Consider the following 55944-nt stretch of genomic DNA (forward strand, 5'->3'; position numbering starts at 1 on the left):
ACGCCCGCGAAGAAGGCGACCGCGGCCAAGAAGACGACGCCGGCGAAGAAGGCCGCCCCCCGAAAGGCGGCGGCCTCCGCCGAGTAGTTTTTCTGGGGTTTTCCGTCGCGGGTCAGCTCAGTCGAGTAGTCAGGCGCCGAGCACCCGGTCCAGGTATTCGTTGGTGAAGACCCGGGCCGGGTCGAGGCGGTCGCGGACGGCCACGAAGTCGTCGAACTTCTCGTACGCCGGGCGCAGGTCGTCGGCCGAGCGATAGTGCAGCTTGCCCCAGTGCGGCCGCCCGCCGAGCGGCTGGCAGAGCGCCTCCACCGCCCGGAAGTACGGCTCGTACTCGACCCCGGTGAACTGGTGCACGGCCACGTACGCGGAGTCCCGCCCGTACCCGTGCGACAGCCAGACGTCGTCCGGGCCGGTGAACCGGACCTCGACCGGGAACTGCACCTTGAACGGCAGCCCGTCGATGATCCGCGGCAACGCCGAGATCACCTCGGGCAGCGCGGCGCGCGGGATCTCGTACTCCATCTCGGTGAAACGCACCCGGCGCGGCGTGCAGAAAACCTGGTCCGACCGCCCGGTGTAGGTCCGCGCGGTGAGCGCGCGGGCCGCGACCGCGCTGATCCTCGGCACCGTGCCGGGCGCCGCCCGGCCGAGTCGGCAGATCGCCTCGAAGACCGTGTTGGACAGGAACTCGTCGTCCATCCAGCCGCGGAACCTCGACAGCGGCCGGTCGTGCTCCGGCACCCTATTGTTGATCTTCAGCTGGGCCCGGTCGGTGTACGGGTACCAGAAGAACTCGATGTGGTCGTTCGCCGGGATCCAGTCGTCCAGCCCGGCCAGCACGTCCGCCAGCGCCATCGGCCGCTCGTCGGCCAGCAGGTTGAACGCCTCCGTGCAGCGCAGCGTCACCTCGACCAGGATGCCGAGCGCGCCGAGCCCGAGCCGTGCGGCCGGGAAGATCGGGTCGTCCTTGCCGACCTCGAGCACGTCGCCCGAGCCGGTGACCAGCTTGACCCCCTCGACGCAGGAGGCCAGCGTCGCGTGCGAAGCGCCGGTGCCGTGCGTGCCGGTGGAGATCGCGCCGGCCACCGTCTGCTGGTCGATGTCGCCGAGGTTGGGCATGGCCAGACCGTGCTCGGCGAGCAGCGCGTTGAGCACGTGCAGCGGCATGCCGGCCTGCACGGTGACCAGCGGGCCGTCGATCGAGATCAGGCCGGCCAGCCGGTGCAGGAACAGTCGCTGGTCGTCCGCCACCGCGATGGCGGTGAACGAGTGACCGCTGCCCACCACCTTGACCCGGCGTCCGGAACCGGACGCTTCCTTGACCTGGGCCGCGACCTCGTCGACAGTGCCAGGAGTCAGTATCTCGGTCGCTTGGGCCTGCTGGTTGCCGCCCCAGTTGGTCCAGCGGCGGGCGATCACGGGCGTCGTCATTGTGGCTTTGTCCTCCGTACGAGCGGACAGTCGCACAAAACTGGACGTGCGGAGTGTCCTCCGCGTCCCGTCGATGCCTCTCGCTCGTTGATCCGAGTAACGTTCCGATTATCACTGCTGAGAGGGAGTGGCGACGCGTGTCGACACCAACCGTCACCACCGGGCCGCTGCGGCGCGTTCCGGTGCAGGGCAGAAGCGTTGCCCGAGTCCAGCGCATGCTCGACGCCTGCGCCGAGCTCGTCGATGAGGTGGGCTATGAGGGCCTGACAACGACGCTGCTCGCCGAACGAGCCGAAGTCGCCATCGGCTCGGTCTACCAGTTCTTCCCCGACAAGCGGGCGATCGTCCAGGCGCTGGCCATGCGCAACATGGACGCGTACCTGCAGGGTCTGTCCGCCCGGTTCGGCAGCGAGACCTTCGCCCACTGGTGGGACGGGGTCGACGCGGCCATCGACGTCTACATCCAGATGCATCGCAGCGTCGCCGGCTTCCGCACGCTGCACTTTGGCGACGTGGTCGACGTGCACCTGCTCGACATCGAGCGGGACAACAACGCGGTGATCGCCGACCGGCTGGCCGAGCTGCTGGTCGACCAGTTCCAGCTGATCGACCGGGCGCGGCTGCGCTTCGCCCTGCAGATCTCGGTGGAGGCGGCGGACGCGCTGATCAAGCTGGCGTTCCGGCGCGACACCAACGGCGACGAGTCGGTGCTCACCGAGGCGAAGGCTCTGATCCGGGAGTACCTTCACCGCCACGTGACGGACTGAGCACTCATCCCAAGAAGGCATGGCCCTCTCCGCGGTAGGTCGGGGCCGGCGCCGCTGTCTCACCGTCGATCAGCTGTAGCTCGTTGACGTGCTCGCACAGTTCGCCGGCCTTCGCATGACGAAACCACACCCGGTCACCGGGGCGGAGCGCGCCGGCGGCCTCGCCGAGCAGCGGTGTCTGCACCTCGCCGGCTCCCTCGTCGGGCTTGAACCGCAGCCCCGCCGGCAGGTAGGGCTGCGGCAGGCGGGAGCGCTCGGCCGGGCCGGAGGCGATCCAGCCGCCGCCGAGCACGGTCGCGATGTGCGGCGCCGGCCGCCGGACGACCGAGAGCGCGAAGAAGGCGGCGGGGGTGGGCCGCCAGTTCCGGTAGCCGTCGAAGAGGGTCGGACCGTACAAGCCCGACCCGGCGGTGACCTCGGTGACCGCCGGGTCGGCGCTGGTGGCGGCCACGCTGCCGGTGCCGCCGCCGTTGACGAACTCGAGGTCGCCGCCGGTCTCGGTGGCCAGCACGGCCCGGACGGCGGCGACCGCCTCGGCCCGGCGCTTGCGGATCTCCGGGAGCGACCGGGACTGCATGAGCCGGATGGCCTGGCCGCGCAGGGCCTGCCGGGGCGGCGCGTCGCCCACGCCGGCGATCTGCGCCTCGTACGACATCATCCCGACCAGCTTGAAGCCGGGCCGGGCGACCAGCCGGCGGGCGAGGGCGGCGGCCTGGGCGGCGGAGTGCACCGGCGAGCGGCGCACGCCCACGTGCAGGGGCCCGGGCTTCCAGGACGAGTCGAGGTCGATGCAGAGCCGTACGTCGGGCCGGCCGCCGGGCGGGGTGACCCGGTCGACGACGTCGAGGTGGCCCGGGTGATCGACCATGATCGCGATTGCCGCGGCCAGCGCCGGGTCGGCGGTCAGCTCGGCGATCGCCGAGCGGTCCACTGTCGGGTACGCGACCAGGACGTCTTCGGTCACGCCTTCGCGGACCAGCCAGATCGCCTCACGGAGGGTATAGGCCATCACGCCGTGCCAGCCCGGCTCGGCCAGCACCCGCTCGATCAGCGCACGGCACCGCACCGACTTGCTGGCCACCCGGACCGGTTTGCCACCCGCCCGGGCCGTGAGCTGGGCCGCATTGCCGTCGAAGGCAGCCAGGTCGACCGCCGCAATCGGCGTCTCGAGGTGGCTGGTCGCCGCATCAAGGCGCTTCTGCAGGGCGTTGCGGTCGGCAATCACGCCAGCACGGTAACGCCGGAAACGGCAACGCGAAAGAGCTTCACTTTTTGCATTACCCGAACGTGCGAAACGAACCCGGTTTCGGTCGCCGGTTAGAGTGCACGCGAGCGGGGATCACGGGAGGTACGGCCATCGACACCGAAACGCGCGAAACCGGGCCCGTCGACCTGTCGGGCATTGCGGCGCTGCGGTCGGTCCTGCGTATCCGTCCGTTCCGCCGCCTCTGGCTGGTGCTCAGCCTCGCCTCGTTCGGCGACTGGATCGGCCTGCTCGCCACCGGCATCTTCGCGGCGGCGCAGTTCCGCAGCAGCGCCGGGCAGGGTGCGGCGTTCGGCGGCACCATCGCCGTACGCCTGCTGCCGGCTCTTCTCCTCGGCCCGATCGCCGGCGTCTTCGCGGACCGGTTCGACCGCCGCTACACGATGGTCATCACCGACCTGATCCGATTTGTCTTCTATGCGTCGATCCCGATCGTGCCGCTGCTGGGTGCCTCGCCGACCGAGACCGTCGCCTGGGCCGCGATCGCCACCTTCGTCGGCGAGACGATCACGCTGATCTGGATCCCGGCCAAGGAGGCCGCGGTACCCAACCTGATCCCCAAGTCGCGGATCGAGGTCAGCAACCAGCTCACCCTGGTCACCACGTACGGCATCACGCCGATCCTGGCCGCGCTCGCGCTCTCCGCGCTCACCGCCGGCATCCAGCAGTCCGGCGCCAGCCTGCCGGACTGGGCCCAGCCGGTGCAGCTGGCGCTCTACCTGAACGCGTTCTCCCGGCTCGTCACCGCGCTCACCGTCTTCTTCGGCATCAAGGAGATCGGCGGCAAGAGTGCCGAGCGGCAGCGCGAGGCGCAGCGGAGCATGTTCCGCCAGTTCCTCGACGGCTGGGAGTACATCGGCAACTCCTCGCTCGTGCGTGGCCTCGTGCTCGGCATCTTCGGCGCGTTCGCGGCCGGCGGCGTGGTGATCGGCGCGGCCAAGACCTTCGCCACCTCGCTGGGCGCCGGTGAGGCCGCCTTCTACCTGCTGTTCGGCGTCATCTTCATGGGCCTCGCGGTCGGCATCGGCCTCGGCCCGATGATCATCCGGGACCTGTCCCGGCGCCGCTGGTTCGGCCTGAGCATCGTGCTGGCCAGCGGTTCGGTGATGTTCCTCGGCGCCGCCTTCCACCTGTCCATGGCGCTGGTCGGCGCCCTGCTGGTCGGCGCGGGCGCCGGCATGGCCTTCCTGGCCGGCACCACGCTGCTGTACGGCGAGGTCGACGACGCGGTCCGCGGCCGTGTCTTCGCCGTCGTCCAGATCGGCGTCCGGATGGTCCTGCTGCTGGCCATCACGATCGCCGGCTTCCTGGTCGGCCTGGGCAGCTCCCGCCGGATCAGCCTGGGCTCGTTCCACTTCGACATCTCCAGCACCCGTGTGCTGCTGCTGGTCGCCGGCGCGCTCGGCATCTGGGTCGGGATCAGCGCGTTCCGGCAGATGGACGACAAACGCGGCGTGCCGGTGCTGGCCGACCTCTGGGGCTCGGTGCGTGGCCGCCCGCTCGCCGCGGCCGAGGAGTTCGTCCGGCATGGCGTCTTCGTGGTCTTCGAGGGCGGCGAGGGGGCCGGCAAGTCGACCCAGGTCGACCGGCTCGCCGCCGCGCTGCGCGCCGATGGCCGGGACGTCGTGGTCACCCGCGAGCCGGGCGCCACCGACGTGGGCGCGCGCATCCGCCGGCTGGTGCTGGACAAGGCCGAGGCCCCCGCGCCAAGAGCCGAGGCATTGCTGTACGCCGCGGACCGCGCCCACCACGTGGCGACCGTCGTGCGGCCGGCCCTCGCCCGCGGCGCCGTCGTGATCAGCGACCGCTACGTCGACTCGTCGCTGGCCTACCAGGGCGCCGGCCGCACCCTGCCGGTCGCCGAGATCTCCTGGCTGTCCTCGTGGGCGACCGGCGGTCTCAAACCCGACCTGGTCGTGCTGCTCGACGTCGACCCCGGCGTGGGCCTGGGCCGGGTCGACGCCCGCGGCCAGGGCCAGGACCGGCTGGAGAGCGAGTCCCGCCAGTTCCACGAGCGGGTCCGCTACGCGTTCCTCGACCTGGCCGCCGCCGATCCGAAGCGCTACCTGGTGCTGGACGCGGCCCGCCCGGCCGACGAGATCGGCACCGCGGTCGCGGAGCGGATGACCGGCCTGCTGTCCGCGGCGCTGCCGCCCGAGCCGGCCAGGCCCGCCGTCCCGCCCGCGCCCGAGCCGAGCAAGCCGGGGCCGGAGGAGGCCCCGCTCGAGGAGCTGGCCGAGCTGTTCGGCGTCGAGGACGAGACCCCGCCGCACCGCAAGTAACGCGTCACTTCGACGCCGACGGGCTCGGGCTCGCGCTCGGCTGCTTCGGCGCATTCACCTTCTTCTGTACGGCGGCGATGGTGGCGGAGTCGACCGCCCCGGTCGGCTTGACCCCCAGCTCGGTCTGGAAGGCCTTCAGCGCCTCGGTCAGCGCCGGGGTCCAGGTGCCGTCGACCGGTCCGGACCAGTGCCCGGCCAGCTTCAGCGTCTGCTGCACGGCCGCGGTCGAGGCGACCTCCTGGGAGGCCGCGGCGCCGCCCTTGGCCGCGAGGTCGGTCCGCAGCGCGGCGTCGGTGGCCTTGTCGACCGTCCCGGTCTCCGGCAGGCCGTGCTTCTTCTGGAGGGCGGTGACCGCGGCCACGGTGGTCGGCCCGTACACGCCGTCGATCTCGCCCTGGTAGTAGTCGGCCTCGGCGAGCGACTTCTGCAGCGCCAGGGTGTAGTCGCGGGCCGCCTCCTTGGCCTGCTGGTGCTGCTCGTCGGTGAGGCAGCCGGCCTCCTCGAACAGGCGCAGCCAGGCCATCTCGAGCGCGACGGCGGCGGAGTTGAACTTCTCGGCGGCGTCGGCGAGCGCGCTCTTCGCGGAGACGCCCTGCTGCGCGGCGGTGAAGTCGGCGTCGGCCTGCTTGACCCGGTCGACCGTGGACGCCGCCACGAGCGGGGTCGCGCTGGGCGACGGTGACGCCGAGGGTGCCGGGGACGCCGAGGAGAGCGCCGCCAATGCCGCCTGCGCCGCGGCCAGTTCCTGTTCGGCGGTGGCGACGGCCTTCTTCGCCTCCTGCACCTGCTCGGCGCTGGAGATGACGTCGGAGCGCGGTTCGGTCAGGTCGGCGCCGGCCTCGGTGACGTCGCCGACCGTCGGGGCGGTCCCGGTCAGCACGTCCCCGTACCGGTCGAGCGCCCCGATGTAGGTCGCCGCCGACCGGCAGAAACCGTCCGCCTTCGTCTTCAGGTCGGTACGCGCCTCGTCGAGCGCCTGCTGCTTGTTCTCCACCCGGTTCTGGGCGACTGTGGAACGCGCGTCGCCGTCACCGCCGCCGCAGCCGGACAGCGCCAGCGCGATCGTCATCGTTCCGGCCGAGGCCGCGAGCAACCTTTTCACGCGACCAGGGTCGGGCACGGTCCGCGCCCGGGGGATCACCCCTGTCGAATGAGGGCGAGACGGGCGGAGCCTTCCAATACCCCCGATGGCCGGCGGCGGCCTTTGAACTAATACCCCCGATGGCCGGCGGCGGCCTTTGCGAACGCGGGGGTGCGGCCGCGGGCCAGTTCGCCGCCGAACCACAGGCCGAAGCCGGAGATGGCCAACGCCAGCAGCTCGAGCAGGAGCAGCCCGACGCCGGCGGCCCGGTCGTGGGCGCCCACCCGGACCATGAGGATCACGGCGAAGAGCACGAGGACGCCCATGTTGAGCAGGACGCGCAGCACGCCGATACGCCTGGCGAGCGGTCGGCGGACGAAGGCGAGGTCGATCGCGCCCGCCAGCATGGCGAGGAATCCGCCCGCCAGCCCGGCCACGATGTTCCAGTACGCCAGCGCTCCCAGCATCCCCGGCCCGTCGAGAAGCCGGCCGACGTCGAAGATGACGGCCATCGTGAACAGTCCCAGCGGAAACATCACCAGGATGGGTTGCACCGCTTGACCTGCGATGTTCAGGCGGCTCTCCATGCGGTCATCGCCCTTCCTACCTGCGTAAATCGTAGGTTCGTCGTGGCATCCGTGTGAGGCCTACCCGGTGCATACGTCAATGAAACGCCGCAGATGGGCAGGAGTGACGCGAGTCAACCCGAGCCTGATCGGCTTGTACGCAATCTGCAACATGGCAGATTGAGTAGTAGCGGACAGCCGGGTGGCGTGCTCTACTTGAAGCAGCAAGGGCGGAGTTGAAAAGGGAGACACCGCAACGGCACCCGGCGGCAACCGGGTGCCGTTGTCACCTCTAAAGCTCCGTCGAGAAGCAAGATCAGCGACGAGCGAGGCGGGGAATTCTCTCTGCGCCCATGGTGGCTCGCATTTCCCTGGCTCGCAAGGAGTCGGGGGAGGGAGTTCGCCATGCGCATCTATTACCGTGGCCCTGACGTCGTCGTGACCAGCGAACTCTTCATTGTCCGGCGCGGTTCGCCGCCCGGCCGGTTCGCGATCCGCGACCTGCGCGATGTCGGCATCGCATCGGGTCACCCGGAAGGTCTACCCCTCTGGGGCATCGTTGCTCCCGCCGCCGCGGCCGCTCTGGTCGCGGCGGTTGCCGTCTCGGCGGCCGGTGGCGTGCTGGTCGGCGTCGTCATCGTCGTCTCCGCGGCGGGGGCCGGCCTGGCCTGCGCGGTGATCCAGCAGCACCGTCCGCGCCGCTGGGAGCTGCGGGCGACCTGCCGCGAGCATCCGGTCAGCCTGTACGTCACGACCGACGCTCGCGTCTTTCACCAGGTCAGCCGGGCTCTCCGGCGGGCCATCGAGAACGATCGTCTGCGCTGGGCGGACGATGCCACGGCGGCGTGACGCGCGAGATGTGCCACGTCGCGGCCACCGCATCGACACTGACCTGCGAAAGTATCGGCTCGGCGGCACTAGCTTGTGCGCAGTCTGCCAGATAGCAGGTTGAACTGTAGCGGAGAGACTGGTGGCCATGCTCTACTCGTCTTACGACAGTCCGGAGGGCGGAGTTCGAGGGGAGAGTTAGAACGGCATCTGGCGGCAACCAGGTGCCGTTTCCCCCGGCACGAATGCCTGCCCGTCAAGCGAGGTAGGAATTCTCTCTGAGTCGCGTCCGCGGCCTTTCCCTTCCTCGCGGCACCCAACGGGAACAGGGGGAAGCCGGAAATGCGCACCTACTATCGCGGACCCGACGCGGTCATCACCGACACCCACTTCGTCTGGCAGAGCCCGTCCGTGCGGATTTTCGCGATCGACGACTTGGACGACGTCCGTCTGGAGCGCGTGGTGGCCGGTGGTCCGTCCGGGGTGGAGTTCTCCCTCGGGCTCGGCCTGCTCATTCTGGCCATCGCGGCCGGCCTCAAGTTCGGCGTGCCGGCGGCGCTGCCCCTCGTCGCGGCGCTGGCGGTCGTGGTCCTGATTGCACTGCGGCGGCGGGGTCGGCACGCCTGGGAAATACGGGCGCGCTACCGCGCCCAGGAAGTGACGATCTACACCTCGCCGGACCCGCGCGTCTTCAACCAGGTGACCAGGGCGCTGCGGCGCACGATCGAGCGACGCCGGCTCCGGCCTTCCTACGACCTCGCCGCCGGTTAGAAGACCCTCATTCACCAGGGAGAACAGCCACTCGTCAAGATCCGAACGCGCAATGTCGGTATCAAGTTTTCTTGAACTGCCGTATGTGGATTTCCCATCTGGTACGACGGTAAGTAAGCTAGCGCGCGACCTCGCTGGGTGCTTCCTGGCATCCAGCGATGTTGCAGCTTACGTGTCGGCCACCATCCCATCGTCTCGACGCTGAAGGACCTCATGGCTGAGGGTGACTCGCCCACCGTTGCGCGACGTCGCGTGCGCATGGCGCTGCGCGAGGCCCGTGAGGCTGCCGGGTTCACCCAGGCCGAGGTCGCCGAGGAGATGGAGTGGAGCCTCAGCAAGGTCATCCGGATCGAGAACGGCGACGTGAGCATCGCGCCGAACGATCTGAAACCGTTGCTGGCCTACCTCCAGGTGAGGGACAGAGCCCGCATCGCGACGTTGGTCGAGGATGCCAAGGTAGCGCGTACTCGACAGCGCCAGGCCTGGTATCAGACGACCGAGTATCGCGAACATCTGACCGATCCGCTGCGCAAGCTGATCGAGTTCGAGGCCGAGGCCACCTTCATCCACTACTATTCGGTTTTCCACGTTCCGGGGCCGCTGCAGGTACTGCCCTATTCCACCGCGCTCATGGAAACGTGGAGTGAAGAAGTCGAGCCCGAGCAGATTAAGTTCCGTCTGGCGGCACGCAAACTGCGGCGCGACGGGATGATCGCCCGGGCCGGCTCGCTGAGGGTCACGGCCCTGCTCGACGAGTCGGTCTTCCGCCGGCCGGTCGGTGGCTCCGCGGTCCTGAAGTCGCAGCTGGAAGAGCTGTTACGGCTGAGCGAGCTCGGGCTGTTGCGAGTCCGCGTGATCCGGTTCGATGCGGACCTGCCGATGTCGTACAACGCGGGGTTCGACATCCTCTTCCTCGGAGCCGACGGCGACGTGTCCAGCGCGGTGATGTATCGCGAGACCGGTGTCACCGACGAAATTCTCGAGGACGTCGCGATCGGAAAGGCGAACGCTACCGGCCCGCCGCCCCCGGGACCGGTCGCGCGCCATTATGATCGTTATCAGAAGCTCTGGAACGCAGCCGACAGTGAAGATGACACGATCGCCTTTATCGAGAGGCGGATTCGCGACCTGGGATGACCAGAAAGTCGTCCCGTAACTATTCCAGAGATGCCAGGTTCTAACACTCGATAGCACCGCCGACTCGGAAGGTCAGGCTTTCCAAAGTGAAGATCAACACCACGCCTCAGTGGCAGAAGAGCAGCTACTGCGGCACTAATGCTTGTGTCGAGGTCGCGCAGACCTCGGATGCCATCCTTATCCGTGACAGCAAGAACCCGCAGGCCGCGCCGCTGGCGTTCACGACCGACGAGTGGACAGCCTTCATCAAGGGCGTCAAAGCGGGCGAATTTAACTAAACGTTATTTTTCGGTCCGCGCGTCGGTTCGAGCCCCGGCCCGTCCGGCTCGCGGACCACATTTGACAGGCGCCGGGCGCGTGCCCGTCCGGTGCTTGAAAGAATATTGATGGCGGATATTTCCACCAAAGGTGACCTATAGGCCGCCATGTTGGTGTGCCATCCTCCGGTTCACTCACGTGAGTGCTCCGTCGAGGTGTCCTTCATCCCTTACCGTGGAGTGCGTTGGTCCTCTCACGGAGGGTTTCGCGATGGGCCGGTCCGCATCGGGGCCTCAGCGGCTCGAGAGCAATTTTGCGGAGACAGCTCGTGCGTCGAGGTCGCCAAGGTCGACGGCCGGATCCGGATCAGCAACTCGAGGACGCACGCCGTCGTGCCGCGCTCTTCCGCGGTCGGACGGGCGGCGTTCACCGAGTGGATCACGGCTTGAGGCACAGTGACCACACCGCTCCAGGTGCGCGCGAGCAATCGCGAGGGGAAAGCGGAGGCAGGAAGATGGACAAGGTCAACGAGGTCGAATGGCGGAGGGCTTGCGGCAATGCGGCCTGCGTCGAGGTGGCCAAGGTCGACGAGGACGTTCTGGTGCGCGACTCGAAGGACCCCGACGTGGTGCTGCGGTTCACCGATCAGGAGTGGGTGTCCTTCGTCGAGGGCGTCAAGGCCGGCAAGTTCCGGTTCTGAGCCGTTCATCATTCGCCAGGCTCCCGCTTACCGGGAGTCGCCTCGGGCCGAGCGGGGCATACTGGCGCAGGTGAGGGGAACCCCGCACGCCACCGATACCGGGCGCTTCGCGGTCTTGCACGACGCGGCCGAGTCGATGCTCGACGATCTGCACGAGCGCTTCATGGTGGAACGGCGGGAAAGCAAGGAGCTGCTCGGGGCCGAGGAGGCCCTGGTGCGGATGGTGCGGCTGATGCCGCGTACGCCCGCGGCGGGCCCGCTCGCCGTCGCGTTCACCGACTTCCCGGGGCTGATGGTGCGCCTCGGCCGATGGTGGGCCGAGGCGCTGCCGGCCTGCGGGTGCGACGAGTGCGGCGAGGACCCGGCCGAGCTGATCAGGGTCCTGCGTGACCAGGTCTCGGCACTGATCGAGGGCGGGCTGTGGGAGCGGGTGCGGCGCGGGGTCGGCGGCTCGTGGTTCGAGACCCGGCTGATCGGCGTCGAGTTCAGTGCGCGGCGCGAGGGGCCGCTGACCAGCCGCGACGCGCGGGACGCCCGCCGGTGCGGGTTCGCCGCGCCGGTGCAGTGGGCGCCCTGGCCGTCCAGGCCCCACGAAGCTTGACCGCGGCGGCCGTTCAGACCCCAGAAAGTTTGACCGCGGCGGCCGTTCAGACCCCAGAAAAGTTTGACCGCGGCGGGGCATTGGGCGCCCTGCCGGTCAGGCCCCGAGAAGCTTGACCGCGGCGCGGATGCCGCGCCGGTCGATCACGTCCGCCATGGCCAGCTGACCGCGGCAGAACATCTCGAACGCCCGCCAGCCGACCGGGGTGGCCATCGCCGCGTGGATCAGCATGGGCCGCTTCGCGAAGACGGCGAGCAGGCGGCGGCCCACGGACATCTCGGGCGCGAGCTCGGCGGCGACCTGCCGCTCGTACGCCGCCAGGTCACCGGCCGCGGCCGCGGCGCCGGCCCAGGAGCCGGACCGCAGCGCGTAGCTGATGCCCTCGCGGGTCCACGGCTCGAGCAGGCCGCCCGCGTCCCCGGCCACGATCACCCGGCCGCGGCGCAGCGGCGAGTCGGTGCGGCGGCAGCGGGTGAGGTGGCCCGAGTCGCGCACCACCGTGCGGTCGGTCAGGCCGAGCCGGCACACGAAGTCGCGCAGGTACCGCTTCGTCTCGGCGCCGTGCCCCTTCGTCATGATCACGCCGACCGTGAGCTGGTCGTCCTTGGGGAAGACCCAGCCGTACGAGCCGGGGAACGGGCCCCAGTCGAGCAGCACCCGGCCCCGCCAGGCGTGCCGATCGGCCTCGGTGGCCGCCAGCTCCACCTCGAGCCCGAGATCCTCCTGGTCGAAGGTGACGCCGACGTGGCGCGAGCTGACCCCGGCCGAGCCATCGGCGCCGATCACCGACCTGGCGACGATCGTCTCGCGGTCGGCCAGCGTGATCGTCGCCGCGTCGTCGTCCTGGGCGATCGCGCGGACCTGGCACTCCTGGCGCACCGTGGCGCCGGCCTTGAGCGTCGCCTCGTACCAGGCGTGGTCGAAATCGTCGCGGCGGACCATGGTGAGCAGCGGGCCGCCGCGAGCACGGCGGGTGAAGCTGCGGCGGCCACCGCGGGTGAAGGTGACCGCGTCGATCGTGTCCCGCCCGGGCACCGCGGCGAGGTGGGACTCGGCGAGCCGCAGGGACGTCCCGATCAAGCCGCCGCCGCAGGTCTTGTAGCGCGGATGGGTGGCGCGCTCCAGCACGATCGTGCGCGCGCCGGCGGAGGCCGCGGCGTGCGCGGCGGCCAGCCCTGCGGGGCCGGCTCCGACCACGGCGACATCCCAGATCACGAGCGGGAGTGTAGCCGGGGCGCGTTGCGTACGATCGTACGCATGACCCTTCCCGTGGCCCGGTCGCCGCGTCGCTACGATCCCGAACGCAAGAGCCGGATCGTCGACGCGGCCATCGACGTCGTCGCCCGGTACGGCGTGGCCGGGACCACGATGCGCCGGATCGCGGCCGAGGCCGACGTGCCGCTCGGCTCCCTCACGTACCACTTCGCGGGTCTGGACGACCTGCTCGCGCAGGCCTTTCAGCGGCATGCCGAGCGGATGTCGCCGCTCTACGAGGCGCATTTCCACGGCGTACGGGATCGGGAAGGTTTTATCGACGCCGTCACCGACCTGATCCACGGCGACGCGGGGGCGGACCCGGGGGAGTGGGCCGTGGCGTACGAGCTGTATCTGGCCGCGCTGCGCGACCCTAGGCTCCGGACCGTGACCGAGGCCTGGATGCGCCGGTCACGCGCGGTGCTGGAGCGTTTCGTGGATCCGGTGACGGCCCGCGGCGTCGACGCGATGATCGAGGGGATGGTCATGCACCTCACCCTCTCCACCGCCACCTTCGACCGCGCCGACACGCGCGCTATCGTCGCCCGGCTGCTGGCGGACACCGACGGTCCCGCTCTGCCCCGGTAGGCATCGAGAGGGTCATGCGGTTTCAGTCACGATGGATGCTGCTGGCGCGGAACCCTCTAGGTCAGCAGGGCGACGGCGGCGGCCAGGTCGTCGACCACGGCGGTGGCCGCGGGCTCGTCCGGAGCATCCGCGTACTCGCCGGTGCGGACCCGGATCGAGCGTGCGCCCAGGACGTCCGCGATCGCCACGTCCTTGCCGGGCCGGTCGCCGATCATGACGAGATCCTCCGGAGCGACGCCGAGGAGCCCGGCGGCGTGCTGCAGGCCGCCCGGGTGCGGCTTGCGGGCGGCGCGGCCGCCCAGCTCGTCGGTGATGACCACGGCGGTGAACCAGTCGGCCAGTCCGGTGGCGGCCAGCTTGGCCCGCTGGATCAGCGGGTTGCCGTCGGTCAGGCAGGCCAGCGGGTACCGCTCGCGCAGCCGCGCGAGCGCCGCCGTCACGCCCGGGTAGTGGGGCAGGCGCTTCGGCTGGTACGCGGTAAACGCCGCGACCAGGCCCGGAACCAGCTCGCCGGCCCGGTCGGGCGCCAGGCCGTAGGCGGCCAGCGCCCGGTCGATGGTGCCGCCCCGGTCGGACCCGGCGATCAGCTGGCGGCGGACCGCGCGGGCCAGCCGGATCGGGTCGAGTCCGACCGCGGCGCCGGCGCGGCCCACCGCTCGGGCCGCGCCGTACAGGTACGCGGCCTGCGGATAGAGCGTGTCGTCGAGATCGAGGACGACGGCGGCCGGTGGACGGCCGAGCTCGGTCAGATCGCCCATGGCAGCCGCCCGTCGGTGTAGTCCGGCTCGTCGAGGGCGAGCAGCGCGTCCATCGACGACTCGGCGAACAGCTGCGCGATCCGGGTTCCGGTGTGGCCATCCCCGTACGGGCACGGCAACTCCGCAATCCGGGCCAACTCGGCGGCGGAGCTGAGCCGGCGCGCCGTCGCGACCGCCCGGTCAGCCTCGAAGTCCGAGCTGATGCCGGTGAGCACGGCGGCGCCGGTTTCGACGCCCTCCCAGCGCGGGGTGGAGCGGCGCAGCACCACCACGGGCACGCCCAGGAAGGCCGCCTCCTCCTGGAGTCCGCCGGAGTCGGTCACCACGATCCGGCTGTGCGCCAGGGCGGGCAGCAGCTCGTCGTACGGAAGGGGGTCCTCACAGACGACGCCGGACAGCGCGGTGAGCCGGTCGAGCAGGCGGTGCTCGGTCAGGCGCGCCCGGGTGCGCGGGTGGATCGGGAAGCGGACCGGACCGATCGCGGCGAGCCGGCCGATCACGTCGACAAGGCGCTCCAGCCGAGCCGGGTCGTCGACGTTGGAGGCCCGGTGGGCGGTGACCAGCACGCCTTCGCGGTCGGCGGGCGGCACCGGTTCGATCCCGCGCTCGCGCAGCACGTCGACGACCGGGTTGCCGACCACGAAGATCCGTTCCTGGGCGATGCCCTCGCCGGCCAGGAACGCGGCGGCGCGCTCGGTCGGCGCGAAGTGGATCTGAGCGGTGGTGGCGGCCACCCGGCGGTTGATCTCCTCCAGGCTGCGCGGGTTGAAGCTGCGCAGGCCGGCCTCCAGGTGCGCGAACGGCACGCCGGCGCCGCGGGCGGCGAGCGCATAGGCCGGCACGGTGTGGGTGTCGCCGAGCGCGAGCACGACGTCGGCCGGGTGTGCCGTGAGCGCCTCGGTGGCACCGGTGACCAGCGCGGCGAGGCGGCTGGGACCGGCGGCCGGAGTGAGCCGCACGTCGGGGGTCAGCCCGAGCGCGCGCTGGACGTCGGTACTCATCGCGGCGACCTGGTGTTGACCGGTGTCGACCGTGGTGACGTGGTGGCCGGCCGCGCGGAGCGCGTGCACGACCGGAGCCAGCTTGATCACCTCGGGGCGGGTTCCGAACGGCACCATGATCCGGCGGCTGACCGGGCGAGCCTCGACCGTGGCCGGCGCGGTTCGGGCCGCGACGACGGGGGTGGTCACGACTGGCGTGATCGGGGTGGGGATCGTCACGGCCGGGGTGATCGGGGTGGGGATCGTCACGGCCGGGGTGACTGTCTCCTCGACGGGGTAGAAGACCTCGGCGTAGTGCCGGGCCATCCGCAGGCCGGCCTGGAACTCCAGGGCCGGAAGCTTCGCGTCCGGCTCCAGGATGCCCTTGACGTACGTGTTGACCACGTCCGCCCCGGCCGCGAGCGTCAGCGGCAGCCCGCCGGAGAAGCGCGGGTTCACCTCGACGATGGTCACCTCGCCGCTGTCGGCCACGAAACCCTGCACGTTGGCCGGCCCGGTGTGCCGCACCGCGCGCAGCGTCGCCGCCACCGCCTCGGTCACCGCGTCCGACGTGAACGTGGTGCCCTGCACCGAGATGCCACCCTTGGTCTCGTCCCGCCACCGGGGCACGCAGACCACCATCGTGCCGTCCCGGTCGATCAGCGCGTCGGCGGTGAACTCCCGCCCGGTCAGCCGGTTCTGCACGATCGCGCCGGGCACCGCCGCGAGGGCGAGCGCCAGCTCGTCCGGGTCGTCGACCAGCATGACGTCCCGGCTGCCGCGGCCGCGGGCCGGCTTGACCACCCACGGGCCGGGCACCCGGCTCGCGTCCTGCGGGGTACTGGCGGTCACCGGGTGCGGCACCCCGGCCGCGTGCAGCGCCTCGGCGAACGCCACCTTGTCGAGACAGACGTCGGCGTGCTCGGGCAGCCAGGTCTTGGTGCCGAGCTCGGCGAACCGGTCGGCGAGCGGGGTCAGCGCGGCGTACTCCTCGGCAACCGTGCAGACCAGGGCGGCCGGGCGGTGCTCGGCCAGCACGGCGAGCACGGCGTCGGCGAACTCGGGCTTGTCGGCGAGGGGCACCACGGCCGCCCGGTTGGCCAGTCGCAGGCCGGCGGCGTCCGGGCTGGCGTCGAGCGCCAGTACCTCCTCGCCGGCCGCCCGCAGGGCGCGGATCACCGCGACGCCGGCCGGACCGCCGGCCCCGGTCACGGCGATCAGCCGGCCGGTGGCCCGCGGCTTTTCGGGTGCGCGCATCAGCCAGGCGCGTGCCCACAGGCGCAGGGCGAGCACGTCGGGCGAGTGCAGCGGCTCCCACTGGCGTTCGGCGACCGCGTCGGCGAGGGCGTCCAACACCATCGGCTCGGTCTCGTACGAGGCGACCGCCAGCAGGGTGGCGGTGTGCACCGACAGGCCCTTCGCGGCCATCCCCCGGATGATCTCGGCGCGGCGGGCGGTGCTCTCGTGCCCCACCCGGTAGTCGATGCGCCGCCGCTCACGCTTCTGGGCCAGGCGCTTCGACAGCCCCTTGGGCAGGACCTTGCGGTGCACCAACGAGGCGACCCGCACCCGCGGCGCCTTCGGCTCGCCCTCGACCGGTACGCGGTGGCCCAGGCCGGGCCGGGCCCAGGCGGCGGGACGGTCGGCGGTGTGCCGTCCGGAGCGGTCCTGCTCGGCGAGCTGCCTGTCGTACATAGTCATTCCGATCATGATGAGGAGTCCGAAAAGGATGTAAGCGAAGTTGAGGGTCGCGCCGACCCAGTCGTGGAAGAAGATCAGCGCGTCCACCGCGAAGTAGCGGCCGGCCAGCAGGGACAGCACCAGGCGGACCTGGTTGGCGACGAGCACGAAGACACTCGCGATGAGCAGACCGGGCAGCGCCTGGGGCCGCTGCCGCAACGCCACGGCCGCGAGCGCGGTGAGCGCCAGGACGCTGCTGAGGATGGTGCAGGACCCGGTCAGCTCGGCGACGACCGGCTGCATCCCCGGCCCGAAGACCACGAACGAGTCGCCGAGCGCACCGGAGATCCGATCCACGCCGAGGAAGTGGAGGATGTGCGAGGCGAGTGCCACCTCGAAGTGTTGGACGTACCCGACCAGCAGCCGGTAGCCGACCACGCAGCCGACCACCGCGGTGGCCATCTCGAGCAGCACGAGCCGGCGACGGTGCACCGTCGCGTCGGCGCGCCGGGGACGGGCCTTCCGTTCCAGCCACTTGAGGTCCGGCGCGGTCACGGGGCCGACTCGAGTTCCGGGGCGTCCGCGACCACCGACGTCGCGCCGGAGCGGGCGGTCTTCGACCAGGTGTACGTGGTTCCGAGCATGCCGTCGAAGTACGCCTTCGTGGCGGTCAGGATCGACATGCCGAATGCCGGGATGAAGCCGATCAGCGTCCACACCGCGCGCCGCTCCACCCGGCTCAGCACCAGGCCCACGGCCAGCTCGCAGAACGGGCCGGCGAACAGCAGCGCGGACAGCGACACGATCTGGATCACCGACGAGTTACCGATGCCGAACGCGTGCAGGGCGATCAGCGCCAGGCCCAGCCCGCACAGCACCGGGACGTGGTACACCCACAGGAACAGCATCGTCTCGAGCTTCTCCATGACCGACAGGTGCGGCGTACGCACGATCTGCCGCCAGTAGTCGCGCAGGCACTTCTGATGTCCCCGCGCCCACCGGTACCGCTGCTTCCAGAAGCGCTGCGACGACAGCACCGCCTCCTCGAAGTCGACCGCCGACGGGTCGTAGCGCACCCGGTAGCCGTCCAGCAGCAGGCGCAGGGTCAGGTCGGTGTCCTCGGTGACGGTGTCCGGGTTCCAGCCGCCCAGCCCTCGGATCAGTGACGCGCGCACCGCACAGTTCGCCCCGCCGTACGCGGGCAGCTCGAACAGCGCCTGCCGGCCGTACTCGTTGACCAGGTAGCCGGAGAGGTAGTCGATGAAGATGGTGGAGGCCAGCGTCGACTCGACACCGTTGCGGACCACGCAGCGACCCATCACCGCGCCGACCTTCGGGTCGCGGAAGTGCCGGGACAGGCGGCGCAACACGCCCGACTCCGGCTGGTGGTCGGCGTCGAAGATCACCGCGATCTCGGAGTCGGTCAGCGCGAGCGCGTCGTTGAGCGCCCCGGACTTGCCACCGCCGGCGCCCGGCTCGCGGTGCAACACCAGCAGGCGCGGGTCGGCGGCCGCCCAGGCGTCCAGTCGAGCGCCGGTGCCGTCGGTCGACGCGTCGTCGACCACCACGACGGTCAGCGCCTCCGCCGGGTAGTCCAGCGACAGCAGCGCCTTGACCATGCCGTCCACCACAAGTTCCTCGTCCTTGCAGGCGACCAGCACGGCGATCGTCGGGGTGTAGGTCTCCAGCCCGACCAGGGGCGCGTTCACGTCCCGTTCGGCCCACCGGGCGGCGGCCACGGCGAATCCCAGGTGCCGGAAGAAGAACATCAGGAAGACCACGTTCAACGCGGTCGCCAGCCACCCCAGCGTGCGGTCGACGCCGAACAGCAACAGCGCCGCCACGAGCACCGCGAAGTGCGTGACCAGGGCGCGCTTGTAGCTGTCGCGCGCCGGGGGGCCATGGCCCGAAGCCGGCTGGGCGACGGCGCTCATGTCACGGCCCGACTCGGGTACGCCGTTTCGAAGGCCGGCGCCTCCTCGAACGCCGGCGCCTCGGCACCGACCAGCGGCAGCTGAGGCGGGGGCGACAGGTCCCACACGAAGCGGGACGGGACGAAGGCCTCGGCGAACCGGACCCGGGCCTGCGCGCCGAAGTGCCGGGCCGAGGCGGCCACCACCTCGGGCTCGACCATCAGCGAGCTCTCCACCTGGCTTCGGTGGCAGGCCAGTGCGGCGAGCTTGCGGTCCAGGTGGGCGGAGATGTCGACGTACAGCGACGGCTCGAAGCGAGTGGTGGACGGGCTGCGGTAGTGCAGCACCCGCCGGGTGTGCCGGGCTGCGGAGATCGTCGCCGCGGCGACCGCCCGGTGGTCCTGGTGCGAGTCGTCGGGTGCGTGCACGTAGACGACGTCGGCCTCGGTCTGGCGGATCGCGTCCTCGATCAGCCCGATCGTCCCCGAGTCGGGGTGCACCGCGCAGTCCAGCAGATGGCCCCAGATCAGCAGGCAGTCCAGGCTGCGGGCGGCCGCCTCGGACTCGGCCCGCCGCTCGGTGACCAGTCCGGGACCGTTCTGCCCACCGGTGACCACCAGCATGGTCACCTTGTCGCCGGCCGCCCGGTGAGCGGCGAGGGCGCCGCCGCAGCCGAGCTCGATGTCGTCGGGGTGCGCTCCGACCGCCAGTACGCTGCGCATCATCGCGGTCAGGCCGCCTTCCGGCGCTTGCGCCACAGCACGATCATGGCCACCACACCGGCGAGCAGCAGCGCGACCACCGGGCCGGCGCCGTTGCCGGCGGCCGGCAGGGTGATGTTGTTGCCGCAGGACGACTGGTTCCAAGAGGAGCTGGCCGACTGGCCGTCGAGCCGCCAGGTCACCGTGGTGTCCTTGTCGATCCAGTCGGTGGCGAAGGAGGCCGGGTGGGAGCCCGGCTCGAAGTCCGTGGTCACCGTGGCCGCGGTGCTCTGGGTGCTGCCAACAAATTCAAGGCGATTGTTGGGACCGGCCGGGATCGTGCTCGTCTGGGAGGCGGTGCTGGTGTAGCCGAAGACCACCCGGAACGTGTCGTCCTTGCCGCTCTTCACCACGCAGTTGGCGGTCGGCGTGACCGAGGAGGCGGCCGCCGCCGGGCTGGCGGTCAGCGTCACCGCGGCGGTGATGGCCACGACCAGCGCGGCGGCGCCGACCCCGATGAGGCCGGGCCGGCGGCGCCGGGACGGAGGCACGAGAGGCATGGACGTTCCTCGGCGGTCGGGGGTGTTGACGCCTCTTCGATCGGTCGCTGCCGCCAGCCGCTTGAGTGCCATCCGGTTGCGACCTCGGCCACGCCGTCACCGGGCCCGGGACGCCACCGTCCGCGCGCTGCGCTGGGCGCTGGGCAGGCACAGCACGAACCGGCCGCCGTGCGGAACGACGTCCTCGTACCAGACCTTGCCCGCATTTGCCTCGGCGAGCAGCTTGGACAGGTACAGCCCGAAGCCGGCGCCGGTCCGCACCGCGCCGGGCTGCTCGGCCTGGGTGAAACGGTCGAACAGATGGGCGACGAACTCTGGTGGTACGCCGTTGCCTTCGTCGCTGACCGCGAACAGCACCTCTTGGCCGGTGTCGTCGAGGGCCGCGGACATGTGGATGTCGCCGGGGCTGTACTTGACCGCGTTCGTGACGAAGTTGGTCAGCACCTCGTGGGTGTGCACGGGGTCGGCCCAGACGGCGGCGCCGGGCGGGCCGTAGCTGGCTCTGACCCGTACCCGGGCCTGTTTGGTCAGGTTGTCGGTGACCTGGGTGAGCACCTGTTCGACCGGCAGGGCGACGGGCCGGGTGCGGATCTCGCCCCGCTCGGCGCGGCAGAGGGTGAGCAGGTGGGCGGCCATGTCGAGCAGTTGGTTGACCCGGTCACCGAGGGCTTGGACGGCGGCGCGGCGTTCGTCGTCGGTGATGGTGTCCCATTCCTGGGTCAGTTCCTCGGAGTAGGCGGAGATCACGGCCAGGGGCTGGTTGATCTCGTGGGTGAGCGTGGCGATGATGTCGCTCTTCCAGGTGCCCGCGGCTTCCAGTTCGAGATTGGCGGCGGCCAGGTGCTCGGCGCGGCGGCTCAGTTCGCGGTGCGCCTGGTCGAGGTCCTCGTGGGCGGTGGAGAGCCGGCGGTAGAGACTCGCGGTCTCGGCGAGCAGGGCCAGCAGCACCACCCCGGCGGAGAGCAGCAGGGTGACCCGAGTCGCGTACCAGCCGAGCGAGTAGCGGATCGGAGCGGCCAGGTACAGGATCGCGGTGGCCAGCGAACAGCTGATGGCCACCGCTACCCACCGTTCCACCGGTGGCCGGCGGCGGAGACCCTTGATCACCGACAGCAGGCTCAAGGCGGCGGTCAGCAACCCCACCCACCCCATCCATCGGCCGGCCGCGGTCAGCGTGCCGCCCTGGTAGAACCGGGGCAGCCAGTCAGCGCCGCTGAGGACGAGCCAGGTCAGCGCCGCCACCAGCGCGAGCACCGCGGCGGTCGCGACCGTGGCGGCGGCCCGCCGCCGAGTTCGGGCCTGCCTGGCCAACCGTGCAGGTAGCGCCGCGACGATCCGCCGCCGCGCGGCCACCAGCAGGGTAAACCCCGCGAAAAGGACAAAAAACAGCCACGGGGCGCAGATGTCGGACCAGATCGAGCCGGGACCCGAGTGCTGTATCCGGGTGAAGGCCACGGCGTAGGGCGCCATCATCACGCCGGAGTAGAGGTAGGCCGACGCCAGGCCCAGTGTCGACAGCCGACCGCCGGCCAGGAACTGCTGCACCAGCAGATGCGCGGTCAGCAGATCGGCCGCCGCCATGAGGACGAAGAACGCGACGGCCAGGTTCGGGTGAGCGGCCAGGCGGTGGTCGGCGATCGGCGCGACGACCAGGGCGGCGGTGATCACCGCGGCCGCGCACACCCACAGGCCCCGGCTTATCGGGGCCTCTTCCGGCTCTCCCGCAGCGCTCCCGATGTTCACGGCCATAGACCCCCAAGCCGTCACAAATTCCCCGGTCAAAGGCTACTCGGGGTTACTGTCGGGCTTGCCGGATTCAGCGCGCGTCCGCATAGCTATGCGTGAGGCCCTGACCAGCGCTTGGCTGGGCAGGGCCTCATCTGGAGCCGCCTGACGGAATCGAACCGTCGACCTACGCATTACGAGTGCGTCGCTCTGACCGACTGAGCTAAGGCGGCAACGATGGATAAGTGTACGGTATCGGCCCGCGTTGCCCGCCGCCGGTACCGCCGGAACCGGACTGCCTTCTGTCGGTCCCCGGGACTACTGTGCCAGGCGTGACCGACGATCACAGCCGGCCCGTCGAGGCGGAGCCCGTTGTCCCGCCTCGCCCCCGCAGCATGGATCCGCAGGAGATCGGGTTCACCCCCCAGCGCATGGTCGGCTGGCTGGCGCCGCTCCTGCTGCTCAGCACCGGGCTGCGCGCGCTGCTGGCGATCCTCTTCGGGGCGTACCTGGACAAGCGCGAATTGCAGAACTCCCTGGACGGTGAGTGGTTCGACCACTCGGCGACCGCCGACGGCGAGATGTGGCTGGACTACGTCGCCGACCTGGGCGACGGCTTCCACTCGACGTACTCGGTCGCCTGGCTTCTCGCCCAGCGGCAGCTGACTCTCGACGGCGACGAGTTGCCCCGCGGCCGGCTGCTGCTGATGGGCGGCGACCAGGTCTACCCGCTGGCCAGCGGCGACGCGTACGAAAACCGGATGAAGGGCCCGTACCGCGCGGCCCTGCCCGAGCCGCCGCCCGACCAGCCACGACCGACCCTGTTCGCGCTGCCGGGCAACCACGACTGGTACGACGGCCTCACCGCTTTCCTGCGCCTGTTCGCCCGCCGGAAGGACGGTCACATCGGCGGCTGGCGCACCCAGCAACGGCGGTCGTACTTCGCGGTCAAGCTGCCCGGCAACTGGTGGGTGTTCGCGATGGACGAGCAGTTCGGCGCGTACATCGACGACCCGCAGCTGCTGTACTTCGAGAAGGCGGCGAGGAACGTCCGCCCGGAGGACCGGATCATCCTGATGACCCCGTCCCCGAAATGGGTGAAGGCGACCACCGAGGACCCGGCCGCCTACGACGCCACCGATTACTTCCTGCGCACGATCTTGGCGCCGACCGGGGCGAACGTGCGGGTGCTGGTCTCCGGCGACATGCACCACTACGCGCGCTACTCCGGCCCCGACCGGCAGCTGATCACCTGCGGCGGCGGCGGGGCGTACCTGCTGGCCACCCACCAACTGCCCGAGCAGCTCACCGTCCCGCCCGAGGAGACGCTGACCCGCAGCAAGTCCCGCAGCCGCCGGTACGACCTGGCCACCCGTTTCCCGTCGGCGGCCGAGTCGCGGCGGTTGAGCTGGGGTGTGTTCCGCCGGGTGCCGGCCCGCAACCCGGGCTTCGCCACGATGCTCGGCATCATCCAGACGCTCACCATGCTCGCCATGGCCGGCGCGGCCAGCCAGGGCGGCAACATCCAGCGGCTGTTCACCATCCCGCTCTCCATGATGATCCTCATCGTGCTCGGTGGCACGGTGCTGTTCGCCCGGCCGCCCGGAGCCGCGTTCCACAACCATGCGCGGCATTGGCTGTTCGGGCTCGGGCACGGCTTCGCCCAGATCGGGCTGGCGATCCTGGGCGCCTGGGTGTGGCTCAGGACGCCGGCCCACGACTGGTCGTGGCCCGGCCCGCTGGTGGTCGCCGCGGTCGTCTACGGGCCGATCATCGGGTTCCTGTCCACCCAGCTGTGCGCGCTCTACCTACTGATCGCCGGGCAGTTCCAGGTCAACGTCAACGAGCTGTTCGCCGGGCAGAGCATCGAGGACCGCAAGAGCTTCCTGCGCCTGCACATCGCCGCCGACGGATCGCTGACGATCCACCCGATCGGCATCGAGGCGATCTGCCGGAAATGGGTGGCCGACCCGGACGGCGACCCGCACAGTCCCTGGCTGCGGCCGGACGAGCCGCTGGTCGCTCACCGCATCGAGCCGCCGATCCGGGTGGAGTAGACCTCTTACCGCTGGTCGTACCGCTCCTCGTGGGCTTGCCGCGGCCCGCAGACCGAGGCCCGGGAGCAGGAGCACCGGGACCCGTCGGCGTCCATCCGGACGATGACGGTGTCACGCGGAACGCTGTGACCCACGACCCGGCCGTCGCCCTCGGGCGTCGTCACGCGGCTGCCGACCGCCGGGGCGGATGCGGCGAAAGCGGAATATAACGGGTGTTCGTACTTGAGGCAGCACATCAGGCGGCCGCACGCGCCGGAGATGCGCAGCGGGTTGAGCGGCAGGTCCTGGTCTTTGGCCATCCGGATGGTGACCGGCTCGAAGTCGGTGAGGAACGTGGCGCAGCACAGGTCGCGGCCGCACGAGCCGATGCCGCCCTGCACGCGGGCCGAGTCGCGGGCGGAGAGCTGGCGCAGCTCGACCCGGCAGTGCAGGGTGGCGCCGAGATCGCGGACGAGGGAGCGGAAGTCGACCCGGTGCGGCGCGGTGAAGTAGATCGTCGTGCGCGGGCCGCCGCTGACGCTCTGGTCCAGTACGTGATCGACGGCGACGACCTTCATCGGCAGGTCATGCGCCTTGATCAGCTTTTTGGCGGCGACCTTGGCCTCGGCCTTGCGCTTGCGCAGCAGCTCGTCGCGGTGCAGGTCGTCCTCCCCGGCCAGGCCCGCGACCCGGGGGAAGCCGGACGTGTCCTCGTCCACCCACTGCGCCGCCCAGACGCACTCCGCCACCTCGGGTCCGTCGTCGGTGGGCACGAGCACCCGGTCGCCGACCTGGGGCGAGAACTCGCCCGGATCGAGGTAGTAGAGGCGGCCGTACCGGTTGAAGCTGACCGCGCACAGCATGCCCATGGCGAACACACTACGACGGGGAATCGGCCGTACCAAATGCCGGTTTTGAGGCTCCAGGCATCGACGCTCAGGGTAATCCGGTCGCCACCATCAGCCAGATGGATATCTATCTATCGACGGATCGTCGGCGGGCGGCCGACGGTCGTGCCGTCCTGCCCCGCCGAGCGTCCCGATCCCTGCCGAACCCCACGACAACTCTCGATGAATGGCGTTGAGTATGCGGTACCTGCGGGGGGTGCAGGAGGACGCGGCGTCGCAGTCGGACTCGTTCCGAAGGCGGCGCCGCGCCCGCGTCTACATCGCGATTGCGGCGGCCAGCTCGGCCGAGCCTTGCAGCAGGTCATCCGCCTCGGCGTAGCTTTCCGCGACCGTCCGCAGCACCTGGGCGGCCAGCGCGGCGGCGGCCAGCGGATCGTCCGCTGCCGTCAGCGCGACCGCGTCCCCCGAGGCGAGCATGCCGGCCAGGGCGAGCGCCAACTCGGCCCGCGACCGCACCATCCAGTCGATCAGCGCCTCGGCCAGATCGGCCGACGCCTCCAGTCGCTCGTCGAGACTCTCACCGTCGCCGCTCAGCCGGTCGGCCACCCGCTCGCGAAGCTCCACATAGGCCTCCGCGGCCTCGCCGTCCCACTGGCCGGGCGCCGGCAGTTCCTGCGCCACCTCGGCGCAGGCCCGCGCATCGGCGCGCAGCAGGCCGGCCGCCTCGTCGAACTCAGCGGGCCGCAGCGAGGCCACCGCCCGCGCCGCATCCCCCGGCAGCAGCCGTACCCGCCGAAGTTGACGCCACACCTCGTGATCGGCCGGTGCGCCCTGGTCGGCCAGCGCCGCGTCGACCTGCGCCAGCAGCGGCGCCGCGACGGCGAGCACCTCGTCGAGACGATCTCTCACCGCTCTCGCTCCAGCCGGCGCCGGACCGCCTCGTCGGTCACCGCATAGTCGTGCGCCACCGCGCGCACCGCCCCCGCGGCCTCGGTCAGCCGGCCGGCGAGATCGGCCGCCTCCCGTTCGCGCGCCTCGAGCACGGCGACCCACCGGGCGTGCAGCAGCCGCCCGAGCCGCCCGGGCACGCCGGCATCGTCGGCGCCCAGCGCCGACGCCGCGACGGTCAACGCGGGCAATCGCCGACCGACCGTGGCGAGCGTGTCGGCCGCCCGATCGAGCCGGTCGGCGAGGTGATCCATCTCAGTCCTCTTTCAGCTTTCCGAAGATCTCACCGTGCAGCTTGGCCCGCGCCCAGCGAGCCGCCTCGGCCGCGCTGGTCACGACGGCCTGAATCTCGCGCGCGAACTCGGCCGCGTTCCGCTGGTGCAACGAGCCGGAGATGTGCACGTCGGTGATCTCGCCGGCCGCCGTCACGATCACCTCGATCGTGTCGTCCGGCGAGTGCACCGACACCGAATGCGACGCGACCACCTGGTCGAACTCGGCACGCAACCGGTCAAGACGCCGATAGCGATCGATGGCCTCATCGATCCACGACTCGTCGATCTCGCGCGCCATCCCCCAGTCTCCTCACCGCGCGTAAGCGCCCCGTCGCGATCCGGGACCAGACCGTACCCGACCGTGTGACTCCTTCGCTACAGCGAGTTGTCTCCTGTGGATAACTGCCCAGTCGGCCGCCGCCAAGTTGTCGGACCCGGGCAATACCATCGTTGCCGTGGATGACGTCTTCGCTGACCTGGTGGGCCAGGACGAGCCGGTCGAGACGCTGCGCCGCGCCGCCGAGGCCGCCGCCCGGGTCGTGGCCGGTGAGCAGGTCGCCGCCGGCGCGATGACGCACGCCTGGATCTTCACGGGCCCGCCCGGCTCCGGTCGCTCGGTGGCCGCCCGGGCCTTCGCCGCGGCCCTCGAGTGCGAGCGCGACGGCATCGGCTGCGGCGAGTGCCACGGCTGCCACACGGCGCTCGGCGGCACCCACGCCGACGTGCGCTTCGTGGTCCCCGAGGGCCTGTCCATCGGCGTCAACGAGATGCGCGCCCTGGTGCTGCGGGCGGCCAGCGCCCCGTCCGGCGGCCGCTGGCAGGTGGTCGTCATCGAGGATGCCGACCGTCTCACCGAGCAGGCGGGCAACGCCCTGCTCAAGGCGATCGAGGAACCGCCGCCCCGCACGGTCTTTCTGCTCTGCGCCCCGTCCACCCACCCCGACGACATCTCGGTGACGATCCGGTCCCGCTGCCGTGTGATCACCCTGCGCCAGCCGCCGGCCGACGCGGTGGCCCGGGTGCTCGCCCACCGGGACGGCGTCGCTCCCGAGGTCGCGGCCTGGGCGGCCGCGGCCGCCCAGGGGCACGTCGGCCGGGCCAAGCGCCTGGCCAGAGACTCCGAGGCACGCACCCGGCGGGAGGCGGTGCTGGCCGTGCCACGGCGACTGACCGGGGTCGGCGCCTGCTTCGAGGCCGCCGCCGCCCTGATCAAGTCGGCCGAGGCGGAGGCGGCCGAGGCGGTCGCCGAGTCGGATGCGCGCGAGCGGGCCGCCCTCGAGCAGGCCCTGGGCGCCGGGGGCACCGGCCGGGGCGCGGCGGGGGCGATGCGGGGGGCCGCGGGCCAGCTGAAAGACCTGGAGAAACGACAGCGCTCGCGGGCCACCCGGTCGAAGCGGGACGCGTTGGACCGTGCGCTGGTGGATCTGGCCGGCTTCTATCGCGACGTCCTGATCACGACGTTGCGGGCGCCGGTCCCGATCGTGCACACCGACGTGGCCCCGCAGTCCGAGGCGGCGGCCGGCAAGTGGAGCGCGGAGAGCACGCTGCGCCGCCTGGAGGCGGTGCTGGCCTGCCGAGACGCGATCGACCAGAACGTGAAGCCCGACATCGCCGTCGAGGCCATGATGCTGACCCTCTGGCGCGGCTGACGAACGGGGGCGAGGCGGGCGGAGCCCGCGAGCCCGAGGCGCCACGACGGGTCAGCCCGGTGGCGGCGCGACGAGCTTGGGTGGGCAGGTGCTGGGCCGGGAAGGCGGGGGCCTGGCTCAGCCTCGTACGTTGGGATCAATCACCTGAGGGACGCGCGGCACTTGCCGCCAGCCACGCCTCGTCGGCGGCTTTCTTGCGGGAAAGGCCGTCCTTGCCGTTGTAGCGAACCAGTTGGGGCAGGGCCACGGCCAGGGCGGCGCAGCCGGCCATGCACAGGACACCGCCCAGCCAGATCGAGCCGGTGACGCCGAGGCGGGTGCGCGCCATCAGGCCGGAGCGGAGCTGGCCGAGCAGCGGGCCGGTGGTGTAGCTGAGCATCTCGATGCCGGCCAGGCGGCCCCGTAGGTGGTCGGGGATGGTCTGGTTCCACATGACCGAGCGGAAGATGCCGGAGATCATGTCGGCGCCGCCGGCGAAGGCCAGGCAGAACAGGGTCAGCCACAGGGTCCGGGAGAGGCCTGCCCCGGTGATGCCGAGGCCCCAGAGGGCGGCCGCGATCAGCACCAGCAGGCCGTGACGGTGGATCCGGGCGGTCCACCCGGAGGTCAGCGTGGCGATCAGCGAGCCGACCGAGGGGGCCGCGTAGAGCAGACCCAGGATCTTCGGGCCGCCCAGAGAGGTGGCCAGGAACGGGTAGAGGGCCGTCGGCATGCCGAAGAACATGGCGTTGATGTCGACCAGGTAGGTGCCCAGCAGTTCGGGGCGAGACACGGCATAGCGAAGGCCGGTGGCCACCGACCGCAGCGACGGGCGATCGGCGTCCGGCGGGAGTGGCACCGCCCGGACCAGGGTGAGGCAGGTCAACGACACCGCGAAGGTGACCAGGTCGAAGGCGTAGACCAGGCTGAGGTCGACCGCCGAGATCAGCACGCCGGCCAGCGCGGGGCCGCCCAGTTGGGCGATCTGGAAGGCGAGTGACTGCAGGGGCATCACGGCGGGTAGCTGCTCGGGCTCGACCAGCCGGGGGACCATCGCTTCGAGAGCCGGGCGCTGCAGGCCGTCCACGCAGGCGGCCAGCGCGGCGATCAGGTAGAGCAGCCAGAGGTGCGGCTTGCTCGACAGGGCGTTGAGCAGCAGCACGCCGGTCAGGGCGGCCAGGGCGAACTCGCCGCCGCGAACCAGGAGACGGCGGTCCAGGTAGTCGGCCAGTGCGCCGCCGACGAACGCCATGACCAGCAGCGGGACCAGCTCGCAGACGCCGAGCAGGCCGACCATCAGCGGGTCGTCGGTGAGCTTCGCGACCTGGTAGGGAATGGTGACGTAGGTGATGAACGACCCGAACGCCGACACCGTGCCGCCGGTGAAGACGAGGCGGTAGTCGCGGGAGGTTCGTAGCGGGCTCAGGTCGAGCCCCAGGCGCTTGCTCACGTGCGGCGATGCTACGTGGCGGCCGGTCGGGGCCGCGACGTCATTTCAGCACGAGGCGGCCGGTGGCCTGGAACTCGGCGAGGTCCCGGAGGGTCTCGTCGATCACGAAGGACTGGTGCGGGAGCGCGTCGAGCGGGAAGAAGGCGGCGTCGACCGACTCCTCGGTCTGCCGCTGCAGCTCACCCTCCCAGGTGTGGATCAGGAAGCTCATCAGGATCTGCTGGTACGTGTGCCCGTAGTCGTTCGTGTAGGTGTACGCGCTGTAGAACGCGAACGGGGTCAGCGACGTGGCGCGCAGCCCGGTCTCCTCCCACACCTCGCGGATCGCGCACTCCTCCATGCTCTCGCCGAGCTCCATCGCCCCGGCCGGGATCGCCCAGCGGAGGTTGTCGGAGCGCTGGATCAGCAGCAGACGGTTCTGGTCGTCGAAGATCACACCGCGGGCGCCGACGAACAGAATCGTGTCGGTGTCGCCGATGCTCGCCCGTACCTTGCCCAGATAAGACTCAGCCCACGTCAGTGCCACGGGGCCACTCTAGTCAGGCGGACTTCTTGACTGCCTTCTTCGCCGGGGTGGTCTTCTTCGCCGGACTGGCTTTCTTCGCGGGTGCGGCCTTCTTCGCGGGTGCGGCCTTCTTCTTCGGCGCCGACGCCGGTGCGGGCTCCTCGCCGCGGGCCTTCTTGGCCCGCTCGACCGAGGCCTTCAGCGCCGCCATCAGGTCGATCGCGGCGGCGGGCGCCTCTTCGGCCTCCTCCGGCTGGACGACCTCGCGGCCCTCGACCTTGGCGTCGATGACCTCCTGAAGAGCGGCCCGGTAGTTGTCGGTGAACTCGTCGGCCTTGAAGCTGCCCGCCATCGAGTCGATCAGCGAGCTCGCCATCGCCAGTTCGGCCGGCCGGGTCTCGATGTCCTCGTCGAGGAAGCCGAACTCGGGGGTGCGCACCTCGTCCGGCCAGAGCATGGTGTTGAGCACCAGCACGCCCTCGTGCACCCGCAGGGTGGCCAGCTGCTCCCGCTGGCGCAACGCGATCTTGACGATCGCCACCCGGTCGGCGTCCTGCAGGGCGTCGCGCAGCAGCACGTACGGCTTCGCGGCCTGCCCCTCGGGCTCGAGGTAGTACGCCTTCGCGAACAGGATCGGGTCGATCTCGTCGGCGGGCACGAACTCCAGCACGTCGATCGCCCGGGAGGTGGTCAGCGGCAGGTCGGCGAAGTCCTCGTCGGTCAGGATGACCATCTCGCCGCCGCCGATGTCGTAGCCCTTGGCGATGTCGTCGTAGCCGACCACCTCGCCGTCGATCGAGCAGGTCCGTTGGTATTTGATCCGGCCGCCGTCGGTGCGGTGCACCTGGTGGAACCGGATGTCCTTCTCCTCCGTGGCGGAGTAGAGCTTCACGGCGATCGACACGAGGCCGAACGAGACCGCACCTTTCCAGATCGCACGCATGGCTTCAGGATTGCATCACTGAGACGCCTGCGTAAGGTCATCGCGCCTGCATAAGGTGATCAGGTGCCCGGTGCGCCGCTGTCCCCGATGCTCGCCACCGCCGGCGCGCTGCCGGTCGGGCCGGGCTGGAGCTACGAGTTCAAGTGGGACGGGGTACGGGTTCTCGCCCTGTTCGCCGGCGGTCCACCGGAGTTGTTCGCGCGCTCGGGAGCGGTGGTCACTGCCGCCTACCCGGAGATCGCCGACCTGCACCTGCCCGAGGGCACGCTGCTGGACGGCGAGATGGTGGTGCTCGACACCAGCGGGCGGCCGTCGTTCACCGCGCTGGCCGAGCGGATGCACGTCCGGGAGCGCGGCCGGGCGGCCCGGCTCGCGGCGAGCCTGCCGGTCACGTACATGATCTTCGATCTGTTGTATTTCGAGGGGATGGACTACACCGGACTGCCCTACCTGGCCCGCCGGGAGAAGCTCGAGGAGCTGGAGCTGGCCGACCCGCGCTGGATGGTGCCGCCGTCGTTCGGCGACGGACCGGCCACCGAGGCGGCGGCCCGGGAGAACAGCCTGGAGGGCGTGGTCGCCAAGCGCGCCGACTCGGTCTACCTGCCGGGCTCGCGCTCGCCGGACTGGGTGAAGGTGAAGTTCGACCGCACCGGCGACTACGTGATCGGCGGGTGGCGCTCGGGCGCCCGCAAGCTCGGCGGCCTGCTGGTGGGAGTGCCGGGCGAGGACGGGCTGGTCTTCCGGGGACGGGTGGGCGGCGGCATCGGCGCGGTGGCCGAGAAGGAGCTGCTCGCCCGGCTGGAGCCGCTGGCCCGGCGGGATTCCCCGTTCGCGGCGGGGGCGGTACCGCGGGAGGATGCGAAGGGCGCCCACTGGGTGGACCCGTCGCTGGTGGTGGAGGTCCGCTACGGCAACCGGACGCCGGACGGTCGCTTGCGCTTCCCTCGATTCCTGCGGTTACGTGACGACAAGACGCCTCAGGAGTGCGCGGAGGAGGACGAGGATGCCTCGTGACCGGTTCCTCGTCTCGATCGGCGGCCGCGATCTGGAGCTCTCCAATCTGGACAAGCTGATGTACCCGGCCGCGGGCTTCACCAAGGGCGAGGTCATCGACTACTACACCCGGGTCGGGCCGGTGATCCTGCCGCATCTGGCCGGCCGGGCCGTGACCCGGATCCGCTATCCCAACGGCGTCGAGGGCGCCCACTTCTTCGAGAAGAACAAGCCCGGGGGTACGCCGGACTGGGTGCGCCTGGAGACGTTGCCCGTGCCGGGGTCGACGATGAGCCGGGAGACGATCGACTTCGTGGTGGTCGACGACCTCCCGACCCTGGTCTGGCTGGCCAATCTGGCCGCGCTGGAGCTGCACACGCCGCAGTGGCGGGTCGGCGCCGACCCGGACCTGCTGGTGGTCGACCTCGATCCGGGGGCCCCGGCCGGGCTGCGGGAGTGCAGCGCGGTGGCGGTGCTGATGCGCGACCGGCTGGCCGACGACGGGGTGGCGGCGTACCCGAAGACCTCGGGGAAGAAAGGCATGCAGCTGTGCTGCCCGATCTCCGGGCGACAGGACTCCGAAACCGTTTCCCGGTACGCGAAGCGGGTCGCCGAGGAGTTGGCCGCGATGGTGCCGGGGTCGATCACGGCGAAGATGGCGAAGGCGGTGCGGCCCGGCAAGGTCTTCATCGACTGGAGTCAGAACGCGGCGGCCAAGACCACGGTGACGCCGTACTCGCTGCGGGCGCAGGAGTTCCCGACCGCGTCGACCCCGCTGACCTGGGATGAGGTGGAGGCGGTGGCGACCGGTGCGGCCGAGCCGCACCACTACCGGGCGGCCGAGGTGCTCGAGCGGGTCGAGGAACACGGCGACCTGCTGGCCGACCTGCTGACCGAGGGGCCGCTACTGCCGTAGCGCCTACCTTGCGTCGCAAGGTACTGTGTGAGGCATGTCAGACGTCGGCCAGTTGGCAACCAGCCTTCGCCGCGGGACGCTCGAGTTCTGTGTGCTCGCCATGGTCGAGTTCGAGGATCGGTACGGGACCGAGATCGTCCGCCGGTTCGGCGACGAGCCCGGCCTGGCCGCGAGCGAGGGCACCATCTACCCGCTGCTGTCCCGGCTGCGCCGGGTCGGCTGGCTGGACAGCAAGTGGGCCGAGTCCCCGTCCGGGCCGCCCCGCCGGTATTACGGGCTCACCCCCGCCGGCCGAGCCGCGCTGGAGCACTTCCGCACCGAATGGGTTTCGTTTCGACAGACCGTCGACCGTCTCGTGGGAACCGGTGAGGCCGCATGAAGACCCAGTACACCGATGTCGTCGCCGAGTACCTGCGCGAGGTGGACCTGCGCCTGGCCGGGCTGCCCGTGCTCCAGCGGCGCGAGCTGCTCGCCGACCTGGCCGCGCACATCGAGACCGAGCGCGCCGAGCGCCACCTCCGGGGCGAGGCCGAGCTGATCGAGGTGCTCGAGCGGCTGGGCAGCCCCGACGTGGTGGCGCGGGCGGCCTACGAGGAGGCCGGTCCGCTGCCCCCGATCGCCGGGCCGCCGTCGCCGCCGCCGGTGACGCCACCGCCGCGGCGCGACCGGGCGCCCTGGGTGCTGCCGATCGTCGGCGCCGGTCTCGTCGCATTCCTGGTCATGGTGGCCCTCTGCGCCGGCGTCTTCCTTTTCGCCCGCAGCAGCGGATCGCCGGCGGAGCCCGTTCAGGTGGCGCCCGAGGCGAGCGTCGCCCCGACGACTCCGCCCGCGCCCGCGCCGAGCATCACCGGGTAGCTCAGTCGATCGGCGCCGGAGGCGAGCGTCGCGCCGGCCGTCCCGACGCCGAGCATCACCGGGTAGAGCTCAGTCGATCTGCGGCAGCGGCGGGCCGAGCACGTCGTCCGCGTCCACGATGGTGTACGCGTACCCCTGCTCGGCCAGGAAGCGCTGCCGGTGCGCGGCGTACTCGGTGTCGATCGTGTCGCGCGAGACGACCGTGTAGAAGTGCGCCTGCCGCCGGTCCGCCTTGGGCCGCAGCACCCGGCCGAGGCGCTGCGCCTCCTCCTGCCGGGAGCCGAACGTGCCGGACACCTGGATCGCCACCGCCGCCTCGGGCAGGTCGATCGAGAAGTTGCCGACCTTCGAGATCACCAACGTCTTCACCGAGCCGTCGCGGAACGCGTCGAACAGCCGCTCGCGCTCCTTGTTCGTGGTCGCGCCCTGCACGATCGGCGCGTCCAGGAACTCGCTCAACTCGTGCAGTTGGTCGATGTAGCCGCCGATGACCAGCACCTGCTCGCCGGGGTGTCGGTCGACCAGGGCGCGGACGACCGGCAGCTTGGTACGGGCGGTGGCGGCGACCCGGTAGCGCTCCTCGGCGTCGGTCACCGCGTACGTCATCCGCTCGGACTCGGTGAGGGTGACCCGCACCTCGACGCACTCGGCCGGCGCGATCCAGCCCTGGGCCTCGATGTCCTTCCACGGCGCGTCGTAGCGTTTCGGGCCGATCAGGGAGAAGACGTCGCCCTCACGCCCGTCCTCGCGCACCAGGGTGGCGGTCAGCCCGAGCCGGCGGCGGGCCTGCAGGTCGGCGGTGAACCGGAAGATCGGCGCGGGCAGCAGATGCACCTCGTCGTAGATGACCAGGCCCCAGTCGCGGGCATTGAACAGGTCGAGGTGGGCGAACGCGCCGCCGCGGCGGGCGGTGAGCACCTGGTACGTCGCGATGGTGACCGGGCGGATCTCCTTGCGCTCGCCGGAGTACTCGCCGATCTCCTCCTCGGTCAGCGAGGTGCGGGCGATCAGCTCGCGTTTCCACTGCCGGCCGGCCACCGTGTTGGTGACCAGGATCAGCGTGGTCGCCTTCGCGGTGGCCATCGCGGCCGCGCCGACCAGCGTCTTGCCCGCGCCGCAGGGCAGCACGACCACGCCCGAGCCGCCGGCCCAGAAGCCGTCGACCGCCTCCTGCTGGTAGGAGCGGAGATGCCAGCCGTCCTCGGCCAGGGCGATCTCGTGCGCCTCGCCGTCGACGTACCCGGCGAGGTCCTCGGCCGGCCAGCCGAGCTTGAGCAGGGCCTGCTTGAGCCGGCCACGCTCGGACGGGTGCACCACGATGGTCTCGTCGTCGAGGCGGGCGCCGAGCATGCCGGCCAGCTTCTTCGATTTCGCCACCTCGATCAGCACGATCTTGTCGAGGCCGCGCAGCACCAGCCCGTGTACCGGGTCGTTGACCAGCTGCAACCGCCCGTAGCGATCCATTGTCTCGGCGACGTCGACCAGCAGCGCGTTGGGCACCGGGTACCGGGAGAAACGGATCAGCGAGTCGACCACGCTCTCCGCGTCGTGGCCGGCGGCCCGCGCGTTCCACAGGCCGAGTGGGGTCAGCCGGTAGGTGTGCACGTGCTCGGGCGAGCGCTCCAGCTCGGCGAACGGCGCGATCGCCATCCGGCAGGCCTGCGCGTCCGGATGATCGACCTCGAGCAGGAGAGTCTTGTCCGACTGCACGATCAATGGTCCGCCGCTCACCCGAAGTCCCCCTCGCTCAGCGATTGCCGACCCTCCAGTTTGCCACGGATTTCTATTCGTCCTCGGGGACGGCTGCCGTGATCCGGTGCAGGGCGAAGGTGTGCAGCGTCTCGGTGCGCTCGTCCTCGGCGCGCAGGTAGCCCGCGCTCAGCGAAACCGGCCGGACCAGCCGGGACAGCGTCGCGCCGTGCGAGTCGACGTAGCCGACCCAGACCCGGGCCTTCTCGCGTACCGCCTGCTGGAGCACCGCCATCGCCTCGCCGTGCCGCTGCACCGAGGACAGGCCGCCGGTGCTCTGCCCGTTCGCGGCCCGCACGGTGACCGGGGCGCGGCGGGCGGCGCGGGTGGCGATGTCGCCCCGGCGGATCTGCTCGACCACCCCGGCCAGCCGTGGTCCGGCGAGGACCGGCGGGCCGGCCTGGTCGTGCAGTCGGGCCGTCAGGGAGGTACGGGTCGGAGCACGCCGGACCTTGGGGCGGGAGAGCACGGCCGCCCCGCCCGCGTCCTCGGCCACCGGCGCGAACCCGGCGTCGCGCAACTGGGCCAGCAGCCGGGCCGTCTGCGCCGGGCTGACCAGCACGGTCGGCGCGATCTGGCGCAGCGCCAGCGGGGCCAGCCGCTTGTCGGCCAGCACCTCGGCGATCAGCACCTCGTCGTCGCTGCGCAGGTAGGAGCCGGCCGAGCCGGTGCGCAGGCCGCCGTGCCGCCGGGCGGCGTCGTCGATCATGTAGGTGAGGGTCTGCGGCACCGGCGTACGCGAGCGCCGCTTGAACAGCGAGTGCAGGTCGCTCGCCGTGTACCCGACGTCGAGCGCCCGGCGCACGCTCGCCACGGTCACCCGGAAAACGCTCGCCCCGCCGGCCGACTCGGGCTCGGCCACCACGTCGAGCTCGGCCGCCAGCTCCGGCTCGGGCGGCCCGGGCACCACCACCGACAGGTCGGCCTGCACCAGAACGTGATCGACCGGGGCGGGCAGCAGCGCGTCCAGGGTGCGGACCGAGTCGCCGGCCTGGTGGGTCGCCGCGGCCCGCACCCCGAGCGGGTCGGCCTCGTCGCCCTCGTCCGGATCTTCCAAAACCAGCCTTGCGTACGAGGTGAGCGCGCCGATCGCGGTGATGCCGAGGTGTGCGGCGCCGGTCAGGGCGTCCCGGTGTGCCGCCTCCCGGCCCCGGGCGCGCCGCGGCGCCTGCCAGGCCAGCAGCTCGAGCACCTCGTCGGCGACCGGCGCCGCGCCCGGTGCGAGATCCGCGAGCACCAGCAGCGCCTCCCGCCGGGCCTGCGGGGCGCCGGACCGCTCCGCCTCGGGGGCGAGCGCGTTGATCGGGCGGTCCCGCTCGTCCCGGCTGCCGACCAGGCCGGGCTGGCGGGTCATCGACAGCCAGGCGCGGGCCAGCGTGTGCCAGCGCTGGGCGATGCTGAGCGCCCGCCACAGGTCGTACGCGCCGGTGGGCAGGAAGATCTCGTCGGCCGGGCCGCCGGCCCGGCTCACCGTCACCGAGCGGGCGGAGCCGTGCGCGTCGGCCTCGCCGAGCAGACCGGCCGCGTGGACGACCTCCAGGAGCAGGGCCGCGGGCGCCTCGTCGAGGCCGGCCGCGCGCGCCAGCCGGCGCAGGTCGCGGACGCCGAGACCGCCCGCCCGCAGCACCGGGGCCGGTTCCGCGGCGAGCGCCTCGAGCAGCGTCTCGGCGCTGCGCACCGCCTCCATCACCTGACCGGCGCCGGCCGAGTCGACCGATTTCGGGTCGCGCTGGCTGCCCCCGGGCAGCGGCGGGAACGGCCGCAGCTCGCCAAGCGGCCCGGTCTCCCGGCGCAGCAGCATGCCCACCTCGCGGGGCAGCTCGACCAGCTCGCCGTCCGGCCGCGGCGCCCGGCCGGCCTCACCGACCGGCACCAGCACGTGCTGCTCGACCAGCCAGCGCACCGGCTCGGCCATGGTGTCCCGGCCCACTCCGTCGCGGCCCAGCGCGCCGATCGGCGGCCCGGCGGCGAGCCGGTCGAGCACCGCGCGGGCGGCCGGCGGCGCGGCCAGCACCGTGCGGCGCAGCTGGGCCCGGTCGGCGACCAGCGCGGCGGTGTGCGGGTCGAGGTAGTCGGCGGGGCGGCCCAGTCCGGCGGGGTACGGCGAGGTCACCTCGTCGACCGCGCCGGCGACCTGCAGCGCCTCCGCGGAGCCGTGCAGCAGGAAGCGCACCCGGAGCCGGTCGACCGCGGCCCGCACGTCGTCGGCGGACACCCCGCCGGCCAGCTCGAGAATGGCGTCCACCGAGGTCAGTGCCGTCTCCGCGGAGCGGCTGAGCCGGGCCGCGTCGAGGATGCGGAGGGTGAACTCGTCGAGGCCGTCCAGGCAGCGGGCGACCGAGCCGCGGGACTGGGCCCGCACGGCCAGTGCGGAGATGTCGGCGGGCAGCGGCACGACCAGGTCGGGACGCAGCTGGACGAGCGTGCCCAGCGCCTCGTCGCTGAGCGCGCGGAGCTGATCGGCGAATGTGGTGGCCATCGTTACCAACGCTAGCCGCCATGGGACGATGGTGAGGGGTCCGGGGATCTCCGGACACCTCAGCCGTACCGGTAGTGACACTGAAGGGGACATTCGTGGCCGCACAGAACAAGAAGCCCGGAGACGCCGCGCGTCAGGTGGCCAAGCCGGGTCCGGACCACGGCCCGCACGCCGTGTCGGAGCTCTTGTCCGATCGGGCCGCCGCGCCGTCGCCGTTCGGTGACGACCAGACCTTCCCGCTGCCCGTCGCGAATCTCACCTACATCTCGGCCGACAAGTTCTAGTGGCTGCGGCGGTCGGATTCGATCTGGACATGACCCTGGTCGACTCCCGGCCGGGGATCCATGCGGCGTACCGGGCGCTGACCACGAAGACCGGCGTGTACGTCGATGCCGACCTCGCGGTCACGCGGCTCGGCCCGCCGCTGCGTGCCGAGCTGGCCGAGTGGTTCCCGCCCGAGGACGTCGAGGAGGCGGTCACCACCTATCGGGCGCTCTACCCCGACTACGCGATCACGCCGAGCGTGCCCACCCCGGGCGCGCGGGCGGCGCTCGCGGCCGCGCGCGAGCTCGGCCTGCGGGTGGTGGTGGTCACCTCCAAGCTGGCCCGGCTGGCCCGCCTGCACCTCGAACACCTCGGCATGGCGGTGGACGAGGTGGCCGGCGACCTGTTCGCCGAGGGCAAGGCGGCGGCGCTGGCCGAGCACGACGTCCGCTGGTACGTGGGCGACCACGTGGCGGACATGGTCGCGGCCCGGACCGCCGGGGTGACCGGCGTCGGGGTGGCGACCGGCCCGTGCCCGGCCGAGGAGCTGACCGCGGCCGGCGCCACGTACGTGTTGCCGGATCTCACCGGATTCCCGGCGCTGCTGTGCGAGATTGCAGTTGGGTACTAGCCCGCGGCTTCAGTAGCCTTGCGGTGAGCGGTTGTTTCCATTGAGTGAAGTTGAGGTCTGCGGTGCCCACGGGTCGAGTGAAGTGGTACGACGCGACGAAGGGATTCGGATTCGTCACCAGCGATGAGGGCGGCGACGTCTTCCTGCCCAAGGGCGCCTTGCCGGCCGGCGTGGCCGAGCTGAAATCCGGTCAGCGGATCGAGTTCGGCATCGTGGACAGCCGCAAGGGGTCCCAGGCCATGGGCGTCAAGCTGATCGATGCCCCGCCGTCCCTGGCGGAGCTGCGCCGACGTCCGGCCGACCAGCTGCACAGCATGATCGAGGACATGATCAAGGTGCTCGAGCAGCAGGTGCAGCCGGGCCTGTCCCGCGGTCGCTACCCGGACAAGAAGACGGCACAGACGATCGCGCAGGTGGTGCACGCCGTCGCCCGCGAGTTCGAAATCTAGATGAACGGTTTTACCTGAGGCGTCAGACCCGCCGCTGCCGAACGCTGCAACAGGGCGTCGACGGCGGCGAGTCCGTCCCGGCCCAGATCCAGCGTGTACTCGTTCACGTACAGATCGATGTGCCGCTGGACCACCTCGGGCTCCATCTCCTGCGCGTTGGCCAGGATGAAGTCGCGGCTGGCGTCCGGGTTGGCCCAGGCCATGCTGACCGAGGTGCGGATCCACTCGGTGGCCGCGGCCGGGTCGACCGTCTCCTTCTTGGCGAGGATCGCGCCGAGCGGGATCGGCAGCCCGGTGTCGGCCTCCCACCACTCGCCGAGGTCGGCCAGCGAGACCAGGCCGTGCCGCTGGTAGGTGAAGCGCGCCTCGTGGATCACCAGGCCGGCGTCGAACCGGCCGGCGGCCACACCCGGCATGATCTCGTGGAACGGGACCACCTCGATCCGGGCCGGCGTCTCCGCGGCCCAGAGGCGGAACAGCAGGTACGCCGTGGTGCGGTCGCCGGGGACGGCCACCGTCGCGCCGGTCAGCCGCTGTCCCGCGTCGCGGGCGAGCACCAGGGGGCCGCAGCCGCGGCCGAGCGCGCCGCCGGTGGGCAGCAGGTCGTAGTCGTCGAGCAGCCAGGGCAGCGCCGCGTAACTCACCTTGACGAGGTCGAACTCGCCGCGCTCGGCCGCCGTGTTGGTGACGTCGACGTCCGCGAAGGTCAGGTCGACCGGGGGCGTGCCGGGGATGAGACCGTGCACGAGGGCGTGGAAGACGAACGTGTCGTTGGGGCACGGCGACGCCGCGAGGGAAAGAGCCACGACGCTCAAAGTAGACCTGTCGTCGGGGGCCTGCGCGTCACGACGGCTGTCTACCATCCCACACGGTGAACTTATCCACAGGCTGTCCACAGGGCAGCCGAAGCTGTGGACAACGCGGCGAACGCGTCCTTGAGCCGCCAGGCGGCCCGGTCCCGCGGGCCGATCGGGTTGGAGATGGTGCGCAGCTCGGCGAAGGGCAGGCCGGCCGCGGCGACGGCCACGCCGAAGCCCTCCATCGCCTCGGCCACCGCCCGCGGGAAACGCGCCGCCAGGGCATCGGCGGTGGCAGCGGTTCCGGTGACCGTGGCGAGGGTCAGCACGTCGCCGGCGACCGCGTCGGGCAGGGCGGCGGTGAGGCCCTTGAACAGCAGCGGGTCGGCGTGGACAACGCTGGTGCCGAAGCCCAACTCCTCGATCGGCAGGAAGCCGCCGGGTGACTCGGCGCCCAGGTCGGCGGCGATGCTCCGGGCGCCGAGCACGGTCGCGCCCACCGGTGCCCGGCCGGCGAAGCCGCCGGCTATGCCCGCGCTGATCACCGCGCGGAAGCGGCCGGTCGCGAGCAACCGGGCGGTCCCGGCGGCGGCCGCGGCGGGACCGACGCCGACCGGCTCGACGACCACGTGATCGGGGTCCGCGCCGGCCCGGACGGCCTCGGCCTCGGCGGCCACCGCGGTGACCACCAGCAGGGGGTACGCCGTCAACGGTCGTCGCCGTCGGGGAGGTGGCCGTTCGGGCCGTCGGCCGAGCTGGGCCGGTAGATGTGATAGCCCGGCGGGGCCGGGGCGGGCGTGGGCTCGACGACCGGCTCGGCGGCCGGTGGTGGCGACGGCGGGGGAGTGCTCTGCGGGGCCCGCTTGCGTTTGCCGAAGCCGAATCTGCGGCCGGCCGGCTTGCCGGGCGCGGACTGCCCGGGGGCGGCCTTGCCGGGCGCGGGCTGGCCGGGGGCGGGCGCGGGCTGGCCGGGGGCGGCCTTGCCGGGCGCGGCCTTGCCGGGCGCGGGCGAGGGGTCGAGGCGAGTGCGGTCGGCGGGCCGGGTCTGGGTCGCCGTGGTGGCGCCGGCCCGCTGGATCGGCGGGTTGGGCTTGTTGCGCACCGGGACGGTCGGGGCGTCGGGCCAGGGATCGGTCGGCTCGGCGGCATCGGCCTCGTCCGCCTCGGCGGGCTCGCCGGCGCGGCCGCTCAGGTGCTCGTGGTGCAGGCGGGCGGCCACCCAGCCCGCGCGTACCGCCATCGCCACGGCGAGCAGTGCGGCAAGCGCGACGCCCAGGCGGCCCGGGAGCGGGATGATGCCCAGCGCGCCGCCGGCCACCCAGGCGATCATCAGGACCGTCTCGGAGTGCGCGAAGGCGCTGGCCCGCAGGCGCTCCGGCACCCGTTCCTGGATGGTCGCGTCGATGGCCAGCTTGGCGATGCCGCTGAAGATCGCCGTGACCAGCGCGAGCAGGGCCAGCACGGTGAGGCTGTAGAAGATCGCGGCGAGCACCGCCACGCCGGCCGTGATGGTCAAGCCGGCCGACTGCAGGGCCAGCGGGCGGCGGATGTGCAGACGGACGCCGGCCGCGGTGGACAGGAACGTGCCGACCGCGAGCGCCCCGCCGATCACGCCGATCGCGCCCTGCCGGCCGATCTCGTGGCCGAGCAGCGTGGTGTCCAGTTGGTGGGCCGCCGTGACGAAGGCCAGGAACAGCAGCAGAAAACCGTAGAGCAGGCGCAGGCTGGCACTGCCGAGCAACGTGGCGATCACGAGCTTGCCGGAGAGCGGCCGGTCGCCGTTGCGGCCCAGGCCGAGCGCGGCCCGCCAGGGCTGGGGCACCGCCTCGGGCGGATCGGAGTCGGCACGCGGCGGCAGGCGCAGCGAGATGACCATGCCGACCACGAAGATGACCGTCGCGACCCGGAGCGGCCACTGCGGACCTATCTTGAAGGCGAGCAGGCCGAGCGGGGCGACGATCGCACCGGCGAAGGTGCCGTAGACGCTGGCCCGGGCGCCGACCTGGGACAGGCCGACGCCCTCCGGGAGCAGCCTGGGCACGGCGGCCGAGCGGGCCACCCCGTACGCCCGGGACAGCGCGAGCACGCCGAACGCCGCCGGGTAAAGGCCCCAGCCGAAGAGGTGATCGGAGATCACATAGGCCAGGAAGGCCCGGCCCAGCATGGTGACCGCGAGCGCGTAGCGCCGGCCGTGCCGGAAGTGGTCGAGCAGCGGGCCCACCACGGGCGCCAGCAGCGCGAACGGGACCATGGTGATGAGCAGGTAGAGCGCGACCTTGCCGCGCGCCTCGCCGAGCGGGACGTCGAAGAAGATCGTGCCGGCCAGGCCGATGGCGATGAGCGTGTCGCCGGCGCAGGAGACCGCGTGCAGGTCGAAGAGGCGGATCATGCCGACCTCGCCGGCGGCGCCGCGGGCCCGCGCGCTGCCGACCCGGCGGGTCGCCCAGACGCCGCCGCGCACCGAGCCGCGCGCCATCAGGCGGGCGGCCTTGATCCCGGTGCCGACGGTGCGTCCGATGGTGGGGAGCAGCGGCATGGAACCATCCTGACTGATCCAGGCGACCCGCGTCGCGTCCGGAGCCGGTCCAATTCGGGGGAGTCGCTGCGGCTCACCTGTCCCGGTAGGGGACAATGGATACGTGACGACCAGGACCACTGCGCGCGCCCCTCGCCTCGACCAGGTTTGTGCCGACGCCGTCGGGGTGGCACGTGGTGCGATCACCGAGGTCGACCCGTCCGACATCGGGGACCACCTCGAGGCGGTGGCCGAGGGCGACCGATTGGTGACCCACTTCTTCGAGAGCCACCTGGTGGGCTATCGGGGCTGGCGGTGGGCGGTCACGGTGACCCGGGTCCCGCGCAGCCGGCACGTGACGATCTGCGAGACGGTGCTGCTGCCCGGCCCCGACGCGCTGCTGGCCCCCGGCTGGGTGCCGTGGAACGAGCGGCTGCAGCCCGGCGACCTCGGTGTGGGCGATCTCATGCCGACCGCGCCCGACGACGACCGCCTGGCCCAGGGTTACGTGCTGAGCGACGACCCCGCCGTCGAGGAGGTCAGCTGGGAGCTGGGCCTAGGCCGGTCCCGGGTGATGTCGCACGAGGGCCGGATGGACACCGCCCAGCGGTGGTACGACGGCGACTCCGGCCCCGAGGCGGCGATCTCGACCGCGGCGCCGCGCAATGCCCGCTGTGGCACCTGCGGCTTCTACCTCCCGCTGGCCGGCACGCTGCGCGCGATGTTCGGCGTCTGCGGCAACCTGTACGCCCCCGACGACGGCAAGGCGGTCAGCGCCGACCACGGCTGCGGCGCGCACTCCGAGGCCCTGCTGGGCACCGCCGAGCAGCCGGTCGACGAGCTGCCGACGGTGTATGACGACAGCGAGGTCGAGTCGGTCGCGGTCAGCCGCGGCCACGGCTCGGTGGAGGACGACCAGCCGGCCGAGGACTACGGCCACAGCTGAGCCTCCCCCGCCTCGTACGGGAAAGGTCAGTTCTCGCGGAACTCGGCGTGCGTGATGGCTCGGCGCCGGCGCCGGTTCCGGTCGTGCACGATCATCGTGAGCAGGCCGGGTATGCCGACCAGAAAGCCGGCGATGCAGGTCTGCAGCCAGCTGTCCGGCCCGTCGGTCAGCCAGATGACGACGCCGGCGATGGCGAACGCCGCCAGGCCCGCGATCGCGAACGGGACCATCGGCGGGTCGAGCGGCTCGACGCGGGGCTTTGGCTGACTCACACCCGACAGGGTACGTCCGCGGCGATCATCGGTGGTTCCCGGTGCCGTTGCGGCTTTGCGCAGCTCATCGCATCTGAAAACATGCGCGGAACACAACTTCTTCGATTTTCCGGAGGCCACGCATGTCGACGACCGCCACCAATGCGGGCGTACGCAGCGCTTTCGACCGATATTTCGAGATATCTGCCCGCGGATCGCACCTGAGCCGCGAGGTCCGCGGCGGGTTCGCGACGTTCTTCACGATGGCCTACATCGTCGTGCTCAACCCGCTGATCCTGGGCGCGGGGGCCGACAAACTGGGCGGCAAGCTGCCGCTCGCCGCGCTCGCCGCGGGCACCGCGCTGGTGGCCGGCGTGATGACCATCCTGATGGGGGTGGTGGCCCGGTTCCCGCTCGCGCTGGCCGCCGGCCTCGGCGTCAACGCGCTGGTCGCCTTCGAGATCGCGCCCGAGATGACCTGGGCCGACGCCATGGGTCTGGTGGTCATCGAGGGCGTGCTGATCGGCATCCTGGTGCTGACCGGGCTGCGTACGCTGGTGTTCCGGGCCGTACCGACCCAGCTCAAGACCGCGATCGGGGTCGGCATCGGCCTGTTCCTGATGATCATCGGGCTGGTCGACGCCGGGTTCGTGCACCGGGTGCCGGACGCCGCGGGTACCACCGTCCCGGTCGAGCTCGGCCTCGGTGGCACGCTGCTGACCTGGCCCTCGTTCGTCTTCGTGATCGGCCTGCTGTTCACGCTGGTGCTGTTCGCCCGCAAGGTGAAGGGCGCGATCCTGATCGGCATCCTGGGCACCACGGTGCTGGCGATCGTCGTGGAGGCGATCGCCAAGGTCGGCTCGTCGGCGATCAACCCGCACGGCTGGTCGCTGAACGTGCCGAAGGTCCCGGAAAAGATCGTCAGTAAGCCCGACCTCTCCCTGATCGGTCACTTCAACGTGCTCGACTCCTGGTCGACGGCCGGCTGGCTGGTCTGCCTGATGTTCGTCTTCACGCTGCTGATCACCGACTTCTTCGACACCATGGGCACGATGGTCGCGATCGGCCAGGAGGGCGACCTGCTGGACGAGAACGGGATGCCGCCGCGCACCCGGGAGATCCTGCTGGTCGACTCGCTGGCCGCGGCGGCCGGCGGCGCGGCCAGCGTGTCCAGCAACACCTCGTACATCGAGAGCGCGGCCGGCGTCGGCGAGGGTGCCCGTACCGGCGTGGCCAACCTGGTCACCGGCGTGCTGTTCCTGCTGGCCATGTTCCTGTCGCCGCTGGTGCAGGTGGTCCCGTTCGAGGCGGCGTCGACCGCGCTCGTGGTGGTCGGCTTCCTGATGATGACCTCGGTGCGGAACATCGACTGGGCCGACTACACGATCGCGCTGCCGGCGTTCCTGGCGATCACGATCATGCCGTTCACGTACTCGATCTCCAACGGCATCGGCGCCGGGATCATCTCGTACGTGGTCCTCAAGGTCGCCACCGGACGGGCGAAGGACATTCACCCCATCCTGTACGGCGTGGCCGCGCTGTTCGTCCTGTACTTCTTCCGTGGTCCCCTGGAGGCCTGGCTGGGGTGAGCGGGTCTTTAAACTGCCGTCACCGGGCCTTCTCGCCGGGGCCCGGTGACGGCGGTCATACGCATATTCGATGGTCGTTAGCCAAGCTCATTAGCTAGGCTAAGAATCGTGATGGAGTTGCCGGTGGCTACGGAGCGAGGGGCAGCGGACGAGCTGGCCAGGTCGCTGCGCGAGGCCATCCAGCGGCTCAACCGGCGGGTCCGGCAGACCCGCCCGGTCGGCGACCTCACCTACGGCCAGCTCTCCGCCCTGACCAGCCTCCAACTGGCCGGCGCGCTGACCCCGCGCGAGCTCGCCGACGTCGAACGGGTCCAGCCCCCGACGATGACCAAGATCGTCGGAAAGCTGGAGCAGCGCGGGCTCGTGGTCCGCACCCCGCACCCCACCGACGGCCGGCAGGTCATCCTGGCGCCCACCGAGCAGGGGCGGGCGATGTACGCCCAGTTCGAGAAGCTGCGCAACGAGTGGCTGGCCGACCAGCTGGCCGCGCTGACGCCCGAGGATCGGGACGTGCTCGTCCGGGCTGCAGAGATCTTGCAGCAGGTCGCCCGCGCCTGACCTTCGCCTCCGGTCGCCGCGCTTCATCACATGTCGATGACGCGTACGGCGGAAAGGGAGGCGCAGCCTAGTGCGGGCAGTGCTGAATACCACGTTCCGGTCCCTCCGGGTTCGCAACTATCGGATCTTCGCCACCGGTCAGCTCGTGAAGCTGGTCGGGGTGTGGATGATGTTCACGGCCCAGGACTGGCTGGTGCTCGACCTCTCCGGGAACTCGCCCGGCGCGCTCGGCTCGGTGGCCGCCCTGCAGTTCGTGCCGGTGCTGCTGCTCACCCTCTACAGTGGCCGGCTCGCCGACCGCTACGACAAGCGCCACCTGCTGGTCGTCGCCAACGCCGCGTTCGCGATCACCGCGATCGTCTTCGCGGTGCTGGTCGCCTCCGGCGCGGTCCGGCTCTGGCACGTCTTCCTCTTCGCCGGTCTGCTCGGCATCGCCAACGCCATCGAGACCCCGGTCCGGCAGGCGTTCGTCTCCGAGCTGGTCGAGATCCCGCTGCTGCCCAACGCGCTGGCGCTCTCGGCGGCAACCTTCAACACCGCCCGGATCAGCGGGCCGGCACTGGCCGGCATCGCGCTCGCGGTGTTCAACACCGGGCCGGTCTTCCTGATCGCCACGGTGCTGGCGATCGCGCCGGTCTTCACCTACCTGGCGATGCGACCGGGCGAGCTGTACCGCAAGGACGCTGTGGCCAAGAAGGACGCCCGGGTGCTGGACGGGCTGCACTACGTGCGCAAGCGGTCCGATCTGCTGCTGCCGATCAGCCTGATGGCGGTGGTCGGCATGATCGGCTTCAACTTCCCGGTCACCCTGGCCGCCCTCGCGAAGATCGATTTCCACGCCGGACCGTCGTCGTTCGGGCTGCTCACCACGATGCTGGCGGTCGGCTCGCTCGGCGGCGCGCTGGCCGGCAGCGCGCGGCGGGCCCGCCCGGGGATCTACCTGGTGCTCGGGGCGGCGCTGGCGTTCGGGCTGCTGGAGTTCGCGGTCGGGTTCGCGCCCAACTTCCTGGTGGCGATGGCGATCCTGCTGCCGACCGGGTTCTTCGCGGTCTTCCTGGCCCAGGCATCCAACCACCGGGTGCAGATGGGCGTCGACGGCGCGTACCGCGGCCGGGTGATGGCCCTGTACGTGCTGGTCTTCCTGGGCACGACGCCGATCGGGGCGTCCGTGGTCGGCTGGTGGGGCGACCACTTCGGGGTGCCGTCCAGCATCTGGGGCGCCGGGCTGATCTGCTTCGTGGCCGCGGCGGCGGCGCTGGTCTGGCAGCTGCGGGTGAGCGGCGATCGGATCGTGGTGCGGGTACGGCCGAGGCCCAGCCTGCAGGTCGTGCGCCGCGGTCGCGAGGAAGTGCCGGCCGAGGCGCCGGCGGTCGCGGTCCTGGATGCGCCCCCGATCGTCGCGGAGGCGGGCGGCGGCGCGCCGGTCCCGGTGATCGCCGAAGACGAGCAGGACTCCGACGAACCGGCGCTCAGCGCGCGTCGTTGACCGGGCGCTGCGCCGCCGCTATCTCCAGGGCGGCGCGGCGCGGATCGTCGGCCCAGCGGCTGGCGAAGGCGTCGATCAGCCGCCAGCCGGCCCGATGCAGCGCGCGCTGGCGGTCGAGGTGGGCCTCGGCGCCGTCCGGGTGCGGCCCGCAGAAGACGCCGACGGGTTGGTCGTCCGAGCCCACACAGAGGTCGACGACCCACGGCCCGACCCGGTAGCCGACCCGGACGACCACCTCGAGCCGGTCGAGCTCGGCCGCCAGCTCGCCTAACCACCCTCCCGACGAGTCGGAAGGATCGGGCTGGTGCCCCAGGGCGGCGGAGGCGTAGGTGAGGTAGTCGCCGAGGAGGCCGTCGGCCGTCTCCAGGGCCGTGACCACGATCAGCCGGCGGCGGGCTCGGGTGATCATCACATTGAACAGGTGCGGGTCGGCGACGAAGCGTCGCCGACCCGCCGGGTCGCCCGGGAACAGACCCAGCGACACCACGACCACCTCGGCCTCGCTGCCCTGGAAGGCGTGCACCGTGCCGACCCGCAGCCCCAGCTCCTCGATCCGCTCGACCGGGTACGCCGCCAGCAGGCCCGCTTCCAGCGCCTCGGCCTGTGCCCGGAACGGCGAGATCACGCCGATCCCGCGACGCCCCTCGGCGACCAGGTCGCCGACCACCTTCAACACCGCGTCGACCTCGCCGGCTGGCGTGGCCGACGGCACCCTCACCACGTCGATCGCGTCGGTGGCCTCGGCCGCCGGCGTGCGGGTCAGCACCGCGATCCGGTCCGCGTAGAACCGGTGCGCCGAGAACCCGATCAGGTGCGGAGCGCTGCGGTGATGCTCGGTGAGCCAGGTGGCCGGCGCGGCGCCCGCGGCCAGGTCGTACGTGCTCACCCGGCGCACGTCCAGCCGCTCGTCGGCGCCGTGCCGGTCGAGCACCCCGGCCACGTCCACATCGCTCACGAACGACACGAACCGCAGCTGCCGAGGGTCCCCGACGATCAGCGCGCGGCGCGCCCGGGCCAGCACCGGCGCGGCGCGAACCTGGTCGACGTGCGACGCCTCGTCGATCACCACGAGGTCGAACATCCCCGGCGACGAGGGCAGCAGGTCCTCGACGTCGGCCACCGTGCCGATCCACAACGGCAGCGCCCGCACCACCGGCGGCGCGTCCAACTGGGCGAGCAGCTCGCGGCGGCGGTTCCGGCCCGCGCGCAGAGCCGCGGCCAGCGATGCGGCGCCCCGGCGGGCCGCGGAGTCCCAGCGCTTCTCGCTGCGGGCGCCGTTGCGCATCGCCGTGCCGACCGCGACGGCCAGCTTCTCCTCGGCGGCGTGCAGGGCGAGCCATCGCGACGAGAGATCGGTGCCGCCGGTCGCGGCCAGCCGGGCGGCGTCGTGTCGCGCGGTGGCCGCGGCGATCGCCTCGGTCACCCGTTCCGCCGGTACGCCCCGGCGCACCCCCAACCGGCGCCGGGCCCACCAGCCGACCAGACCCCTCCGTCGCAGCCGGGCCGGCTCGAAGTCGTCGGCGAACGCGCCCGGCACGTCCGCGGCCAGCTCGGGCAACCGTGGCTCCCACGACGGCAGCGTCGCGGCCGACAACTCCCGGTCGAGCGCCTCGGCGATCTCGGCGCGCTCTCGGCGTACGCAAGCATGGTTTTCCTGCACGGCCGCGAGATCCGCACGCAGGTCTCGGTCGCTTGGTCCGCGCTCGGCGCCGGCGGTGAGCTCGGCCGCCAGGCTCTCCCGGCGCATCGCGTCGCCGAAAAGCACCGGCGTCGGTCCCGGATAGCGGGCCAGCAGCGCGGCCAGCACCTCGGCGGCGTGCGGGGACTGCGTCGCCACCAGCACCGAGCCGCCCCGATGCACCACCTCCAGCGCCGCCGCCACGACCGTGTGGCTCTTGCCGTTGCCCGGCGGCCCGGAGACGATCGTGATCGGCGCGGTGCGAGCGCGGGCCACCACCTCGGCCTGCGCCCCGGTCAGCGGCAGCGGGGACAGCACCGGCGAGTCGTCCGGCTGATCGTCGCGGCCCGCGGCGCCATAGATCGCGGCGAGCGCGGTCCCGCCCAGGTCGCGCCCGGCCCAGCTGCGCAGACTGTCCTGGAGACCGCCGCCGAAGACGTCCCGCACCACGAACAGCGCCGCCCGGGCGACCAGCACCACCCGGTCCTGCGGGAGGTGCTTGCCCTCGTCGACCACCGCGTCCACGGTCAGCCCGGTCGCGTCGGCAGCCGAGCGCAGCCACGCCTTGCTGCCGATCGCGTCGAGCCAGCCGGGCGCGGCCAGCCCGGGCGCCGCCTCCAGGGCCGCGGCCAGCTCGCGGTCGGTCACCAGGGGAGTGATCTCGAGGTCACCGGCCGGGACGACCCGATAGCCGGTCAGGCCGCGTTCCAGGCGCACCGGCTGGCTCAGCAGCGGCACCCGGATCTTGCGGACCTTGCCGTCCACCTCGGCGCGCCCGGCCAGGAAGCCCCAGCCGCGGCGCAGCAGCCGCTCCTCGCGGTGCAGAGCGTCCAGCGCGGCGAGGCGGTCGATCTCCTTGCGGCGGCGGGCCCGGTCGGCGTCGTCGAGCCAGATCAGGGGCTGGCCGCCGCGGGTCACGTCGAGCACCCGGTCGCCACCGGCCGGCGCCAGCTCGGCGAGGACGGCAAGGACGGTCGACGGCTGCATAGCGGCCCCGACAGTACCCGCCCCGGTCTCGCTCCTCGGCCCCGTCGCGCTCCTCGGCCTCGTCTCGCTCCTCGGCCCCGTCTCGCTCCTCGGCCCCGTCTCGCTCCTCGGCCCGGACAGCACCTGCCCCCGCCCGTGTCCGGCATCGGCCAATGTCGGGGATTGGCAGGTCCGCTCGGCCGAACGGATATTCCGGCCCGGCCCCTCGGCGACCTACCGTCGTGTCCGTGGGCCTCGCGCACATTGTGGTGCTTTCGGCGGCGTTGCTGACGCTGCTGTTCCTGCCGTGCGTCATCGCGGTCGTGGTCTGCGCCGATGAGCTCCCGCCGCGCCCCTGGCGGTCGGGCCGGCGGCGCGACCGCCGGGCGCTTCGGCGGCTCGACCGTGCCCTCCGCTCGGACGAGCCGACGCCGGCCCCGGTCGCCCTGGAGATGCCCTCGATCGAGCAGATCGCCTACGACCTGCGCCGCCTCGACCAGCAGCGCCGCGGCGGCCCCACCCAGCATTCGGAGAAGTGGCGGGCCGCTGTGCTGCGCGCCTACGACCAGCGGCTCTGCCTGGCCTGCCAGTGCCTCGGGCTGACCGAGCACCTCGAGCCGCTGGAGGGCATGGACCGCGACCTCGAGCGGCTGCGGGTGGAGGGCGAGCTGCAGGCCGCCGGGCTGGCCCTGCACTGACAGCCGGGCGCTGCCGGCCGGGTGCTGACCGCGCTGACCGCCGGGGGTGAATGGCGGGTGCTAACCGCCGGTCGGTCCGAGCGTCGGCTCGGCCGGCGGGCCGGGCGCGGGCTCCTTGAGCTCGACGAAGATGCTCACCGTCTCGGTGTCGCCGATGTTCTCGCCGGCGTGCTCCTGCGCGCCGACCCAGCGCACGGCCCCGGCCGGCAGCTCCACCTCGACATTGCGGCCGCCGGCCGAGATGCGCCGCCGGAACGAGGAAAGCGTGACCATGACGGAGTCGGGGTGGGTGTGCGGTTTCGTGCAGTCCCCGGGCACGTCCCGATATTTCAGGACTCGCACCCGCTCGTTCTCGAAGACGGTCGTATACAGCTCGGGGCTGACCTCGGTGGGATCCATCGGTGACCCTCCATCGGCAAGATGGGACTCGAGTCCCATGGGACTACGGTACCATTATGGTGATGCCAGTACCATATGAAGCGACCGGCCGCCGCGATCAGAAGGCCCGCACCCGCGAGGCCCTGGTCGCCGCGACCCGCCGTCTGCTGGCCGACGGTGTGAACCCGACGGTCGAGCAGGCCGCCGCCGAGGCCCGCATCTCACGCACCACGGCCTATCGCTACTTTCCGAGCCAGCGCTCCCTGTTGCTGGCCGCCCACCCGGAGATCTCGCAGCGCTCCCTGCTGCCGGCGGATGCGCCGGCCGACGACGTCCCGGCCCGGCTCGATCAGGTGCTGCGCGCGTTCGCCCGGGTCAACCTCGACTGGGAGCCGCAGCTGCGCACGTCCCTGCGCCTCTCCTTGGAGCCGGGGGCCGGGGAGCCGGGAGCCGAGCAGCCGGTGCTGCGGCAGGGCCGGGCGATCGACTGGATCGAGGACGCGCTCGACCCGCTGCGCGAGTCCCATCCCGAGGTGGACGTGCGCCGGCTGGCGATCGCCATCCGGGCCACCACCGGCATCGAGTCGCTGATCTGGCTGACGGATATCGCCGGGCTGTCCCGGGCGGACGCGGTCGAGTTGATGCGCAAATCGGGTCAGGCGCTGCTGGCCGCCTACACCGGCCAAGAACGCACCGGCAAGTAGTCGCCGTCCTTGCTCTCGACCAGCGCGAACTCGGTGACCGTCCACGGTGAGCTCGCGTAGCCGGCCAGCGCCCGGCGCATCGCACCGTCGCCGCGATAGCTCACGGTGAGGTGGGGTTGATAGGGGCGGGTCTCCGACGGGAACCCCGAGTCGGACAGGAGAGTTCGCAGCCCTTCCTGCAAGGACGCCAAGGCTTCAAGATCGCCCGTCACGCCGGCCCACGCGGCCGTGCCGAACCGGCCGCCGCCGGAGAGCCGCAGCGAGAAGTTGCCCCGCGGAGCGACGCCGGAGAGCACCGAGGACACCTCGTCGGTCGGTGCCTCGCCGAGAAAGACCAGCGTGACGTGCCATTTCGACGGGTGGGTGAGAGCCGCGCCGGCCGGCAGCACGGCACGCAGCGACCGGACCACCGCCTGCGGCGGGAAGAGGGCGACGAACAGTCGGCTCAGGACGACTCGCGTGCCGCCGGGCCACCGCCGAACAGGACGTCGTCCCAGCTCGGCAGGCGCTTGCGCGGTTTGGTCTCGTCGGTCTCGCCGCCGGTCTGCTGACCGGACTGGCCCACCGTGCGCCGCGGCCGCAGCACCGCGAGCGAGGGCACGGCCGGCACCTCCTTGGGCAGGTCGGCGTCGTCGTCGAAGGCCGAGCCCGATCCGCCGCCGAGCAGCGCCGCGGCGCCGCCGGCCACCGGGCGCCGTGGCTCCGGACCGTCCAGGCCGCGGCCGCCGCCGCCGAGCGGGCGGTCGAGCGAGGCGAGCAGGGCGTCCCGCCCGGACCGGATCGGGTCGCGGGTCGGGCGCGGCGCGGGAGTCTCGGCCGCGGGCAGCGTGTGGCCGACGCGCGGGGGTTCGGCCGGGCGGGCCGGGCCGGGCAGGCCGTGACCGCCGCGCTGCTCGAGGAACGTGCGCTCGGGCACCGGCTCCTGGCCGAGGATCTGGGTGGGCCGCTCGGCGCACAGATATTGCGCCATGTCGTCGTGCGGGGAGACGACCTGGCGCCCCTTGTCGAGATCCCAGATGGCCTGGGCGGTGGCCTTGCCGGACGGCCAGGTGGCGACGATCCGCCAGGTGCCGTCCTCGCGCCGGAACGCGTCCCACGAGATCTTCTCGGTGTCGATGCCGTGCTGGGCGAGGCGGCTGTCCACCACCTCGGCGAGCGGCGCGCCCGAGTCGGACGTCTTGAGCCGGGTGCGGCGCGCGTGCTGGGCCAGCATGGCCCGCTCCTGCAGCACCGGGCCGGCGTAGCGCAGCACGCGGTCGACCGGCACACCGGCGATCCGGGCGACATCCTCCGCGGACTCGCCGGAGCGGATGCGGGCCTGGATGTCGCGCGGGGAGAGCGAGGGCGCGGACTCCGGAGTGGACACGGCCACCGCCGTACCCGAGGTGACCGCGTGCGGCTCGTGGGTGACCGCGCTGTTGATCCGATCGTCGAGAGGAAGGGCCAGAAGCCGACCGACCTCATCGGCGAGCACCAGGGCCTGACCGTCCTCGGAAAGGGCGACGAAGCGTACCGGCCGCATGCGTTGCCTCCATTCCGTGGGCCTGCCGTCTGCAACACCGTACGCGCCCACGTAACCCCATGGGGGAAGACACACCGTTGTTCAGCGGCTCTCATGCTCACTGAGCAGGGATGATCTTCAAAATATGTCGGGTGAGGACCATTCAACCTCGTAAAACCCTCATATGGTACGAGCGGGGGAGTGACCAAAAGCACGAACGGCCGCCCCCGGCCCGCACCGCGAGCTCGCCGCGCGGTCCGGGCCGTAGCGCGACCGCCGGGCTGAGGTGGGTGGTCAGGAAAGCCGCTCCACCACGTAGTCGATGCACGCGGTCAGGGCAGCCACGTCGGACGGCTCGACCGTCGGGTAGAGCGCTATCCGCAGCTGGTTGCGCCCGAGCTTGCGGTACGGCTCGGTGTCCACCACGTCGTTGGCCCGCAGCACCTTGGCGATCGCCGCCGCGTCGATGCCCTCGGCGAAGTCGATGGTGGCCACCGCGGCCGAGCGCAGCGCCGGGTCGGTGACGAACGGGGTCGCGTACGGCGACCGGTCGGCCCAGCCGTAGATCGCCGCCGCGCTCTCCGCGCTGCGCTTGACCGCCCAGGGGAGGCCGCCCTGTGCGTTCATCCAGTCCAGCTGCTCGGCCGCGAGGAACACGGTGGCCAGCGCCGGTGTGTTGTAGGTCTGCTCGAGGCGGGACTGCTCGATGGCCGTGACCAGGTCGAGGAACTGCGGGATGTACCGCCCGGTCGCCTTGATCTGGAACGCCCGCTCGATCGCCGCCGGGGACATCAGGGCGAGCCAGATGCCGCCGTCCGAGCCGAGCGCCTTCTGCGGGGCGAGGTAGTACACGTCGGTCTCGCGCAGGTCGACGTCGAGGCTGCCGCCGCCCGAGGTCGCGTCGGTGAGCAGCAGCGCGCCCTCGTCGGCGCCCTCGACCCGGCGGACCGGCACGGCCACGCCGGTGGAGGTCTCGTTGTGCACCGACGCGTACACGTCGACGCCGGCCTCGGCGGTGAGGAAGGACGCCTGGCCGCCGGGCGCCCGGTGCACGGTCGGGTCGGCCAGGAACGGCGCGTCCGCGGCGGCCTTCACGAACTTGGCGCCGAACTCGCCGAACTCGGCGAACTGGGCCTTGTCGCGGATCAGGCCGAACGTGGCGACCTCCCAGAACGCGCTGGTGCCGCCGTTGGCCAGGATCACCTCGTACCCGTCGGGCAGCGCGAAGAACTCGGCCAGGCCGCGGCGCAGCCGGGCGACCTGGCCCTTCACCGTCTTCTGCCGGTGCGAGGTGCCCAGGTACGTGCGTGACACCGCGGACAGCGCCTCGACGCCCTCGGGTCGCACCTTGCTGGGGCCCGAGCCGAAGCGGCCGTCTACCGGTTTGAGCTCTTCGGGGATCGCGATGTCAGTCACGGTCACACATTATGCGCGAGCGCATCCCAGCCATCGACCTCGTTCGGCTTGCGCGGGCCCGGCCCGATGTAGCGCAGGCTCGGGCGCAGGATGCGGCCCAGCCGCTTCTGCTCGAGCACGTGCGCGCTCCACCCGGCCACCCGGGCGCAGGTGAACATCGAGGTGAACATGTGTGCCGGCACCTCGGCGAAGTCGAGCACCACCGCCGACCAGAAATCCACGTTGGTGGCGATCGCCTTGTCCGGCTTGCGGGCCTGCAGCTCGGCGAGCGCGGCCCGCTCGAGCGCCACCGCCACGTCGTAGCGGGTGGCGCCCAGCTCGCGGGCGATGCTCTTGAGCACCCGGGCGCGCGGGTCCTCGGTCTGATAGACGCGATGGCCGAAGCCCATCAGCCGCTCGTGCCGGTCGAGCACGCCCTTGACGTAGCCCTCAGCGTCGCGGCTGCGCTCGACCGCCTCGATCATGTGCAGCACCCGGGAGGGCGCGCCGCCGTGCAGCGGACCGGAGAGCGCGCCGATCCCGGCCGAGATGCAGGCGGCCACGTCGGCGCCGACCGAGGCGGCGATCCGGCAGGTGAAGGTGGACGCGTTCAGCCCGTGCTCGGCGGCCGAGATGAAGTACGCGTCGACGGCCTTGACGTGCCGCGGGTCGGGCTCGCCCCGCCACCGGCGCATGAACCGCTCGACGATCGTCTCGGCCTTGTCGATGTCCTTCTGCGGCACGGCCGGCAGGCCGAGGCCGCGGGCGGCCTGGGCGACGAAGGAAAGCGCGGTCACCGACACCCGGGCCAGGTCGCGGCGGGCCTGCTCGTCGTCGATGTCGAGCAGTTGGCGCAGCCCCCAGTAGGGCGCGAGCATGGCGACGGCGGACTGCACGTCGACCCGGATGTCGCCGGAATGCACCGGAACCGGGAACGGCTCGGCGGGCGGCAGGCCGGGGCCGAACTTCCCGTCGACCAGCAGCCCCCAGACGTTGCCGAAGGAGACCTGGCCGATCAGGTCCTCGATGTCCACGCCGCGGTAGCGCAGCGATCCCCCCGCCCGGTCGGGCTCGGCGATCTCGGTCTCGAAGGCGGCGACGCCCTCGAGGCCCGGCTTGAAATCGGACACGGCACTCAATTGAGACAGGTCTCCCTGTGAAAGAACGCTATGAATTCTTCATATTGCCCGCACCGTCGTGCCGATGCGATGTGCTCTGGATGACATCCATCCTGTCCGAGCTGACGTAAGGTCCGCTCGGACTTACGGTCGTTGAATCCGAAAGTAGTTCAGGGAGCGCTCGTGACCGTGGAACCCCCCGCGCCCGCGGCGATGCGGCGCGACTACACCGAGCGTGCGGCACTGCTGGAGAGCGACCTCGCCGGCACCTGGACCAGCCAGTTCGCCGCCTGGTTCGCGGACGCGGCGGCCTACGGGCTGGCCGAGCCGAACGCGATGATCGTGGCGACCGCGGGCGCCGACGGGCGGCCCTCGGCGCGGACCGTCCTGCTCAAGGAGTACGACCGGCGGGGCTTCACATTCTTCACCAACTACGAATCGCGCAAGGGCTCGGAGCTGGCCGTCAACCCGTACGTCAGCCTGGTCTTCCCGTGGTTTCCGATGCAGCGCCAGGTGATCGTGACCGGGGCGGTCGAGCGGGTGTCGCGGG

At 71.7% G+C, this 55944-nt stretch carries 56 protein-coding genes and 1 tRNA gene (2 of these 57 cut by a window edge); 26 read left to right on the forward strand and 31 right to left on the reverse strand.

The window, feature by feature from the left end; translation table 11 throughout:
* Positions 1-87, forward strand: partial view of a type I DNA topoisomerase gene (topA, locus tag ODJ79_RS10580; protein ID WP_263023172.1) — the final stretch only. Its footprint begins 2709 nt before the window's first position; only the last 87 of its 2796 coding nucleotides appear in the window; the start codon falls outside the window, past its left edge; it ends in the stop codon at positions 85-87.
* Between the two features lie 42 nt (positions 88-129).
* Here topA and ODJ79_RS10585 read toward each other — a convergent pair whose 3' ends face one another.
* Positions 130-1431 carry a D-arabinono-1,4-lactone oxidase gene (locus ODJ79_RS10585; protein WP_263023173.1) on the reverse strand — a complete coding sequence of 434 codons (1302 nt, stop codon included), beginning with the start codon at positions 1429-1431 and terminating at the stop codon, positions 130-132.
* Positions 1432-1568: 137 nt separating this feature from the next.
* On the opposite strand from ODJ79_RS10585, the gene ODJ79_RS10590 reads away from it, so the two are divergent.
* Positions 1569-2198 carry a TetR family transcriptional regulator gene (locus ODJ79_RS10590; RefSeq protein ID WP_263023174.1) on the forward strand — a complete coding sequence of 210 codons (630 nt, stop codon included), beginning with the start codon at positions 1569-1571 and terminating at the stop codon, positions 2196-2198.
* A 4-nt stretch (positions 2199-2202) separates the two neighbouring features.
* On the opposite strand, the gene ODJ79_RS10595 is transcribed toward ODJ79_RS10590, so the two are convergent.
* On the reverse strand, positions 2203-3423 hold the full coding sequence (locus ODJ79_RS10595; RefSeq protein WP_263023175.1) for an amino acid deaminase/aldolase: 1221 nt from the start codon (positions 3421-3423) through the stop codon (positions 2203-2205).
* Between the two features lie 230 nt (positions 3424-3653).
* Here ODJ79_RS10595 and tmk point away from each other — a divergent pair, with 230 nt between their 5' ends.
* Entirely contained in the window at positions 3654-5744 is a 2091-nt protein-coding gene (tmk, locus tag ODJ79_RS10600) for a dTMP kinase (protein WP_263023176.1), read from the forward strand.
* 4 nt (positions 5745-5748) lie between these two features.
* Here tmk and ODJ79_RS10605 read toward each other — a convergent pair whose 3' ends face one another.
* Both ODJ79_RS10605 and ODJ79_RS10610 read right to left on the reverse strand, forming a co-directional pair.
* On the reverse strand, positions 5749-6846 hold the full coding sequence (locus ODJ79_RS10605; protein WP_263023177.1) for a peptidoglycan-binding domain-containing protein: 1098 nt from the start codon (positions 6844-6846) through the stop codon (positions 5749-5751).
* A gap of 107 nt (positions 6847-6953) precedes the next feature.
* Positions 6954-7379, reverse strand: a complete 426-nt coding sequence (locus ODJ79_RS10610; RefSeq protein WP_263023178.1) for a DUF2231 domain-containing protein — start codon at positions 7377-7379, stop codon at positions 6954-6956.
* A gap of 417 nt (positions 7380-7796) precedes the next feature.
* Between ODJ79_RS10610 and ODJ79_RS10615 the strand changes: the two genes are divergently transcribed.
* The 6 genes from ODJ79_RS10615 to ODJ79_RS10640 all read left to right on the forward strand — a co-directional run bounded on the left by ODJ79_RS10615 (position 7797) and on the right by ODJ79_RS10640 (position 11686).
* Positions 7797-8240, forward strand: coding sequence for a DUF6232 family protein (locus ODJ79_RS10615; RefSeq protein ID WP_263023179.1), 444 nt, complete (start codon positions 7797-7799; stop codon positions 8238-8240).
* A 321-nt stretch (positions 8241-8561) separates the two neighbouring features.
* Positions 8562-8990, forward strand: coding sequence for a DUF6232 family protein (locus tag ODJ79_RS10620; RefSeq protein ID WP_263023180.1), 429 nt, complete (start codon positions 8562-8564; stop codon positions 8988-8990).
* Between the two features lie 213 nt (positions 8991-9203).
* Complete coding sequence (locus tag ODJ79_RS10625) at positions 9204-10127, forward strand: helix-turn-helix domain-containing protein (RefSeq protein ID WP_263023181.1); 924 nt, start codon at positions 9204-9206, stop codon at positions 10125-10127.
* Positions 10128-10213: 86 nt separating this feature from the next.
* Positions 10214-10405: a DUF397 domain-containing protein gene (locus ODJ79_RS10630; RefSeq protein ID WP_263023182.1), complete on the forward strand. Its 192-nt coding sequence runs from the start codon at positions 10214-10216 to the stop codon at positions 10403-10405.
* Positions 10406-10899: 494 nt separating this feature from the next.
* Complete coding sequence (locus ODJ79_RS10635) at positions 10900-11085, forward strand: DUF397 domain-containing protein (protein WP_263023183.1); 186 nt, start codon at positions 10900-10902, stop codon at positions 11083-11085.
* Between the two features lie 70 nt (positions 11086-11155).
* Positions 11156-11686 carry a DUF6226 family protein gene (locus ODJ79_RS10640; RefSeq protein ID WP_263023184.1) on the forward strand — a complete coding sequence of 177 codons (531 nt, stop codon included), beginning with the start codon at positions 11156-11158 and terminating at the stop codon, positions 11684-11686.
* A 96-nt stretch (positions 11687-11782) separates the two neighbouring features.
* Here ODJ79_RS10640 and ODJ79_RS10645 read toward each other — a convergent pair whose 3' ends face one another.
* Positions 11783-12901, reverse strand: a complete 1119-nt coding sequence (locus ODJ79_RS10645; protein WP_263023185.1) for a geranylgeranyl reductase family protein — start codon at positions 12899-12901, stop codon at positions 11783-11785.
* A gap of 42 nt (positions 12902-12943) precedes the next feature.
* On the opposite strand from ODJ79_RS10645, the gene ODJ79_RS10650 reads away from it, so the two are divergent.
* Complete coding sequence (locus ODJ79_RS10650; protein WP_263023186.1) at positions 12944-13528, forward strand: TetR/AcrR family transcriptional regulator; 585 nt, start codon at positions 12944-12946, stop codon at positions 13526-13528.
* Positions 13529-13584: 56 nt separating this feature from the next.
* Here ODJ79_RS10650 and ODJ79_RS10655 read toward each other — a convergent pair whose 3' ends face one another.
* The 7 genes from ODJ79_RS10655 to ODJ79_RS10685 all read right to left on the reverse strand — a co-directional run bounded on the left by ODJ79_RS10655 (position 13585) and on the right by ODJ79_RS10685 (position 22078).
* Positions 13585-14286 carry an HAD family hydrolase gene (locus ODJ79_RS10655; RefSeq protein ID WP_263023187.1) on the reverse strand — a complete coding sequence of 234 codons (702 nt, stop codon included), beginning with the start codon at positions 14284-14286 and terminating at the stop codon, positions 13585-13587.
* Entirely contained in the window at positions 14274-17501 is a 3228-nt protein-coding gene (wecB, locus tag ODJ79_RS10660; RefSeq protein ID WP_263023188.1) for a non-hydrolyzing UDP-N-acetylglucosamine 2-epimerase, read from the reverse strand. The genes ODJ79_RS10655 and wecB overlap by 13 nt, the downstream gene beginning before the upstream one ends.
* Positions 17498-18880 (reverse strand): glycosyltransferase family 2 protein, encoded by a 1383-nt coding sequence (locus ODJ79_RS10665; RefSeq protein ID WP_263023189.1) that lies wholly within the window; start codon positions 18878-18880, stop codon positions 17498-17500. The genes wecB and ODJ79_RS10665 overlap by 4 nt, the downstream gene beginning before the upstream one ends.
* The gene (locus ODJ79_RS10670) at positions 18877-19617 is read right to left on the reverse strand and encodes a PIG-L deacetylase family protein (RefSeq protein WP_263023190.1); all 741 of its coding nucleotides are present in this window, start codon (positions 19615-19617) and stop codon (positions 18877-18879) included. The genes ODJ79_RS10665 and ODJ79_RS10670 overlap by 4 nt, the downstream gene beginning before the upstream one ends.
* On the reverse strand, positions 19590-20120 hold the full coding sequence (locus ODJ79_RS10675; RefSeq protein WP_263023191.1) for a hypothetical protein: 531 nt from the start codon (positions 20118-20120) through the stop codon (positions 19590-19592). The genes ODJ79_RS10670 and ODJ79_RS10675 overlap by 28 nt, the downstream gene beginning before the upstream one ends.
* A 96-nt stretch (positions 20121-20216) precedes the next feature.
* Positions 20217-21863: an ATP-binding protein gene (locus ODJ79_RS10680; RefSeq protein ID WP_263023192.1), complete on the reverse strand. Its 1647-nt coding sequence runs from the start codon at positions 21861-21863 to the stop codon at positions 20217-20219.
* A 138-nt stretch (positions 21864-22001) separates the two neighbouring features.
* Positions 22002-22078 (reverse strand) — tRNA-Thr (locus tag ODJ79_RS10685).
* Between the two features lie 99 nt (positions 22079-22177).
* Here ODJ79_RS10685 and ODJ79_RS10690 point away from each other — a divergent pair.
* Positions 22178-23902: a metallophosphoesterase gene (locus ODJ79_RS10690; RefSeq protein WP_263023193.1), complete on the forward strand. Its 1725-nt coding sequence runs from the start codon at positions 22178-22180 to the stop codon at positions 23900-23902.
* A 5-nt stretch (positions 23903-23907) separates the two neighbouring features.
* Here ODJ79_RS10690 and ODJ79_RS10695 read toward each other — a convergent pair whose 3' ends face one another.
* The 4 genes from ODJ79_RS10695 to ODJ79_RS10710 form a co-directional block, all read right to left on the reverse strand.
* The gene (locus ODJ79_RS10695) at positions 23908-24750 is read right to left on the reverse strand and encodes a stage 0 sporulation family protein (RefSeq protein ID WP_263023194.1); all 843 of its coding nucleotides are present in this window, start codon (positions 24748-24750) and stop codon (positions 23908-23910) included.
* Between the two features lie 294 nt (positions 24751-25044).
* Positions 25045-25638: a hypothetical protein gene (locus tag ODJ79_RS10700; RefSeq protein WP_263023195.1), complete on the reverse strand. Its 594-nt coding sequence runs from the start codon at positions 25636-25638 to the stop codon at positions 25045-25047.
* Positions 25635-25931: a hypothetical protein gene (locus ODJ79_RS10705; RefSeq protein ID WP_263023196.1), complete on the reverse strand. Its 297-nt coding sequence runs from the start codon at positions 25929-25931 to the stop codon at positions 25635-25637. Before ODJ79_RS10705 ends, ODJ79_RS10700 begins: the two co-directional genes overlap by 4 nt.
* A gap of 1 nt (position 25932) precedes the next feature.
* Complete coding sequence (locus ODJ79_RS10710; RefSeq protein WP_263023197.1) at positions 25933-26250, reverse strand: YbaB/EbfC family nucleoid-associated protein; 318 nt, start codon at positions 26248-26250, stop codon at positions 25933-25935.
* Positions 26251-26407: 157 nt separating this feature from the next.
* Between ODJ79_RS10710 and ODJ79_RS10715 the strand changes: the two genes are divergently transcribed.
* Positions 26408-27601 carry a DNA polymerase III subunit delta' gene (locus ODJ79_RS10715; protein WP_263023198.1) on the forward strand — a complete coding sequence of 398 codons (1194 nt, stop codon included), beginning with the start codon at positions 26408-26410 and terminating at the stop codon, positions 27599-27601.
* A gap of 136 nt (positions 27602-27737) precedes the next feature.
* Here the strand turns inward: ODJ79_RS10715 and ODJ79_RS10720 are convergent, their stop codons facing one another.
* The 3 genes from ODJ79_RS10720 to ODJ79_RS10730 are packed head-to-tail and all read right to left on the reverse strand — an operon-like array spanning position 27738 to position 30478.
* Positions 27738-29030, reverse strand: coding sequence for an MFS transporter (locus ODJ79_RS10720; RefSeq protein ID WP_263023199.1), 1293 nt, complete (start codon positions 29028-29030; stop codon positions 27738-27740).
* A gap of 40 nt (positions 29031-29070) precedes the next feature.
* Positions 29071-29556, reverse strand: a complete 486-nt coding sequence (locus ODJ79_RS10725; RefSeq protein ID WP_263023200.1) for an NUDIX domain-containing protein — start codon at positions 29554-29556, stop codon at positions 29071-29073.
* A 13-nt stretch (positions 29557-29569) separates the two neighbouring features.
* Positions 29570-30478: a Ku protein gene (locus ODJ79_RS10730; RefSeq protein ID WP_263023201.1), complete on the reverse strand. Its 909-nt coding sequence runs from the start codon at positions 30476-30478 to the stop codon at positions 29570-29572.
* Between the two features lie 63 nt (positions 30479-30541).
* On the opposite strand from ODJ79_RS10730, the gene ligD (ODJ79_RS10735) reads away from it, so the two are divergent.
* From ligD (ODJ79_RS10735) to ODJ79_RS10750, 4 genes are read left to right on the forward strand one after another with little or no spacing between them, the layout of a single operon-like run.
* On the forward strand, positions 30542-31492 hold the full coding sequence (gene ligD / locus ODJ79_RS10735) for a non-homologous end-joining DNA ligase (protein ID WP_263023202.1): 951 nt from the start codon (positions 30542-30544) through the stop codon (positions 31490-31492).
* On the forward strand, positions 31482-32387 hold the full coding sequence (gene ligD, locus ODJ79_RS10740; protein WP_263023203.1) for a non-homologous end-joining DNA ligase: 906 nt from the start codon (positions 31482-31484) through the stop codon (positions 32385-32387). Before ligD (ODJ79_RS10735) ends, ligD (ODJ79_RS10740) begins: the two co-directional genes overlap by 11 nt.
* 34 nt (positions 32388-32421) lie before the next feature.
* On the forward strand, positions 32422-32766 hold the full coding sequence (locus tag ODJ79_RS10745; protein ID WP_263023204.1) for a PadR family transcriptional regulator: 345 nt from the start codon (positions 32422-32424) through the stop codon (positions 32764-32766).
* Complete coding sequence (locus ODJ79_RS10750; protein ID WP_263023205.1) at positions 32763-33242, forward strand: DUF1700 domain-containing protein; 480 nt, start codon at positions 32763-32765, stop codon at positions 33240-33242. The genes ODJ79_RS10745 and ODJ79_RS10750 overlap by 4 nt, the downstream gene beginning before the upstream one ends.
* 69 nt (positions 33243-33311) lie before the next feature.
* On the opposite strand, the gene ODJ79_RS10755 is transcribed toward ODJ79_RS10750, so the two are convergent.
* Positions 33312-34973 (reverse strand): DNA repair helicase XPB, encoded by a 1662-nt coding sequence (locus tag ODJ79_RS10755; RefSeq protein WP_263023206.1) that lies wholly within the window; start codon positions 34971-34973, stop codon positions 33312-33314.
* 52 nt (positions 34974-35025) lie between these two features.
* Positions 35026-37470: a helicase C-terminal domain-containing protein gene (locus ODJ79_RS10760; RefSeq protein ID WP_263023207.1), complete on the reverse strand. Its 2445-nt coding sequence runs from the start codon at positions 37468-37470 to the stop codon at positions 35026-35028.
* Between the two features lie 95 nt (positions 37471-37565).
* Here ODJ79_RS10760 and ODJ79_RS10765 point away from each other — a divergent pair, with 95 nt between their 5' ends.
* The 3 genes from ODJ79_RS10765 (at position 37566) to ODJ79_RS10775 (ending at position 38814) form a co-directional block, all read left to right on the forward strand.
* Positions 37566-37754 carry a hypothetical protein gene (locus ODJ79_RS10765; RefSeq protein WP_263023208.1) on the forward strand — a complete coding sequence of 63 codons (189 nt, stop codon included), beginning with the start codon at positions 37566-37568 and terminating at the stop codon, positions 37752-37754.
* Positions 37754-38365 carry an HAD family hydrolase gene (locus ODJ79_RS10770; RefSeq protein ID WP_263023209.1) on the forward strand — a complete coding sequence of 204 codons (612 nt, stop codon included), beginning with the start codon at positions 37754-37756 and terminating at the stop codon, positions 38363-38365. Before ODJ79_RS10765 ends, ODJ79_RS10770 begins: the two co-directional genes overlap by 1 nt.
* A gap of 62 nt (positions 38366-38427) precedes the next feature.
* Complete coding sequence (locus ODJ79_RS10775; RefSeq protein WP_263023210.1) at positions 38428-38814, forward strand: cold-shock protein; 387 nt, start codon at positions 38428-38430, stop codon at positions 38812-38814.
* On the opposite strand, the gene ODJ79_RS10780 is transcribed toward ODJ79_RS10775, so the two are convergent.
* From ODJ79_RS10780 to ODJ79_RS10790, 3 genes are all read right to left on the reverse strand, one after another.
* On the reverse strand, positions 38811-39620 hold the full coding sequence (locus ODJ79_RS10780; protein WP_263023211.1) for a 1,4-dihydroxy-6-naphthoate synthase: 810 nt from the start codon (positions 39618-39620) through the stop codon (positions 38811-38813). The genes ODJ79_RS10775 and ODJ79_RS10780 overlap by 4 nt on opposite strands.
* 71 nt (positions 39621-39691) lie before the next feature.
* Positions 39692-40321: a futalosine hydrolase gene (locus tag ODJ79_RS10785; RefSeq protein ID WP_263023212.1), complete on the reverse strand. Its 630-nt coding sequence runs from the start codon at positions 40319-40321 to the stop codon at positions 39692-39694.
* A complete protein-coding gene (locus ODJ79_RS10790; protein ID WP_263023213.1) occupies positions 40318-42147 on the reverse strand; it encodes an MFS transporter in 1830 nt (609 codons plus the stop codon). The genes ODJ79_RS10785 and ODJ79_RS10790 overlap by 4 nt, the downstream gene beginning before the upstream one ends.
* A 52-nt stretch (positions 42148-42199) precedes the next feature.
* Here ODJ79_RS10790 and ODJ79_RS10795 point away from each other — a divergent pair, with 52 nt between their 5' ends.
* Positions 42200-43072 carry a DUF3027 domain-containing protein gene (locus ODJ79_RS10795; RefSeq protein ID WP_317620653.1) on the forward strand — a complete coding sequence of 291 codons (873 nt, stop codon included), beginning with the start codon at positions 42200-42202 and terminating at the stop codon, positions 43070-43072.
* A 26-nt stretch (positions 43073-43098) separates the two neighbouring features.
* On the opposite strand, the gene ODJ79_RS10800 is transcribed toward ODJ79_RS10795, so the two are convergent.
* Entirely contained in the window at positions 43099-43302 is a 204-nt protein-coding gene (locus ODJ79_RS10800) for a DUF2530 domain-containing protein (protein WP_263023255.1), read from the reverse strand.
* 164 nt (positions 43303-43466) lie between these two features.
* Here ODJ79_RS10800 and ODJ79_RS10805 point away from each other — a divergent pair, with 164 nt between their 5' ends.
* The 3 genes from ODJ79_RS10805 (at position 43467) to ODJ79_RS10815 (ending at position 46956) form a co-directional block, all read left to right on the forward strand.
* On the forward strand, positions 43467-44912 hold the full coding sequence (locus ODJ79_RS10805) for an NCS2 family permease (protein ID WP_263023215.1): 1446 nt from the start codon (positions 43467-43469) through the stop codon (positions 44910-44912).
* Between the two features lie 111 nt (positions 44913-45023).
* Positions 45024-45470 (forward strand): MarR family winged helix-turn-helix transcriptional regulator, encoded by a 447-nt coding sequence (locus ODJ79_RS10810; protein ID WP_263023256.1) that lies wholly within the window; start codon positions 45024-45026, stop codon positions 45468-45470.
* 70 nt (positions 45471-45540) lie between these two features.
* On the forward strand, positions 45541-46956 hold the full coding sequence (locus ODJ79_RS10815) for an MFS transporter (protein WP_263023216.1): 1416 nt from the start codon (positions 45541-45543) through the stop codon (positions 46954-46956).
* On the opposite strand, the gene ODJ79_RS10820 is transcribed toward ODJ79_RS10815, so the two are convergent.
* The gene (locus ODJ79_RS10820; RefSeq protein ID WP_263023217.1) at positions 46940-49621 is read right to left on the reverse strand and encodes a DEAD/DEAH box helicase; all 2682 of its coding nucleotides are present in this window, start codon (positions 49619-49621) and stop codon (positions 46940-46942) included. The two genes, ODJ79_RS10815 and ODJ79_RS10820, sit on opposite strands and share 17 nt — an antisense overlap.
* 227 nt (positions 49622-49848) lie before the next feature.
* On the opposite strand from ODJ79_RS10820, the gene ODJ79_RS10825 reads away from it, so the two are divergent.
* Positions 49849-50298 (forward strand): hypothetical protein, encoded by a 450-nt coding sequence (locus tag ODJ79_RS10825; RefSeq protein ID WP_411267291.1) that lies wholly within the window; start codon positions 49849-49851, stop codon positions 50296-50298.
* A gap of 60 nt (positions 50299-50358) precedes the next feature.
* Here the strand turns inward: ODJ79_RS10825 and ODJ79_RS10830 are convergent, their stop codons facing one another.
* Entirely contained in the window at positions 50359-50697 is a 339-nt protein-coding gene (locus ODJ79_RS10830; RefSeq protein WP_263023219.1) for a cytoplasmic protein, read from the reverse strand.
* Between the two features lie 62 nt (positions 50698-50759).
* Between ODJ79_RS10830 and ODJ79_RS10835 the strand changes: the two genes are divergently transcribed.
* Positions 50760-51380 (forward strand): TetR/AcrR family transcriptional regulator, encoded by a 621-nt coding sequence (locus tag ODJ79_RS10835; RefSeq protein WP_263023220.1) that lies wholly within the window; start codon positions 50760-50762, stop codon positions 51378-51380.
* Here the strand turns inward: ODJ79_RS10835 and thpR are convergent.
* From thpR to ODJ79_RS10855, 4 genes are all read right to left on the reverse strand, one after another.
* Positions 51350-51877: an RNA 2',3'-cyclic phosphodiesterase gene (gene thpR, locus ODJ79_RS10840; protein WP_263023257.1), complete on the reverse strand. Its 528-nt coding sequence runs from the start codon at positions 51875-51877 to the stop codon at positions 51350-51352. The genes ODJ79_RS10835 and thpR overlap by 31 nt on opposite strands.
* Positions 51826-52902: a septation protein SepH gene (sepH, locus tag ODJ79_RS10845; protein WP_263023221.1), complete on the reverse strand. Its 1077-nt coding sequence runs from the start codon at positions 52900-52902 to the stop codon at positions 51826-51828. The genes thpR and sepH overlap by 52 nt, the downstream gene beginning before the upstream one ends.
* Before the next feature lie 273 nt (positions 52903-53175).
* Complete coding sequence (gene serC, locus ODJ79_RS10850; RefSeq protein WP_263023222.1) at positions 53176-54303, reverse strand: phosphoserine transaminase; 1128 nt, start codon at positions 54301-54303, stop codon at positions 53176-53178.
* Entirely contained in the window at positions 54300-55406 is a 1107-nt protein-coding gene (locus ODJ79_RS10855) for a citrate synthase 2 (protein WP_263023223.1), read from the reverse strand. Before ODJ79_RS10855 ends, serC begins: the two co-directional genes overlap by 4 nt.
* Positions 55407-55607: 201 nt before the next feature.
* Here ODJ79_RS10855 and pdxH point away from each other — a divergent pair, with 201 nt between their 5' ends.
* On the forward strand, positions 55608-55944 hold the 5' portion of the coding sequence (gene pdxH / locus ODJ79_RS10860; RefSeq protein ID WP_263023258.1) for a pyridoxamine 5'-phosphate oxidase. It continues 290 nt past the right edge of the window; 337 of the gene's 627 nt are visible here — the first part of the coding sequence; its start codon is at positions 55608-55610; its stop codon lies off the right edge, out of view.

The organism is Actinoplanes sp. KI2, from assembly GCF_025630775.1.
In the GTDB taxonomy this organism is placed as follows: Bacteria; Actinomycetota; Actinomycetes; order Mycobacteriales; family Micromonosporaceae; genus Actinoplanes.

Excerpts from the sequence above, each read along its gene's own strand:
- ODJ79_RS10835 (WP_263023220.1), top strand. The coding sequence starts at position 50,760 with ATGCCAGTACCATATGAAGCGACCGGCCGCCGCGATCAGAAGGCCCGC.
- ODJ79_RS10805 (WP_263023215.1), top strand. The coding sequence starts at position 43,467 with ATGTCGACGACCGCCACCAATGCGGGCGTACGCAGCGCTTTCGACCGA.
- ligD (WP_263023203.1), top strand. The coding sequence starts at position 31,482 with ATGCCTCGTGACCGGTTCCTCGTCTCGATCGGCGGCCGCGATCTGGAG.
- ODJ79_RS10820 (WP_263023217.1), bottom strand. The coding sequence starts at position 49,621 with ATGCAGCCGTCGACCGTCCTTGCCGTCCTCGCCGAGCTGGCGCCGGCC.
- ODJ79_RS10665 (WP_263023189.1), bottom strand. The coding sequence starts at position 18,880 with ATGAGCGCCGTCGCCCAGCCGGCTTCGGGCCATGGCCCCCCGGCGCGC.
- ODJ79_RS10655 (WP_263023187.1), bottom strand. The coding sequence starts at position 14,286 with ATGGGCGATCTGACCGAGCTCGGCCGTCCACCGGCCGCCGTCGTCCTC.
- ODJ79_RS10650 (WP_263023186.1), top strand. The coding sequence starts at position 12,944 with ATGACCCTTCCCGTGGCCCGGTCGCCGCGTCGCTACGATCCCGAACGC.
- ODJ79_RS10635 (WP_263023183.1), top strand. The coding sequence starts at position 10,900 with ATGGACAAGGTCAACGAGGTCGAATGGCGGAGGGCTTGCGGCAATGCG.
- ODJ79_RS10800 (WP_263023255.1), bottom strand. The coding sequence starts at position 43,302 with ATGGTCCCGTTCGCGATCGCGGGCCTGGCGGCGTTCGCCATCGCCGGC.
- ODJ79_RS10615 (WP_263023179.1), top strand. The coding sequence starts at position 7,797 with ATGCGCATCTATTACCGTGGCCCTGACGTCGTCGTGACCAGCGAACTC.
- ODJ79_RS10695 (WP_263023194.1), bottom strand. The coding sequence starts at position 24,750 with ATGGGCATGCTGTGCGCGGTCAGCTTCAACCGGTACGGCCGCCTCTAC.
- ODJ79_RS10675 (WP_263023191.1), bottom strand. The coding sequence starts at position 20,120 with ATGCCTCTCGTGCCTCCGTCCCGGCGCCGCCGGCCCGGCCTCATCGGG.
- ODJ79_RS10620 (WP_263023180.1), top strand. The coding sequence starts at position 8,562 with ATGCGCACCTACTATCGCGGACCCGACGCGGTCATCACCGACACCCAC.
- ODJ79_RS10750 (WP_263023205.1), top strand. The coding sequence starts at position 32,763 with ATGAAGACCCAGTACACCGATGTCGTCGCCGAGTACCTGCGCGAGGTG.
- ODJ79_RS10625 (WP_263023181.1), top strand. The coding sequence starts at position 9,204 with ATGGCTGAGGGTGACTCGCCCACCGTTGCGCGACGTCGCGTGCGCATG.
- ODJ79_RS10705 (WP_263023196.1), bottom strand. The coding sequence starts at position 25,931 with ATGGATCACCTCGCCGACCGGCTCGATCGGGCGGCCGACACGCTCGCC.
- ODJ79_RS10585 (WP_263023173.1), bottom strand. The coding sequence starts at position 1,431 with ATGACGACGCCCGTGATCGCCCGCCGCTGGACCAACTGGGGCGGCAAC.
- ODJ79_RS10830 (WP_263023219.1), bottom strand. The coding sequence starts at position 50,697 with ATGGATCCCACCGAGGTCAGCCCCGAGCTGTATACGACCGTCTTCGAG.
- ODJ79_RS10710 (WP_263023197.1), bottom strand. The coding sequence starts at position 26,250 with ATGGCGCGCGAGATCGACGAGTCGTGGATCGATGAGGCCATCGATCGC.
- sepH (WP_263023221.1), bottom strand. The coding sequence starts at position 52,902 with ATGCGGCCGGTACGCTTCGTCGCCCTTTCCGAGGACGGTCAGGCCCTG.
- ODJ79_RS10810 (WP_263023256.1), top strand. The coding sequence starts at position 45,024 with ATGGAGTTGCCGGTGGCTACGGAGCGAGGGGCAGCGGACGAGCTGGCC.
- ODJ79_RS10760 (WP_263023207.1), bottom strand. The coding sequence starts at position 37,470 with ATGGCCACCACATTCGCCGATCAGCTCCGCGCGCTCAGCGACGAGGCG.
- ODJ79_RS10745 (WP_263023204.1), top strand. The coding sequence starts at position 32,422 with ATGTCAGACGTCGGCCAGTTGGCAACCAGCCTTCGCCGCGGGACGCTC.
- ODJ79_RS10730 (WP_263023201.1), bottom strand. The coding sequence starts at position 30,478 with ATGCGTGCGATCTGGAAAGGTGCGGTCTCGTTCGGCCTCGTGTCGATC.
- ODJ79_RS10790 (WP_263023213.1), bottom strand. The coding sequence starts at position 42,147 with ATGCCGCTGCTCCCCACCATCGGACGCACCGTCGGCACCGGGATCAAG.